Source organism: Mammaliicoccus sp. L-M44 (assembly GCF_022386355.1).
Lineage (GTDB): Bacteria > Bacillota > Bacilli > Staphylococcales > Staphylococcaceae > Mammaliicoccus > Mammaliicoccus sciuri_A.
Map to the genome: position 1 here is coordinate 1 of NZ_JAJNIU010000019.1, position 51,567 is coordinate 51,567.

A 51,567-nucleotide genomic window follows, 5' to 3' on the forward strand; every position below is an offset into this window, starting at 1 on the left:
AAATGCCTGTGGCTTCAAATACAAACTGAAATTGATCCATTTCATTCAAATAATTAAGTAGCTGGTTATACCCATTTTTATTATTTTGAATGGTGAATTCTTTCTGAAAAATATCGTCTTGATAATGGGCAATAACACTTGTTCTTTTACTAATATCAATGCCAAAATAATTCATCTAACAACCTCCTTATTTTAATTGAGAATCTTCAAGCTTAATTAACATTTCCCATTTCACTTTCCTATACACGACTTCAAGAGCCCTACATACTACAACCGAATTTCAAAAGGTGAGAGTTAAGCTGACTAGTTTATCTTACGGATTTGAAACCCAATAGACTCTTCAGTCTACTTCTCTCTACAACTATAAAAAATAGCTGTAAAAAAATCTATCGTCATAGATTTCTTCACAGCTAATCTTAGTATGTTTATCTTGTTTGGTCAGTCTTGATAAATACAAGGTCCTCAACATTGCTTGTCGCACCTCACTTGCAATATTCAGACCTCCAACATTGCATGTCACGCTTCACTTGCAATCTTCTCCCATCCTATTTCTAAAAATATGAAAATGAGTCTAGAACATTTCTGTCCCAGACCCATTTTTACTTAATCCTCTTTTACTTCTTTAATGACTAAATTATCTAGTACGAAATCTTTAGTTCCTTCAAAGTTCACTTGGCCTTCATTTTTAACACCTTTATTGTCTGCCTTCTTATCTGTTGACGCTATGCCAATCCAAGTTTGACCATTTTTATGACCTTTAATTTTCGTTTTGAATTGACGATGTTTTTTATTATCTACAGTACCTTTCAATGGTGTTTCTTTGTATTTTTGATTATCAATACTGTCGTTACCTGTAGCGAAAGCATATGTGTCATCGGATCCTGCTTCATAATCGAATGAAACTTCATATGTCTTATTTGGCTCAAATCTAAAGTTTTGCGGTATCGTTTGATAAGCAAGTTTATTCTTTTCTACTTGACCATTAATTTTTAATGACCATGTACCATCGATAACATCACTTATACGTTTATTATTCCACCCACGTTGTGTATAAGGTGCATGTTTTTCAGATAAGTGTGTTCTATTATCCTCTACACCTTCAATATCAGATACGACAAATGGGAATATGCCTTGAGGTACTTTTTCAAAATTTTGTTTAAATACTTTATCTTGTGAATATAATTGTTGATCATTTTCGAAAATTCGAATGTCATCAAAATAAGTGACACCTTCACCTTTATCTCTAGAGAGCGTTAAAGTTGCTTTACCATTTTTAGGTGCTTTAAAGTGCACATACATATTTTGAAAATAACTGTCATTACCTTTCGTTGCAGATTCTTTAGTTGTATTATGAGCGTTAGCTTTAACATAATTTTTAGCGATGGATTTAGTTGTATAATTTTGATGTGATGTACCATCTGCATCTACACTAATACGTGCTTTTTGATCACTTCGATTATCCACACCAACATAAACTGCATATTGTTTACCAGGTTTCAAATCTGTTAATTTTTGTTTCAATTCAACATTTTTTTTCGGATTGTTAATCGTTAACATATTGTCACTACTATTAGATTTCGTAATAGAAACGTCTTTTTTAGACCCTTTAATTTTCCAATCTTTAAGATTTTCTGCATTAAATCCTGGATCTTTAATATGCATATCTTCTCCGTATTTTACTTTCTCGTTATGTTGTTTTGATTTATACAATACATACGGTGTATTTGCTTTAACATTGCTTAAAGTAACTTTACCATCTTTAACACGTACATTATCAACATATTGACGACCATGCTCTGTTAGTTGGTATAATTTTAAATGCTTACTGTTCCAACCTTTTGGTAATTCCCAAGTTGATTCTCCACCATCTTCATTATAATGATAGAGCTTTTGGTTCTACTGTTTAATTGCTTACCATTTTCATCCCAGTTCCATGGAATTAAATATTTATTGCCATCTAATATCTTTTGACCATTTAACGTTATCGTTCTAGATCTATAGTTTTCTTTATCATTTTCATAATCATTAGATTTACGTTTAATGACTACTTTATCTTTAAAAGCTTTTAATCGGTCTTTTCTACCGTGCAACATGTCATATTTTGCATCAATGTTAATACCTTGATCTAACCAATTCCAACCATAATTATACGTACCGTCTTCATTTTTTCTTAAACGGTCAGGATTAAATGCTTTAGACTCTGGATATGTTTCACTCGCATTAATATGTACGCCAAACTTTGCACCATATTTCTTACCGTTCTTAAGTAATTTCTTCATATCTTCTGCGCCACCGATACGTTGACCAATATTATCATAATCAAGATGACCAGAATCGTGACCCTCACTACCATATCCTTTTAATATAATGGACTGACCTAATCCATCCGTATTTAAATTAACTTTTTTAACACCATCAAGTGATTTTAAAAATGGATTTTGTGCTTGTGAACCGAAATTCATTGCGATACGGTGTGCAACTAAATCTGGTACAGACTCTGAACCTGTCGGATGATTCATGATAGCTCTAGATGCAATAGCACCATCTTGCCAGTCTGTTTTTCCATCACCATTTTCATCATCCGTTATAACAACTTTTGTTTTCGGCATTAATTGTTGTTCTTTAGCATTTTCATAACCTTGGCCCGGCTGCAATATCCATTTAGAACTGGATAAACCGACATGTTTATCTTTATCTACTTGTTCAGAAGTCGCATTTATTCTCGTATAATCTAACTCTCCAGTTCCTTCAGAATGTTGTGAATTACTCCAAACACCTGCACTCGTCTTATCATTTGAAACAAAACCATACATCATTGGATAATTAAAATCATCTTCAATATCTTTATTAACTTTAAAGTTTTTATCGCCACTTTTCATCGTATTTGTAGACATACGTGTTGTTTGTAAGTTAGCACCTTTCTGTTTAGAATTCACAGAAACTAATGAATGATTAGGTATTTCAAAATCTTTTATAACTGAATCATCACTTTTACCATCTAACTTGTTTTTATAATCCTTCATATCAAAATGCAATTGGTTATCTTTAACCTTCATCTCAATTGTAAATTCAGCATCTATTTTTTATCCTTATTAGAAGCAATTAATTGATATTGAGCTGCATGCGCATTAATTTTTTTATACTTAACTTTCGGTTGAACCGATTTACCATTCACTTTAATCGTCTTAATTTCTTTAACTTGGCCATCCATCTTTTTACCATTTTTCAAAGTATATTCAATAACCCTTGGAAACGACTTATCAACCTTTACTTTCATCTTATTACTCTTTAATACATCCCCTTTGTCTTTTGCTTCTACATGATGATTCGTCAGCGTTAATAAGCTGAACAACATAACAGAAACAATTGAAACGACAAACAGTTTTTTCCTCCATACAAATGTATTATTACTAAAATTCAAATTAAACACCCCTTTTTAAAATTTGAAAACTTACATTAATTGTAGACTTTTATTTTATTAAAGTCTAGCGTTTTTGTTCTATATTGTTTGAATTTGCTTTCAAATTTGTTCATATAAACAAAAAGAACGAAATGATGAGATTCATCATTTCGTTCACAATTCATACTATTTATTTATAATTTTTAATTACTCTAACTATCAGTGCAATCATAGGAAAAATCATTAAGACAAGAACAATATAATATAAATTAACAATACTATTTTCCCATGTAATTGACACAATCACACCAAGCGCCATAATAAGCACTAAAATGATAATGTTAACAAACATGCATACTAAAAGATCACGAAAACTTGATTTATTCTTGTAATCGAATGTTTGCTTCCAAAAATTTATATATGTCATAAGCAACCCTCCATTACATTTACAGAATATACCAAATATATCAATTAATATCAATTGTTTTTTAGTTGATAATTTAAAGATTTAAATTCTTTATTTATAACATCAATATTATGTCGTAAGTGAATACAACTTTTAATCATTTCGACATTGAATAAAAATAAATCTTTATATATAATATATTGTAATCATACTCATTAATGAAAATCTAAAATATAAATGTGCAAAATCAAATTTACAAACTACCTTTTACTACTTGTTATTCAACTAGTGATAATTTCATCTATCATTTCTTCACCTATCATTCTATATATTTATTCACTTTCAGTTTCCTAAATTATATTCAATAATATACACAATACAATTTAAATCAATAAAGGTTTTACATATATAAGGGAGGATTTTTATGGATAAAGAAAATTACGAAAAATTATTAAAGAAAATAAAAGTTTTCGAAAAAAATAAAAGTTTTCGAAAAAAATATTGTCAACTTACCAGGCATAGGCGAACAAACAAAACATAATTTAACGCAAATCATTGATAAGTCTGAAAAATTCAAATTAATTATTAATAAGAAAGGACATAGAAACTCTGAAAATTTAACAATTATACTAAATAGTATAACTCATAAATGTAGTATGGTAAGATTTGATGTTAATGGATCTGATCATGCTAATCCTCCAAATAATGAAAGAATTCCAACTCCACACATACACATTTTTACTGATGAATATATGAATGGTGGCATTGCAATACCTTTACATGAAATAGATGATATAGAACTAATTGATGAACTTTTAGATTCTCTCGAATTCTTTATTGATTATACAAATATTAAAAGAAAAGATGTTATAATAACACCAAAACTACTATAAAAGGAGTGATATTTCATGGAAATCATCGAACAAAAAATGCAAACATATTTTGAATGGTTACAACAAAATTATAAATATAAAAAGTTGGAGACTTCCACTGAAATAACTACTCCGTTTAAAAACCATTTAAATGACTATATAAGGATATACGCAGATTTATTACCTGATAATCATATTAGACTATCAGATAATGGCCAAACATTTAATGAATTAGACATTTTAGATATTGATTTAACAAAAACACGAAAAAGATTAATTCATTCAATTCTAAACCAATTTAATTTAAGTTTAAAAGATGATGAAATCATAACAAATGTTGACAGTGACAGCTTTCCACAATCAAAACATAATTTAATTCAAGGTATATTAAAAATATACGATTTGACTTTAACAACTAAATCCAATGTATCTAACTTATTTTATGAAGAAGTTTTCGACTTTTTTTATAATGAAGAAATTACTGGATCTGCTAAAATGGCAATCCCTGGTGAAACTGGTATAAAATATTCAATTGATTTTATAATACCAGGAACAAAATTAAAATCAGAAAAGCTTGTGAATTTTTCTAATAACCTGGATTATAACAGAATAACAAGTGATCTATTTGCTTATCGTGATGTTAAGAATAATAGACCAAATAGAAATAATTTAAATTCTCAAATGTTAATTATCGCTAATGATTTAGAAAATACCATTTCGGAAAAAAGCACAACAAGTAGCTGATTATGAAGGAATTCAAATTCTTAAATGGTCAAATAAAGATGAAATAATAAATACTCTAAAATAACTTAACAATTGTTGATTATAAAATGGTTACTCATTTAGAAATAACAAAGCACCTTAGCCGAAAATGGCTAGGTGCTTTGTTATGACCTTTCACATAATTTATTAACTCTCATTGTTCTATATTATTTAAATACATGTATATTTTTTCTCTTTCCTTTAAAACTTATAGAAACATAATTTGTTTTAAATTGCTCAAATAAGTTAAACTTAATCTACTATTTAGAACGAGGAGGCATATTATGAATTTAAGAAATATTAAAGTTGAAGATTATAATCAATGCGCAAACAATTTAGTTGCAGCCTATGCTGGAACGCCTTGGTTTAATAAATGGACTGAACAAGAAGCTAAACATAGAATTGAAGCTACAATGAGTGGATTTAATTCTAGAGGATTTGTTATAGAAGATGAACATAAAATTATTGCAATGTGTTTAGGTCGTATAGACTATTATTTTAATGGTTTTAATCAATTCTGTATCGATGAATTTAATGTCATTCCCAACCTACAAGGGTCCGGTATAGGTAAGCAATTAATGAACTTTGTCAAAGACGAATTAAAAAACGAGAACATAAATAATATGTTCTTAATAACGGGCGGAAAATTAGCAGCCAATTTTTATACTAAAAATAACTTCAAAGTAACAAGTGAAGGTTATATGATGGAACTTGAATTTTGATTAGTATAAAGCTAATCTCCTCAACTATTTCTAATCTCTATTCCATAATTAGCACTGTTACTCATTTAAAAACGCAACTAATAACTGCGTGATTTTTAATATTTAGCGTTTTAAAATTAAAAGTATGGAAGCGGTCAACATCGATACAGGTCAAATAATAAAAAATATAAGAAAAAGTAAAAACTGGAGCCAAGATCAATTAGCTGAAACACTTCATGTCTCAAGACAAAGTATTTCAAAATGGGAATTAAATCAAGGTTATCCAGATATAGATAATTTGATTCAATTATCTAAGATTTTTGATGTTTCACTTGAATATCTTTTAATTAAAAACAAACAAATAAAAAATGAGGAGAGTCTTTCAATGAACAGAGAATGGGGAACTGTAGAAATAGCAGAACAATGGGTTCAATTTTCAAATGATAAAAATATAGAAGCTTTAAAAAACGTAACTTCTGAAGAATTAAAAGTTCAAGGACCTAAAGGGGAAAATATATTAAAACTTGATGATATAAAAAATTGGCTTGAAAGAGCTAATTTACAATTAGCGACTTTCGAAAGATATTTAAAAGATGATAAAATCGTCATGGGTCAACATGGTACATGGATGAATCCAGATAATACGATTAAAGGTCAACAAAACGTCTATACTCTACTAATAGTAGAAAAAAAAGTTAAAGAATTAGCAAGATTTAACACTAAAGAAGAAGCTTTTAGTGCTTCAAATATAAATGAAAGTGATAAAATTTTATAATCCTTTTAAATATTAATCAATAAACCCACTTTAATTAGTGGGTTTATTGATTAATATAGACCAAAAATTCTACCTACTAAGCCTATAAAAACTATAAAAAGTGATCCACATGTTAATGAAGTACCAATTAACCATCTCTTTGTGCTTTTAGCATCTTTAGAAAATTCCACTTTAATTTCATTAATTATATTCTTCTGCAAGTTTTCAATATTTCTTTCTATACTATTAAATCTATTATTCATATGTGCTTTATGTTCACTAAATTGCTCTTGAGTTACATAATTATTATTCATAATATCACCCCTTTCATGCTTGTTAGACAAAATTCGTTGTTGATTATGAAGTGATTTCTATGTCTTCTAATATTTATTATTCGTTTATACTTTTTTGCTTTATTATACAAACTTCATCTCAATCTTTATCATCTAGTTTCATATATGGCTTCATTCTCACTAATACTTTCTAACAACAATTTATCACGGTTAAACCGTGAAATCAACTATTAAATTTCTTCATTATTCTTTACTTTTTTTATGGTTAAACCATAAAATAAAATGTGAAAGGATTGATATTATGATTGGGAACAAAGATATAATGGCTACTAATATAAAATATTATATGGAAAAGCTTGATATCGACAGAAACAAATTATGTTCTGATTTAAATTTAAAGTATATGACTGTTTCAGATTGGATTAACGCTAAAACATATCCTCGTATCGATAAGATTGAGATGCTAGCACAATACTTTGGCATTAATAAATCTGATTTAGTTGAAAACTTTCAAGACTCAACAATTCTTACAAATATACATGAAGTTTCATCAGAACTTAAAGCACAAAATCAAAATAGAGTTCTAAATTATGCTAAAGAACAACTAAAGATGCAAAGGGATATTCCAAGTAAAATATCTGTTATTCATGAAAACAAACGAAATTATAATATCAAAAACAAAAAGATACCCATTGCTTTAATTGGAACTACTGGCAATATTATTGGTAAAACATTATTAGATGAGGTCAATAATGATACAGTTAATTTTGATAAAAATGAAGTAGATGATTATTTAATTGAAACAGCTGATTTTTGTGTATATGTAAATAACGACTCATGTGAGCCAGCAATAAAGAGTGAAACGTATGCTTTTGTACGAAGAACTAATGAAATAAGAAATGGTTTAATAGCTTTAGTGATATATAATGAAACGCTATTAATAAAAAGGATAGAAATCCTTGGAGATGAAATTAACCTTATATCGTTAAACCCAAAATATGAAACTATAAAAGTTGAACCACACAATCAATTCAAGCTGATTGGTAAGATCGTTCAATAACTATTTATAGAATATAAAATATAGGTGATAACAATGATACATATAAAAGAGTTTTATAATTCATTACCTGAGTCGGAAAATAAAGAACTATCTAAAATACACAATGAAATCTTCGATACAAATGAAAGTTTAAACGAAAAGTTCTTAAGTAAAAATAAAATTATAATTTTAGTCACCTATAAAGAAAAAACAATTGTTGGATATAAAATTGGATATGAAATGGATAGATCAACATTCTACAGTTGGTTAGGTGGCGTTGAAAAAAATAATCGAAATCATGGAATTGCGCAAATGCTTATGGATAAACAAATAAGCATATTAAAAAGTAAAGGGTACGAAAAAATTCAAACTAAAACTTTTAATAAATGGAAAAGCATGCTCATTTTAAATATCAAAAATGACTTTCAAATAAAAAATTGTTATCCAGATAAAAATGACTTAGCGATCATTTTAGAGAAAGTTATCAAATAGAAAATTACGGAAATAATCTACAACATAAATACTTGATGATCCACGTTGTACATAGTTATACTTTTGACACATATTTGACACATGCACCCTTCTTTACCTTTACAAAGGAACTTAAAAATATCCTAAGTAATTTATACATCTTGGTGCAGTGTTGGCGCAGTTACGCTATTTAAGAAGCCATTTATATATACAAAAAAATCCCGTCATATCTACGTTACTAGTAACGAGATACAACGGGATATTGGTAATTTACGTCCTGGGAGGGATTCGAACCCCCGACCGACGGCTTAGAAGGCCGTTGCTCTATCCAGCTGAGCTACCAGGACATTTTCAACACAAGAATAATTATATCGAATAGATACTGATTTATCAATACTTTTTAAAAAGAAAAAGGTTTATTAAATCGCTTTCGAAGTATTATTACACGTTTAGTTATTTTATTTTACTTTTATTCGGTGATAACTATGTCATTAACTTTAACTGTATTGGCTTTTTCGGCTTTACACAAAGATTTATCTTCAAATATTTCTATAACACTCGCATGTACAAGTCCGTTTGCTGTTAATACATATATGTTTTCGTTCTTATGTAAGTCGTTATATTCGTTTTTATTTATACAAAACTCATCATCATTAATAACTGATGTAACGTGTGTTCTGCCCATCTCTACCCCTCCTACGTATTATAACTTATTAGTTTTTACATAAAATTAACGACATTCATAATTATAAAACAATTTTTGTTTAATTGAAAGTTTATTCTAAATTTTTAATAAAATTGAGATATTCGTAAGAATATCTCAATAAATAAAATCTATTTGCCATTTTTGTTTTGCAAAATATATATTTAAAGTGCTAATGATAATTTTTCTATTTCTTCATTATTTCTATTTAAATATGTTAATGTCGCATTATTTAGTGCTTCGTCGAATTCGATGATGGCATATGTTTCTTCCCACTGGCCTCTTGTTTGAGAGATGCTTCCTGGATTGATACAGTAAACACCATCTATTGTCTCGCACAATGCTATATGACTATGTCCATAAAATGCAAATTTAGCATGGTTATTTTTAGCATGGGCACTTAATACTTCTCTAGATCCTTTAATATCATATCTATGTCCATGTGTATAGAAATAGCCAATACCTTCTATTTCACCTTGTTCTTCTATTGGAAATTGCGGATCGAAATCACAATTTCCTTTAACTCTTTGATACAAACTTAGTTCTGTATCGTTATAGTCGAATTCAGAATCACCTAAATGTAAAAATAAATCTGCGTCTTTATTTTTTTCGTATATTTCATGAAGTATGCCTTGTTCGCCATGATTATCGCTAACAATTAACCATTTCATTGGAATCGCTCCCCTATATCTTCATTCATTAATTTAATTGCATTACCACGGTGACTGATTGCACTTTTTTCTGCAGCAGTTAATTCTGCCATCGTTCTGTCTTGTGATGGTACAAAGAAAATTGGGTCATAACCAAATCCATTTTCCCCTCGTGGTTCGTCTATAATTTCACCAGGTGCTTTACCTACATATGTAACAGTTTCTTTGCCAGGCTCACTTACAGCAATGGCGCAAACAAATTCTGCTGCTCTATCTTCTATACCCTTTAAGTTTGTTAATAATTTTTCTATATTATCTTGATCATTTTTTTGTGTCCCTGCATATCTTGCTGAATAAATACCTGGTTCACCATTTAAAGCTTTTACAGATAATCCGCTATCATCAGCAATAACGATTTTATTTAATTGTTTTGAAGCCGCTTCTGCTTTCAAAATTGCATTCTCTTCAAATGTTGTACCCGTTTCTTCTACATCAAAATCTGGTGCAATTTCAGAAATACCTATCACATTTGCTTTTGGAAAAATTGTTTTAAAGTCATTTATCTTTCCTTGGTTATTTGATGCAATAATAATATCTTTCATATTTATCTCTCCTTACAATGTTATTCGTTCAACATGAGCATCTTCTATATGTAGCCACTCTTTAATCGTTCTCGTAATATGTTCAACATCACCATTTGCAAAAAATTGATGTTTCGGATTTGGTGTATAATAAGAATGCTCATTACTAAAAGTCAATAATGCACTTACTTCTCTTGCTGTTTCTAAACCTGAAGATATAATTGTCTTGCCATCATCAAAATACTGATGAATCGCATCATATAGTAGTGGATAATGTGTACATCCTAAAATTACTGTATCTGAATCATCATATCGCCACTGTTTAAGCGTTTGATGGATAACAATACTCGTAATCGTCGGATCTTTATATCTCATTTGTTCAACTAAAGGAACGAATCCTGGACAAGCGACTCCTTTAACTTCTACTTGAGGATTAATAGATTTGATACTTCGTCTATATGCTTCAGATTTAATTGTCCCTTCAGTACCAAGAACAAGTACACGATTATTTTTAGTTGTCATAATTGCTGTTCTTGAACCTGGATCAATAACTCCAATCACGGGTATTGATAACATTTCTTGTAAAGGTTTCAAAGCAACCGCAGTAGCTGTGTTACATGCGATGACTAGCATTTTAATATCTTTTTCAACTAAAAAGTTAGCTAATTGAATGGTAAATGATTTAACTTCTTCTCTTGTTCTCGGGCCATACGGACACCTTCCAATATCACCTAAATAAAATATCGTCTCATTTGGCAGTTGCCGCATGATTTCTTTAGCAACCGTTAAACCACCAATCCCTGAGTCGATTACGCCAATTGGTTTATTCATTCATCTTCACTTCGCATTCTTTTTAACATAATTTCTAACGCTTCATTAAACTTTATTTTATCTTCATCTTCCATAATAGATAGAAGATCTTCAGTATAAATTTGTCTCGCTTGAACAACTTCGTCAATAAGTGCCGTGCCTTTTTCTAATAACTTGACGTGGAATACTCTTTTATCTTTCTCAGATTGAATTCTTTGAACGAGTTCTTTTTTCTCAAGCTTATCTACTATATCTGTAGTTGTAGAATATGCTAAAAATAAACGTTTAGATAACTCACCAATTGTAATTTGATCATGCTCATTGAGCCATTGTAAAGCAATAAATTGAGGCGGTGTTATATCATAAACCTTTAACTGCCCTCTTGATTTTAATTTCGTTCTTTCTACTATATGTCTTAACGAATATTCAATCTGTTTTGTAATTTCTTCCATAGTTGTTTGTACCTCTTTTCTCATCAAACTTATATTAATAATAATAACACATACCCTTATATGCAGTTAATGAATTGGTCTTTATGTTATATAAATAAACAAATAAGAGGCCAAGACATAAAATTATGTCCCAGCCTCTCATATCTTTATTAGTTTACTTCGTGATCTGAACCGAAGAATGATTTAAACATTTGGAAAGTAGCTTCTCTGTTCATTGCTGCGATTGATGTTGTTAAAGGAATACCTTTTGGACAAGCATTTACACAGTTTTGAGAACTACCACATTCTTGTATACCACCATCAGACATAAGTGCTTTAATACGTTCATCTTTAGTCATGCTACCAGTTGGATGCAAGTTGAATAAACGAACTTGAGAAATTGCTTGAGCACCCATGAAATTATTATTCACGTTTACGTTCGGACAAACTTCTAAACATACACCACATGTCATACATTTAGAAAGTTCATATGCTGTTTGACGTTTTTTCTCAGGCATACGAGGTCCTGGTCCTAAGTCATAAGTACCATCAATTGGTACCCATGCTTTAACTTTTTTCAAGTTATTGAACATACGAGAACGGTCAACTTGTAAATCACGAATAACTGGGAATGTCTTCATTGGTTCAAGTTTAATTGGTTGTTCCAATTGATCAATAATAGCTGAACATGATTGACGAGCTTTACCGTTAATAACCATAGAACATGCACCACAAACTTCTTCAAGACAGTTCATATCCCAAGTTACTGGTGTCGTCTTCTCACCATTTGACTTAATCGGATTTCTTTGGATTTCCATTAAAGCTGCAATAACGTTCATATTTGGTCTATAAGGAATCTCAAATTTTTCTTCATAAGGTTGAGATTTATCATTTTCTTGACGTTTGATAATGATTGAAATCGTTTTGTTTTCTTGGTTTTGACCTTGTGCATTGTTTTCAACTGTTTGAGTGTCTGCCATAATTATTTACCTCCTTCAGATTTCTTAGAGTAATCACGTTTACGAGGTTTAATGTGACTAATATCCACTTCTTCATATGAAAATTCTGGTGCTTCTTTAGGTCCTCTAAATTGAGCAATCGTTGTTTTTAACCACTCTTCATCATTACGGTCTGGGAATTCTGGTTTGTAATGTGCACCACGTGATTCGTTACGATTATATGCACCAATCGTAATAACTCTTGCTAACACTAACATATTCCATAATTGACGCGTAAAGAATACAGCTTGGTTACTCCAAGTAGATGTATCTTCCATATCAATATTTTGATATCTTTCCATCAACTCAACAATTTTCTTATCTGTTTCAAGAAGTTTATCATTATGACGAACAACTGTAACATTGGCTGTCATAATTTCTCCTAATTCTTTGTGTAACTTATAAGCATTTTCTGTACCTTTAAGTTGTAATAAATGATCGAATTTTTCTTGTTCTTCATTTATGCGTTTTTGGAAAATTTCTTCATCTAATTCTGTATATGATTTTTCGATATTATTAGCATATTTAACTGCATTTGGTCCTGCAACCATACCACCATAAATAGCAGATAATAATGAGTTTGCACCTAATCTATTACCACCGTGTTGTGAGTAGTCACATTCACCGGCAGCGAATAGACCTTTAATATTTGTCATTTGATCAAAGTCTACCCAGATACCGCCCATTGAATAATGAACTGCTGGGAAAATTTTCATTGGGACTTTACGAGGGTCGTCACCAGTGAATTTTTCATATATTTCTATTATGCCACCAAGCTTAACATCTAACTCATGTGCATCTTTGTGTGATAAATCAAGGTATACCATGTTTTCACCGTTAATACCAAGTTTTTGGTTCACACAAACATCGAATATTTCACGAGTCGCAATATCACGAGGTACTAAGTTACCGTAATCAGGATATTTTTCTTCTAAGAAATACCAAGGTTTACCGTCTTTATACGTCCAAATACGTCCACCTTCACCACGAGCTGATTCACTCATTAATCTTAATTTATCATCACCAGGAATTGCAGTTGGATGAATTTGAATAAACTCACCATTTGCATATTTAGCACCTTGTTGATAAACAACAGAAGCTGCTGAACCTGTATTAATCATTGAGTTAGTAGATTTACCAAATATGATACCTGGTCCACCAGTTGCCATAATTACAGCATCTGATCCAAATGATTCGATTTTAGAGTCTGTTAAGTTTTGAGCTATGATACCACGTGCAGCATCTTCCTCATCTTTAACAATACCTAAAAATTCCCAACCTTCATATTTTGTAACTAAACCTTTAACTTCATAACTTCTAACTTGTTCGTCTAATGCATATAGTAATTGTTGTCCAGTTGTTGCACCTGCATATGCAGTTCTATGATGCAAAGTACCACCAAATCGACGGAAATCTAAAAGTCCTTCTGGTGTACGGTTAAACATTACACCCATTCTGTCTAATAAATGTATGATACTTGGTGCTGCTGCAGTCATATTTTTTACAGGTGTTTGGTTAGCGAGGAAATCTCCACCATACACTGTGTCATCAAAGTGAATGTCAACAGAGTCACCTTCACCTTTAGTATTGACAGCTCCGTTAATACCACCTTGAGCACAAACAGAGTGTGAACGTTTAACAGGTACTAATGAGAATAAATCAACATGCGCACCTTGTTCAGCAGCTTTAATAGTTGCCATTAGTCCTGCTAAACCACCACCGACAACAATGATTTTGTTGTTTGCCATAAAAATTGTCACTCCCCTAAAAAGTATAAATCCTATACGAATGCAAAAATAGCTCTTAAGCCAATAATACTAATTACGATAAATACAAATAAAGTTACATAAGTCATAAAACGTTGTGATTTTGGTGATTGTGTAATTCCCCAAGTAATGAAGAATGACCATAAACCATTTGAGAAATGGAATATAACACTTAATACACCAATAACATATAGCGTTACAGAAATTGGATTAGATAAAATATCTGAAACCATATCAAAGTCAACGTGATGTCCTAATGCAGCTTGAATACGTGTTTGGTAAACATGAACAGCTATGAAAATAAATGAAATGATACCAGTTAAACGTTGTAATAAGAACATCCAGTTTCTAAATAGTGAATGCCTTCCTACGTTTTCTTTAGCTGTAAATGCTATGTATAATCCATAAATAGCGTGGAATAGTATAGGAATATAAATAACTACAACTTCTAAAACAATTTTAAATGGTAAGTTCCACATAAAATCTGATGCTTTATTAAAAGCTTCTGGACTTATCGTTGCAAAATGGTTTATAACCAAATGCTGAATTAAGAATATTCCTATAGGAATTACACCTAATAATGAATGAATACGACGTAAAATAAACTGTTTTTCGCTTGACGCCAAAAGAAGTCCCCCCTAACTTTAATCTATGGCTCTATCGTTATATTAAGAATATAATAATCTGAAAACGATTACATACATCCCCAAAAAAATTCGATGAGCATTTACATGTATATTGTAACATCATTAAGTATGAATTTGGGCATGAGAATTATTCTCATACCCAAATATATAGATTTTTTGTTGTAATTTTACCATTTATTTACTGAGCTTATCTACTAAGTTTTGAGCAACCTTTTTAGGAACACCAATTTTCACAAAATCCTCTAAATTCGCTTCTCTCATTTTTTTAATAGAGCCAAAATGTTTTAATAATGATTGTTTACGTTTTGGTCCAATACCTTCTATTTCATCTAAAGCTGACTTAAGTGATGTTTTTTGTCGTGTTGATCTATGGAAACTAATTGCAAATCGGTGCACTTCATCTTGAATGCGTTGAAGTAAATAAAACTCTTGAGAATTTTTCTTTAGTGGGATAATTTCTGCTTGCGATCCGTACAATAATTCTGAAGTTTGGTGTTTGTCATTTTTACTTAGACCTGCAATTGGTATATCAAGTCCTAGTTCATTTTCTAATACATCTCTCACTGAAGACATATGACCTTTACCACCATCAACAATAATTAAATCAGGAATTGGCAGTCCTTCTTTTAATACTCTTGTGTATCTTCTTCGTACCGCTTCTTGCATCGACTTGTAATCATCTGGACCTTTTACAGATTTAATTTTATATTTGCGATAGTCCTTTTTACTTGGCTTACCGTCCACAAAAGCAATCATAACAGACACTGGATCCACACCTTGGATATTAGAATTATCAAATGCTTCAATTCTAATCGGAGTTTGAATACCCATAGCCTCTCCTAAGTTCTCAATAGCTTTGATCGTTCTAGATTCATCTTTCGCAATTAATTCGAATTTATTTTTAAGTGAAATGCTGGCATTTTTTATCGCAAGATCCACCATTTCTTTTTTCTGTCCTCTTTTAGGCTGAACCACTTTTGAATCAACAACTGACTCAACTGTTTTAATGTCTAAATTTTTCGGAATATGAATTTCTTTAGGCGTTAAATGTTGATTTAAAGAATAGAATTGTCCAATAAATGTATAGAATTCTTCTTCAGCAGTTTGAATAATGGGTATCATAGATGCTTGTCTTTCAATTAATTTACCTTGTCTAATAAAGAATACTTGAATACACATCCACCCTTTATCAACCGAATAACCAAATATATCTCTCATCGTCATGTCAGCTGACATCATATTCTGTTTATAATTTAACATTTCAATATGTTGTATTAAGTCACGGTATTCTTTCGCTTCTTCAAACTTCAAAGCTTCACTCGCTTGATTCATCTTCACGTTTAAGTCATTGACGATTGTTTTGTCATCACCATTTAGAAAATCAGTAATTTCTTTAATCATCGTTTGATACTCGCTTTGTTCGACTGGATAAACGCAAGGTCCTAAACATTGTCCAATATGATAATACAGACATACTTTATTTGGCATTGTGACACATTTTCTTAACGGATAAATTCTATCTAGTAATTTTTTCGTTTCATGTGCGGCATAAGCATTAGGATATGGTCCGAAGTATTTACCCGAATCTTTTTTTACAGTTCTCGTCACGATAAGTCTAGGGTGTTTTTCTTGTGTAATTTTTATAAATGGATAACTTTTGTCATCTTTTAATAATATATTATAGCGTGGTTGATGTTTTTTGATTAAGTTAAGTTCAAGTAATAAAGATTCTATTTCACTTGAAGTTACGATAAATTCAAAATCTCTAATCTCACCTACGAGTCGAGTTGTCTTTTCATCATGTGCACCTGTGAAATAGCTACGAACTCTGTTTCTTAATCGTTTAGCTTTTCCCACATATATAACCGTTTGTTGTCTATCTTTCATGATGTAACATCCAGGCTCTGTTGGTAAAACTTCAAGTTTTTGCTTAATTTTCTTTTGGTAGTCTTCCACCTTTATCACCTACCTTTTTAAATTCATTATATCAATAAAATTCACATTGACCAAAACATACGTTCTATATAAATATCTATCATCACATAAAAACTGCCTACAAAGTCATATGCTTTGTAGACAGTTTGAATTAATCATAGGTTGTAACGATTAATAATGTTTAGATAATACTTGTTCTAGTTGTTCTTTAGGTTGGAAACCTACTACTTTATCTACAGCTTCGCCATCTTTAAATACGATTAAAGTTGGGATACTCATAACTTCGTATTTAGCTGCTGTTGCTTGGTTTTCATCTACGTCTAATTTAACGATGTTAGCTTTACCTTCAACGTCTTTAGCTAAATCTTCTAATACTGGCGCGATCATTTTACAAGGTCCACACCATGGTGCCCAGAAGTCCACTAAACTAACGCCTTCTTTGATTTGTTCATCGAAATTTGCATCTGTTGCTTTTAATAATGCCATTGGAAAAATCCTCCTTGTTAACTTATGATAATGAGAGTATAGCACGCTTTATTTTGCAATGCATGTTGTTTGCTCAAAGTGTATTGTACTTGATATGAACTATATTAGCAATCACTTAAATTCAGGTTTTCTTTTGTTTATAAATGCATCAATACCTTCTTTTGCATTGTCGCTTTCAATAATATCAACAAAATGTCTTTCTTCAATTTGATCACTTTCTAATGATAAATCTAAATTAGACATTTGCTTGATGACTTTAATAGAGTCTAAAGATTTAGAAGCGATTGTAGTGGCTAATTTTTCAGTAGCCTGTTCTAATGCTTCTTTATCTTCAACTATTTCATTAAATAAATGTTTAACTTCTTCTAAATTGATATTCTCACCAGTTAACGCAGCTTGTAATGCTTTATGTTGTCCTACCATAGCGGATAATCGTCTGACACCACCAAAGCCTGGGAATATACCTAAGTTAATTTCAGGTAATCCTACTTTTGTATCTTTCGTGATTAATCTCATATCACATGCTAAAGCAAGTTCAAAGCCACCGCCTAGACAAACACCATGAATCGAACTAATAACTGGCTTATGACATGTCTTAATCAATCTAAATAATTTAGCACTTGTAGAAGCTAAATCTAATCTTTCATGTTTAGTTAGTTCTGGGAATGATTTAATATCTGCACCTGCAGAGAAACATTTTTCATTACCTTTTATAACGATAACTTTCACATCTTCATCGAAACCTTGTGTTTCAATTACTTCAATAATATTATTTAATACTGCCTCATTTAAAGCATTTACCGGTCCATGATTTAATTGTATATAAAGAACGTGGTTTTCAACATTTGTATTTATCAAGAAAATTCCTCCTTATAAAAATATTAAGTATGCAATACCTGCTATAAATGTTAAAGCAGAAATAACGAGTAATACTTTAGCTAGTTTATACATATCAAAATTATCCAATATGTTTCCTCCTTATTTCAAAGTTACAACAGTAACACCAAATCCACCTTCTGAAGGCATACCTGTACGATATGAATCTACAGAACGATGTTTTTTAAGATGGTCAGCTACACCTTTTTGTAATGCACCTGTACCTTTACCATGAATAATATTCACTGTACCGTAATTAGAAAGTACTGCTTGATCGATATATTGGTCTAATTCTAACATAGCATCTTCATATCGGTAACCTCGTAAATCTAAATCCATTTTTATAGTAGAGCGATTCGTTCTAGGAACAACTTTACTTGGCTGTTGTTTCTTTTTATCTAGTTTTTCTAAATCTTTTACTTCTATTTTCATTTTTAGTATACCCATCTGAACAACTACTTCTTCATCGCTGATCACATCGATAACTTCACCTTTTTGACCATATGATAATACTTTAACGTCATCACCTTTTTCAATTTTATCGTGACGTTCTTTCTTAACATTTTGTTTCAGTGATTGCGATGTATATTGATTATCAAGTCGTTTCTTTCGCTCAATGAGTTCATGCTCTTTTACATTTGCGGCTGAATTATCTCGCATATCTCTTAGTTCTTGAAGGATTGTTTCCGCTTCTTCAGTCTTCTGTTTAACTTCTTGATTGGCTTTATTTCTTGCTTCATCCATCAATTGTGTTTTGAAGTTTTCAAAGCGTTGTAATTCTTGTGTTAATGATTGATGTAAGTCAATAGATTCCTTTTTTAATTTTTCAACTTCAATTCGATCATTTTCGACAGATTTAGCATTTTTCTCAAGTGATTCTATCATGACATTGATTTCTTTTTCATCTTGACCAATCAGTGATTTCGCATGATTGATGAGTTCATTTTTAAGCCCTAATTTTTTAGAGATTTCAAATGCGTTTGAACGTCCTGGTATGCCCATTAATAATTTATAAGTTGGTCTTAATGTTTCAACGTCAAATTCAACACTCGCATTCATCACTTTTTCTCGATTATAACTATATGCTTTAAGTTCAGGATAATGTGTTGTTGCCATGATTAAAGCATCTCTTTCAATCGTATAATCTAAAATACTCATTGCTAATGCTGCACCTTCACTAGGATCAGTTCCTGCTCCTAATTCATCAAATAATATTAATGAATCTTTATCCGCTTGATCAATAATATTGACGATATTTTTCATATGTGATGAAAACGTCGATAACGATTGTTCAATAGATTGTTCGTCACCAATGTCACAAAATACTTTCTTAAATATCGTTATAATTGCGCCATCTAATGTCGGAATTAACAAACCAGATTGTGCCATTAACGTGATTAAACCAACTGTTTTTAAAGTAACGGTCTTACCACCTGTATTAGGACCTGTAATAATAACAGCATTAATGTCTTCTTTAAATTCAATCGTATTGCTGACAACTTCTGATTGATTAATTAATGGATGTCTTGCTTTAGGTAAATATATCGCTCTATCTTCAGATATGATTGGTTTAGTAGCTTTAATAGTTGCACCAAATTTTGCTTTTGCTGTCACAAAGTCTAAATGCCCCATAACTTCAGTGCTTGAAAGTAATTCATAGCCTACTTCGCTAACTTGTTCTGTCAGAATATATAACAATCTATCTTTTTCTTCTTTTTCTTTAGCTTTAACTTGAGCGATTTGATTATGCATTTCAACAATTGCACTCGGTTCAATATATAATGTTTGGCCAGATGCAGATTGATCATGCACGATACCATTAAAATCTTGACGATATTCTGCTTTAACCGGAAGTACATGTCTATCATTTCTAACCGTTACAATTGAATCCGATAATTTCTTCTGATTAGCTGAAGATCTAACCATTTGCTCTAATCTTGATTTAATGCGATCGTTCGTTTTTTTAATTTGATGTCTCAATTCAGCTAATTTCGGACTTGCCGTATCAAACAAATCGTGTTCATCACACTGTTCACTTATTTGATTTAGTAAGTCACTTAAAACTGGCAATTGTGCAACATAACCATCGATATTTGGATAAAGAATTGCTTCATCTTCATCAACAATACTTGCGTAAAATGTTTTAAATCTATTTTGAACTTGAATATTACGTTTAATTTGGTTTAATTCTTCAACGTTTAACAAACTGCCAATTTCTGCACGTCTTACATAGGATTTAATATCTTTTAGCCCTGAATACCCAGGTACTCTATGTTTATTATAAATTTGAGTCATTTCGTCTGTTTCATTTATACTTTGCTGAACTGTTTCAAGTTTATCACTTGGTTTAAGTTCGTTAATAAGGCGTTCAGCAATATCACTTGTCGCATGAGTAGACAATTGTTGAATAATTAAGGGATATTCAAGAACTTTTAATGTTTTCTCATTCATATTATCTTCCCTCTTCTTTTAATACTTTATTTTGTTGATTGGATCCATTTTTTAAATGCTTCACGTGATTTAGCATTAATAACTTGTGATTTTTTAACCCAACCTTTTTGAGCCGTCCCAACACCATATTTCATGAAATCAAAATGATCAATATGATGGGCATCTGTATTGATTGTAATCATTAGGTCAGGATTATTTTTTAATACGTCAGCGCTTAAATCTAATCGTTGTGGATTAGCATTCAGTTCTAATACTGTATTAGTATCTCTTGCCATTTTAATAAGTTCATCAATATTAGGACGGTATCCTTCTCTTCTGCCAATAATTCTACCTGTCGGATGTGCTATATGTCTGACATATTGATTTTCACATGCAGTTCTAAGTCTATTCATAATCTCTTCTTCAGATTGATTGAAACTTTGGTGGATTGCTGCAATCACATAATCTAATTCTTTTAATACTTCATCTGGATAATCTAAACTACCATCTGGTTTAATATCCATTTCTGTACCACTATAAATATCAATTTCTTTATATGATTCATTTAGTTTTTTAATTTTTTCGTTTTGTTCCAATAAACGTTCAATAGATAATCCATTTGCTACTGCTAAACTTCTAGAATGGTCTGTAATACAAATAAATTGATATTGTCGTTCAATTGCCGCTTCAATCATTTCTTCAAGTTTAAATGCACCATCACTATAAGTTGTATGCATATGAATATCACCATTAATATCTTCTAACTGTATGATATCTTGAATATCTTTATCAAATTCTGTACCATCCTCACGCATTGTTGGTGGTATAAATGGCACGTTAAAATGATCATAAATTTCCTTTTCACTTTGATAAGTAATGATGTTACCATTTGCTTCTTCTATACCATACTCACTTACTTTTTCATTTTTTTGTTTAGCAAGTTGTCTAATTTTTATATTATGGTCTTTAGAACCTGTAAAATGTTGCAATGTATGATAGAAAGCTTCTGGTTGAATCAGTCTAAAATCAACACCAATAACATCATCTTCAATTTGTAAATCTAGAGAAACTTTCGTTTGCCCAACAGCAATTTGTTCTTTAATACCTTGAAACTCAAGTAGTGCTTGTTGTACTTTTGTAGGTTCTTCAGTCGAAATAATATAATCTAAGTCTTTGCTCATTTCTTTCATTCTTCTGAAACTACCTGCAACTTGATATTGAATAATGTCTTCAATATTATCTAAAAATTGATTAATCACTTCATGTGCTTTAATCATAGTATTGATTGGATATTTTTCAGGTCGTTGCCCTAACACTTTCGCTTCTTCAAGAAGTTTTTGTTCAGTCTTTTTCGCAAATCCTGGTAATTCAGACACTTGATTATTTTCACACGCTTTGATTAAATCTTCTTTATTTTTTATATCTAATTCTTTATATAATTTCGCAATTTTTTTACTACCTAATCCAGGTATTTTTAATAATGGAATAAGCCCTTCTGGAATTTCTTGTTTTAACTCATCTAAATAACTTTGTGTCCCATTATCTATATATTCATTTATGACATCGCCTACACCTTTACCTATGCCTTTTAATGATGTCACATCTTCAATTTCGTTTAACGTTCTTTCATCTGTTTCTAATGATTGACTTGCTTTTCTGTATGCTGATACTTTAAATGGATTCTCACCTTTAATTTCCATGTATATTGCAATTGTTTCTAACATTTTTACGATATCTTTTTTTGTTAACATGTCTATTCCTCCGTAAAAAAAGTCATAGGTTCTCCCATGACTTTTTTCAATATGAATTCATTTAATTTGAAAGCCATTTTACTAATTGATCAGATAAGAATGGTGTCTTTGTTAATACTGCATTTCCAATAGAAGACTGTTGTAACGCATCTATAAAAGGTGCTACGGGAATTACCGCAACCGCTGCTAAAATGAGAATTACAACTAAATACGCTTCTATAAATCCAAGTACGATACCATAGTACCTTGCATATTTACCACCAAATTCCATTTGATGATAAAAATCAAATACTGTTGCTACAATTTGTAAAATTATTTTAGTAAAAACAAATAAAATGAGAATCGCCATAATATTATAAAATGCATTCTCATTATTAATATTATTAAATATTGCATTCTTACCTTCTGTAGACGCACTCGGATAAGGTAATATTAAATGCAATTGCTTGCTAAATGGTGCGTAACAAATGCTGGCAATCACCAATGAACTAATCGTGCCGATAGAATGTAATGATTGTAATACTAAACTACGTCTATATCCAATGATGACACCTATAATTAAACATAAAAATATAAGTAATGTTATCATTCTAAATGTCCTTTATTTTTTAATTGTTTGATTTCTTCTCTTAACTTTTCATTTTCTTCTTCTAATTTAACATATTCATGCATAACATTAACAGCTGTAAGAACAGATTTACGCGTTGTATCCAAGCCTGCATTTAATTGCCCGAGCGCTTGCAACTTTTCATCTACTCTACCAGCTACATATCGAATATGTGATGGATCGTCTTCACCAATAATTGTATAATGTTGATCATTTATAACCACTGTCACTCTATTTTTATTTTCACTCATTATACTACCCCTGTTCAAATTATAAATGGATTTCTATATATGTAATCATACTATATTATACATGACATAAGTTCATTTGTGTATGAATATCCACCAACTTGATTTGAGAAGATTCGTTTATATCATAAATTTATGCTACTCTATTTATAGAAAAAATTAAAAAGGCAGGACTTAAAAGTGGCAAACATCGTAAAAACAATTGACTCCAATACAATCAATCAACTTATAAAACAATATAATATGGAAACAAAGAACTTACCAACTGGCACTTTAGCCCGCAAAAAAATAAAAAGTACACAAGTCCAAATATACCGTTCAAAAAAAATAATGTTCCAAGGTAAAGATGCAGAACAAGTAGCAAGTGAAGTACTTAAACAAAACATAACGTCATCACCATCTAAAGCAACACCAGCTCCAAAAAAATATGAATTTGATATACATAATACAATTGGTAGTGATGAAGCAGGCAGTGGCGATTATTTTGGCCCACTCACAGTATGTGCAGCATACGTATCTAAACAAAACGCTAAAATATTAAAAGAAATTGGTGTAATGGACTCCAAGTCTTTAACTGATCCTAAAATTGTAGAACTAGCTGAACAAATTATACAAATATGCCCTCATTCTCTAATTGTACTTGATAATCCCAACTACAATACAAAGCAAGCAGAAGGTTGGAGTCAAGTTAAAATGAAAGCAGTCCTTCACAATCAAGCTATTAAAAATGTCATCACACGAATCGACGAACAAGAATTAGAACAAATTGTGATTGACCAGTTTGTACAAGCAAGCACTTATGAACGATACATTATTGGTCAAATGCCACGTAAAGACATTACACACTTTGAAACAAAAGGTGAATCAAAATCTATCGCAATTGCTGCAGCAAGTATTATCGCAAGATATGCATTTGTTAAACACATGGATCAATTAGCAAAATCTTTAAATGTCATTATTCCTAAAGGCGCAAGTAATAAAGTAGATCTAGAAGCAGCAAAAATCGTCCAAAAATATGACATGCAACAGTTAGATAACATTACGAAAACACATTTTAAAAATAGAGATAAAGTATTAGACCTTATTAATCGAAAAAGGAGAAATTAATATGTTGCTTATTACATTCAGTTGGCAAGTCATTCTTGCTCTAATCATTATTTGCTATTTAATTTGGTTTATCGGTAAACAACTGACAAATTCTACAAACAACCGAAAAAAATAATATAAAAACACAGCAATCTGATATGATCCTTCAGATTGCTGTGTTTTTTATTTATATATCTTATGCTCTTAATGTCGCACCATTTTGTTCTAATGCTGTTAAGATTTGCTCATGTACTGCGGAAACTTTATCTTCTGTCAATGTTTCATTAACGTCTAAATAATCTAAGCGAATTGCGACCGATTTCTTGCCTGGTTCCATATGTTCGCCTTCGTAAACGTCAAATACTTCTGCGTTATTTAATATATCTGCACCATTTTCATTGATTGTATGAATAAGTGTAGCTGCCGTAACTTCTGTGTTAACGACAAGTGCAATATCTCTTGAAACTCCTGGGAATTTAGGAATCGCTTCGTATTCAATTTTGCCAACAGGTTGTCCTAAGATTTTTGTGAAGTTTAACTCAAACACATAAGTGCGGTCTAAGTCATTTTCTTTTTCAACTTTCGGATGTAATTCTGCTATTAAACCAACAACTTCATCATTTAATTTAACGTATGCTGTTCTACCTGGATGTAATAAGTTTAATGTCGTCGCTTCATAAGTGAACGTTAAGTTTAATTGTTCTGCAATACGTTCTACAATTCCTTTTACTAAGAAGAAATCAACAGGTTCATCTTTTTGTTGCCATTTATTACCTGTATATTGTCCTGTTAAAATACCACTTAAAAATTCAACTTCTGTTGGTAATTGATCTTTTCCGTTACTATAGAACACTTTACCAAGTTCATATAATGCAACGTTTTTATTCTTACGCGCAACGTTATAACGTGTAGCGTCAACTAATCTAGGTAATAAACTTTGACGTAATACAGCTTGATCTTCACTCATAGGCATCATAAGTTCTACAACTTCTTGTTGTTCTAAAGTATAGTTTTGAGCAACATCTTTACGAACTAATGAATACGTAATCGCTTGATCTAAACCAGCACCTTCAAGAATTTCTTTAACTTTTCGTGTTTTCAATTGGTTATCTGTTAAATAGCCAGCAGTTGCATTATCAAAGTTTGGTAATGTCGAAGGTAATTGATCATATCCGTAAATACGCGCAACCTCTTCGATTAAGTCTGCTTTAATTGAAATATCATTTCTTCTAGATGGCACTTCTACTTTAAAGGCATCTTCAGAGACAATCGTTTCAAATCCTAAACGATTAAATATTGTATTAATTTCATCTGTAGAAAGATCAAAACCGATTAATTGGTTAACATCTTGTGTTGTAATGTCTATCGTACGAGACAATTCTGGTAAAGTACCGTCTGATACAACTTCACTTAACACAGTTCCACCAGCAATATCTTGTAATAATTTTGCTGCTCTATCTAAAGCGTCGAGTACTCTTTCACTCGCAATACCTTTTTCGAATCTGCTTGAAGCTTCACTTCTTAAACCTAATCGTCTTGATGTTTGTCTAACATTTGTAGCATTAAATAATGCACTTTCGATTACGACATTTTGAGTGTTTTCTGTAACTTCTGAGAAATCGCCACCCATGACACCAGCGATTGCAATTGGTTCTTCACCGTTTGTTATAACAAGGTCTGAAGTTAGTAGTTCTCTTTCAACATTATCTAATGTTGTGATTTTTTCATTTTCATGTGCATAACGTGCAACAATTTGATCTGAACCAATTTGATCTTGATCAAACATGTGTAACGGTTGACCATACTCTAAAAGTACGTAGTTCGAAACATCTACCACGTTGTTAATTGGACGGATGCCAGCTTTCATTAATCTAGACTGCATCCATGACGGAGATGGTGCAATTGTTACATTTTTAACAACTCTAGCTGCATAAAATGGAACACCTTCTTGATCTTGAACAGTCACTGATAATGATTGACTAGCTTTCTCTTCAGATTCATCTAAAGAAGTATTTGGGTATTGTATGTCATTGCCATATAATGCACTCACTTCATGCGCAGCACCAAGCATACTTAAACAGTCTGCTCTATTTGGTGTCAAATCAAAGTCTAATACATCGTCATTTAATAGTAATGCTTCTAGTGCATCACTACCAGGTGTTGGTTCGTTTGAGAAGACGTAAATGCCATCTGCATATTTTTTAGGCATCACATTTGGATCAATACCTATTTCTTGTAATGAACAAATCATACCTTCTGATACTTCACCACGTAATTTAGCTCTTTTAATTTTAACGCCACCAGGTAAACGACCACCTACTCTTACAACGATGACATATTGATCTTTATCTACATTTGGTGCACCACAAACGATTTGTACGGGTTCTTCTTCACCGACATCCACTTTACAAATATTCAGTTTATCAGCTTCTGGATGTTTCTCTTTTGAAAGCACATGTCCAACGACTAATTTTTTAATATCGTCTCCATAATGTGTAACACTATCAACTTCAATACCGCTTCTTGTAATTTTCTCAGCTAAATCTTCAGTATTAGCATCTATATTTATATATTCACTTAACCACTCTTTACTTACTAACATTATGCTTCACCACCATCTTCTACAGGCTTAAATTGTTCTAAAAATCTCACGTCATTTGTATAGAAATGTCTAATATCTTCAATTCCATATTTCAACATTGCCATTCTGTCTGGTCCTAAACCAAAAGCAAATCCAGAATATTTATTTGAATCAAAGCCTGCCATTTCTAACACATTTGGATGTACCATTCCTGAACCAAGAACTTCTATCCAACCTGTTTGTTTACAAACGTTACATCCTTTACCTTTACATTTGAAACATGACACATCTACTTCAACTGACGGTTCAGTGAATGGGAAGAAACTTGGTCTTAATCTAATTTCACGATCTTTACCAAATAATTTACGTGCTAATAATTCTAATGTTCCTTTTAAGTCACTCATCTTGATATTTTCAGCTACGACTAAACCTTCAATTTGCGTAAATTGATGACTGTGCGTCGCATCATCAGAGTCTCTACGGTAAACTTTACCTGGACAGATAATTTTAACTGGTCCAACACCATTACGTTTTTCTAAAGTTCTCGCTTGTACAGGAGATGTATGTGTACGCATTAAGATTTCTTCTGAAATATAAAAAGTATCTTGCATATCACGTGCTGGATGAGACTTTGGTAAATTAAGTGCTTCAAAGTTATAATAGTCAGATTCTACTTCATATCCTTCAACGATTTCATAACCTAAACCAATAAATAAATCTTCTAAATCTTCATTGATTTTAGTTAATGGATGTTTCGCACCTAAACTTACTTTTCTACCAGGCAACGTTACATCGATTGTTTCATTCTCTAATTGTTGGTTTAATGCTTCCTCTTCTAAAAGTACTTGTTTAGCTTCGATTTCTTTCTCAACAGCTTTACGTACTTCGTTCACAAGTTGACCAAATTCTGGTCTTTCTTCTTTAGGTAATTCTTTCATTTCTTTCATAAGGCCCGTAATCACGCCTTTTTTACCTAAATAATTTACTTTCACGTCTTGTAATGATCTTTCTGCTTTTGCTTCATTAATTCTTACAAGCGCATCTTGTCTTAATTCAGATAACTTTTCTCGTAATGACATATATATCCTCCTATTTTGGTCGAAAAAAAGACTCCGCCTCCTCAAATATAGAGGGACGAAGTCTTCCGTGGTACCACCCAAATTTATACATAGTTATGCATACACTTATATGTTGATAACGGATCTACATTCCGACTTAAATTTCTTTAAGTAGCTAAAAAGATGAAAAAAATTAAGTTACAACATAGGATTTTTCAGTCTCGAATCCATTCCCTTGTCATGTGTAAACATTAATTTACGTCCTTTTGTAAGCTCATATTGATTATGAAATCATTATATTAAATATTATATAATTGGTCAACCTTTCAAATGATAAAGCAAGATACCACAAGATACAGCTACATTTAAACTTTCAGCTTTGCCATATAGTGGTATATGAAGATTCTTAGTCGTTTGTTCAAGTATCTCTGGATCAACGCCTGCACCTTCATTCCCCATAATTAACGCAAAGTTTGAATGACTTTTGACTTCTCGATATTCTATTGCATTTTGAAGACTTGTACCATAAGTTTCGCCATCAAATTGTTCCATAAATTCAAATATATCTTGCTCAACAACTGGTAAATGAAAGACACTACCTTGTGAAGCACGTAATACTTTATCTTGATACGGGTCTGCACTACCTTTTGAATAAATAACAGCGTCCATACCTGCAGCGTCAGCGTTACGAATCAACGCGCCCATATTACCCGGATCTTGTACTCTATCTAATACAAGGACTTGTTTAAAATTACTCGTTTCGTATGTAGGCATTTCAACAACCGCAAATATACCTTGAGGTGTCGTTGTGTCAGATAATGATTCTGCTACTTTAAAATTAATGACATATGCTTCCTTTGCATATTCAACAATTTTCTCATCAACTCTTGCATAATCTACTGCTAATAACGAAACGATAGTCAGTTGACTATGATAAGCTTCTTCGATTAAATGAAAACCTTCAATAAGAAATTGCCCTTGTTTAACTCGTTCTTTTTTCTTTTTTAATTTATTCATTTGTTTAATTTTATTATTTTGAACTGAAGTAATTTCTTCCATAGTAACGCCTCATCTTCTCATTATGATATAAAAATATTATATACGAAAAAAGACTGTCAACAAAGTCAAAGACATTGATGACAGTCTTAAGCACCTTAGTTTAGGTGTTTAAATATTAATTATTATTTAGAAACGACTTCTTTACCTTTGTATGATCCACATGCTTTACATACACGGTGAGATAATTTCATTTCTCCACAGTTTGAACATTCTACCATACCTGGTACTGAGATTTTGAAATGCGTACGACGTTTTCTTTTAGCTGTTTTTGAAGTTCTTCTAGCTGGAACTGCCATGTCTTATTCCTCCTTAAATTTTATAAACACTTTTCCGATTATTTTTCGTCATCGAAGAATTGTTGTAATTTTTGAAGTCTTGGATCAACTTTCTTTTCAGTTTCTTGTTCTGAATCTTCGGTTGACTCAATTTGATCTTCGCCAATAACTTCCCAACCATCGCCTGCCATTGAAATATCTTCGCTACCTTCAGAGAATACTTGTAACGGTTTCTCTAAAATAACAAGTTCTTCAATGATTGGTAATAAATTAATCATGCCGCCTTCGAGTTTATGTCTCAATTCGTCATCATCATTATTACTTTCACTAAATTCATCTAGCTCAAATATTTCTACTGATGTAGTATCAAATGGTAGCTCTACTGGCTTTAAAGTACGGGCACATGGTAACGTCAATACACCATTAATGTCAAGATTGACAATTATCTCATGCATTCGCACTTGAACGTCTCCTGTTACTTTTATTGGAGATATATCGATAAGTTCATCTACCCTATCAATAAGGTATTTCATATCGATTTCTTTATCAAAAGTAAATGGTTCGTTTTGGTATTTTTTAAGTTGTGTTATTGACCACTTCATCTGGGTTCACCTCTTACAAACACAAAAATTATTGTAACCTTAACGACAATGTTTGTCAAGATTTTTTCTTAACATTCATTATCTGATACAATACTTATGATGAAGTGAAATGGGAGGAAATGCAAATGAAAAGTGTTGCTTTAATAACAGAATATAATCCATTTCATAATGGGCATGTATATCACGCAGAATCTTCTAGAAAATTAACCGAAAGTGATATTGCTATTTCTATTATGAGTGGTTCTTTTACAATGCGTGGAGAACCAGCAATTTTAAGTAAGTTTAAGCGTGCCGAAATGGCCATTCAATATGTAGATTTAGTCATTGAATTGCCTCTTGTATATGCCATATCATCTGGTGATTTATTTGCTAAAGGCAGTGTTCAAATAGCAGAACAACTTGGATGTGACACATTATCATTCGGAAGCGAATCTGGAAATATTGACGATATTAAACATGTCATTAAAGAAATAGAACAAGTATCTAAAAGTGAAAAATACAAACAAATGCTGAAAGAAGGAAAATCACACCCGAGAATCATTTCAGAATTAATACCTCATAATCAAATGCTTAAAGGTTCAAATAATTTACTCGCAATTGAATATGTGAAACATATTATGCAACATAACTTAGCAATAGAACCAACAACGATTCAAAGAAAAGATAATATGTATTTAGATGCTCATTTAAACGAAACAACACACATTTCAAGTGCAACTTCTATACGTAACGCCTATTTCAGAAAGGACGATACATATCAATTAAGTTTACCGACAACAAGTTCAAATATATTAAAGCACGCTCATGCAGTTAACTGGGATCACTTTTTCCCATTATTAAAATGGACAATATTAAGAGCTACCCACGAGGAATTGCGAGACATATATATGATGACTGAAGGATTAGAATATAAAGTTAAAAAAGAAATTAAAGATAGTACGAACTTTGAAATATTTGTCCAAAAGCTCAAATCTAAGCGATATACATGGACACGAATACAACGCTTGTTAACCGCCATTTTGTTAAACGTTACGAACGAACAAGTTTCTGAATATAATCCAACTGCCATACGTGTACTTGCAATGACTAAAAAAGGACAAGCATATTTAAAATCTATTAAAGAATCATGTCCATTACCTATCGTTACAAATGTTAATAAACAAACAGCTACTCACTTCACTAATGAAATTAAAGCAACAGATTTATATCAATATATTTCAGGTGATTCTGATACTGATTTTAATAAACCAGTCATAATAAAAAACGCATGACATATGCATGCGTTTTTTATTATGACTCTTTATTTTTAATTTTTTCTTTCAATGCTTTATTCACATTTTCAGGAACAAATTCCGAAATATCGCCGTCAAATTGTGCAACTTCTTTCACAACACTTGAACTTATAAATGAATAGTTATTATTTGTCATCATATATAATGTTTCAATGTCGTCATCTAATTTTTTATTCATAGATGTCAATTGCATTTCATACTCAAAGTCGCTAACAGCTCTTAATCCTCTTACAATCGTGTTAGCATTTATTTCTTTACAAAAGTCTACAAGTAAACCGTGAAATGAATGAACCACTATGTTTGGTACATCTTGTACCGCTTCTTTAATTAATTCAACACGCTCTTCAGTACTAAATAAGCCTTTTTTAGAACTATTTTTCAATACAGAAACATGGATCTCATCAAATATTTTAGCACTACGCTTAATAATATCAATATGTCCTAATGTTATTGGATCAAAGCTACCTGGAACAACTGCTATTCTCTTAGTCATTGTCTTCTCCTTTTGTTAGCAACATAACATGCGTCAGTCCATATTCATACTTTTTAAGAACTTTGAACGCACCCGTATCTATGTCTTCACTTTTATCAAATTCGCAAATTATTGTACCATTTACATTTAATAAGTCAAACGCTTGAATTTTTTCTAATGATTGATCTATAAGCGATTTTCTATATGGTGGATCTAGAAATATATAATCAAACTTAATATCGCGTTTATTTAAAGCTTTTAACGCTCTAATTGCATCATTTTTATATACTTCGTATTGAGTTTCAGGTATATGTAATGTGTTTAAATTTTCTTTTATCATTTTAGTTGCTTTGAAATTACCGTCCACAAAAATCACTTTATCTAAACCTCTAGACAATCCTTCGATACCAAGTCCTCCGCTACCGGCAAACAAATCTAACCCAATACCTTCTAATTCTTGAAGGCCATTAAAGATATTCTCTTTCACTTTATCTGTTGTCGGTCTCGTTGATTGACCATCTATTGTTTTTATATGAAGTCTCTTGTATTTTCCACCTATTACTCTCAATGTTAATCATCACTTTCTTTATTATTAATTATTATTTATACTTATCCATATAATATTTAAATGAAAACGAGGTTTATAAAAATGAAACAATCATTTATCGTCATCGGTCATGGTCTAACTGATTTATTTGAATTTCAAACATTAATCGAATATAACCATGAACGTATTTCCGACATTATTATGTTACATACACCATTATCTAAGGAGAAACTATCTTCAGCTTGTATCATTATGAAGCCTACTAAAGGTCAACATTTTCAAGCGATTTACATGATAATGGAAGGTATTAAATATCCATACCCTGATTCAAATAAGAAATTCGATTTAATCAATGAATGGGCTAATGCATATCATATACAAGTTAAAGGTCTTGATGTTAAATCACGTGCTGATTTCGCTGAAGATGAACTTTACTTCGCCTATTTAAAAGGTGTATTAAGACTTGAAAGATATTTACCACCGCTTCAATAGTTAAAAGTTTAAATACTCTTTTTTGTCCGTATTTGAATTAGAGTAATCTCTTTTAACATATTTAAATGGTGAAACTTTTACATCTTTAACATATTTTAGTTTCATTAAATGTTGAACAGTATCGTCTATTTTATCTTCATTTGTATATAACATGACGTATTGTTCTTTTCTATGTGCAAAGTATATATTACCAAACTTGCGTAATTGTCGTTCGTGTTTCATATTCTTTAAATATACGACAATACTGATTCGTTCTACTAATTCCATCAAAATAACCTCCTAACGCTTTTTATTTTTATATTAGCACTTTCTATAAAATGATGAAAGAAGATAACTTCAAGCGTATGTGACTTGCTTTCTTATCTTAAATCAATTTGATAGAATATATATAAGTCTTTATTTGCATTTCGAAAGGATAGGATAACATGTCAAAAATTAATTTATTGAAAACAACAGGTCTTATCGGAGGCATTGTTGCGGGTTCTTGGATTGTGACAAAAGCAACATCAAACGTTAAACCACGTACGATTAAACCATTCTTTACACAACCAGCTCCTTATGTATTCGCTCATCGTGGAGGCATGGCGTTAAGACCAGAACATACACGCTTAGCTTTTGATCATGCACTCAAATACGAAGTAACTGGATTTGAAGTAGACGTTCGACTTACTAAAGATGAAGTACTTGTCGTAACACATGATGACACTGTTGATCGTACAAGTAACGGTTCAGGCTATGTAGGTGATCATACATTAGAAGAACTTCGCCAATTAGATTTCGGATACCACTTCAAAGATATTAATAACGAGCACCCTTATAGAGGAGATGCAAAAGCTAAAATCGTCACTTTAAAAGAGTTATTAACTGAATATCCAGATGTCTTAGTAAATATAGATATTAAAGACCACCCTGAGTCATATAGTGGTAGTTTAGCACCATCACACTTATATCGTTTAATTACAGACCTTAAAGCTGAAGACCGTGTTAATATTACAAGTTTCTATGATGAACAAATTGATCGCTTTAATTTATATGCTCAAGATTCCATTGCATTAGGTACAGGTCAAAGCGAAGTGGCTAAAGCGTTCTTAGCTTACCAATCAGGATATGGTCATACGTATCAACCTAAATCTGATACATTCCAAATACCAACACAAGCTAAAGGCCTTCCTTTAGACTCAGAAGGTTTCATTCAATTTTTAACATCACTCAATATATCTGTTGCTTATTGGGTTGTAAATCAAATCGATACAATGGATGATTTAATCCAAAAAGGCGCGCATACGATTGTAACTGATCGCCCAGATACTGCACACTTCTTAATAAAAAAACAATACTAATTTAAAAAGCTTTCCATCTGTCAAATGACAAATGGAAAGCTTTTTTTATGTTATGTTGAACATCCACAAGAACCACCAGTAGAACAACCGCCACCATGTGACTCACTACTAAAGAATGGATTACCCGTATCCACTTTAACATTGCTAGAAACTGAATAAGAAACAATGCTAATCACTTCATCTAATAAATCTTGAAGCGCAGTTTCTTTAGTCTTAAATTCAGAAACAACTGGATGCATTTCATATGCTCTCTTTTGTTGTCTTGTTTCTTTCATGACCCTACTGTAATCAGGATGATATCTACCAAATCTTAAACAATCATCATAATGTGATTTTATTTGATCAAATTTTTGTCTTAATATTTTAACTTCAAAATTTGTTTCAAGTTGATGTTTTGCTTCGATATATTCTTGATAAATATATGAATCTTTAATACATGCGCTTAGTTCATCTGATTGATCAAGTATATCAACTGTTTCTGCAGTAAACATAATATGATTCCCCCTTATTCTTTATTTTCTTTGAAAACAAGTGAATAGTATTCGCGAGAATTACCAGCACCAAATTCATCATATTGACTACCTAATAACTTTTCTCTATACGTGTTGTTGTTTAACCAGCTATTGATTAATGTTGGTACATCATAGAAATTGTAAGCTAAATTTTGGTTAATGGACTCATATTCAATTTTTTGATTATTGATATGTTTTGTGATGCCGTCTTCTAGGGATTTAACTGCCTCTTCTTCATCGATATCATCTTCAATTAAATCTGCTTCCATTTGTGTTATATACGTAAGTTGATCATTAATCTGTAATGGTTTGACATCTTTCATTTCTCTAATTTCATTAACGATTTCAAGAAGTGATAAATCTTTATTTATATGAGCTTGAAAGTCTTGTTTGTCTGTTCTCTTAAGTTTGTGCTCTTTATCACCTTTTATTTTAGACATTGAAAAAGGTGCGTTTTCAATGACAACATCTGAATCCATAAACTGTACGCCCATCACTTCATTTGTTTCACTATCAATTAAGACTTGTGTATAAACATTACCATATTTAATCAATAATTGTGTCTTGATATCACGTTCAGATAATTCTAATTGATATTTACCATATGTACTTTCAACAACTGGTTCCATATCTATATTTGTACCATTAAAAAGCTTTGTTGCATCTTGTTTCATTTTAATTGGTGAAACATTCACTTTATTTCCTGTAGCAAATACTGAAGAGACTTTATCATTTTTAGTAGATATTAAATAATAATGCTCTTTATTTTTAAAGACATAATTCTTTCTACCGTGCTCTGCCTTATATACCCTATCTGGTTGTCCTAAATCATTTATGACTTCTTTAATATTTTTATAGACATATGTACCTACGCCTTCTTTCAACTTTGCATTGCCAGTTGATTTTTCAGCTTGTTGCTCATAATAATTCTCATTTGCTTTATCATGAGAGTAGTTAGGATTCTTTAAAACATCAAATTCTAATTTAGGTGAATAGAATAAATAAAAGAGTACAATGATTAAAATAGTTATTGCTACAACTTTTATGATAATATTTTTCAACTATTTACCTCCTCATTTATTCCTATATTCAATTATATCATTTTACAGGAAAACATTTACCTAAATCAATCGAAATGTTGTCATATTTGTTAAATATAAATGTACATTGCAACATTGGCGCTTTTATCATAAAATAAACTTAAAGGTACTTAGAGGGAGGAAAAATACATGGTATTTGATAATACAGGTCTTGAAAAGGTTATCATTGAACAAGAGCTATTAAAAGATGTTATGAATAAACATGGTTTTATTGCTGGAGGACATTGGGATTATGAGCGTATTACTTATGATTTTAAATATGAAATAAGTGAAGGCGTCTATTACCTAAGAATTCCAGGTTATGCACTTAAAGGGGACATTGGTGCCAATAACGCAACAATTCAATTAATGGATCCATATCTCGGTAAACACTACTATCCAACAGGTGTAGAATACGGAGATGATGAAGTTTACCCAGATAACTTAGTTGCACATTGTAACTTATTAATTGAACGTATCACATCAGATATTAATGCATTAAATACATTAGGTGCGCATTAATTAAAATAATACTAACAGAGTAGAGACGTGATATTTCACGTCTCTTTATTTATATATAAATGAGCAAAGAGGTCATCATTATGAAAAAATGGATAAACAAACGAAACATAAGCATATTTATCATTATAGTTTTATCTATTCTATTTATTTATTTCATTTTACCGATATCAATACCTTTAATAACAGCACTTGTTATCGCATTAGCACTCAATCCGCTCGTTAATAAACTTACACATAAAATTAAAAGCCGGAAATGGAGCGTAACGATTATTTATACGTTACTCCTTACGATAACAGGATTTGTTATATTTTTATTTTTAACAAAATTAATAGACCAGATTGTACTATTTATTAAAGATTTACCTAATAAAATTAATATACTCATCACTGTAATTGAACAATATAACGACAAAATGAAAGCTATTTTACCGGATGAAATGGCAGTTACTATCAACAAAGAACTGCAGAACTTTGTTGCTTCATTAAGAGATTCAATTGCAAATTATTTAAGCGTTGAAAATATAACAGAAGTTGTGTCTTCTTTACCAGGTTTCATTATTAGTGTTGTTGTGTTTCTTGTAGCATTGTTCTTATTTATGCTAGAAATACCAAATATTCATAAATTTATTAAACAACATCTATATCCATCGACTTATCATGAAGTTTATAAAATATACAATAAAATAGGTCATTCTATTATTGGTATGATATCTGCTACAGTTGTATTAAGCTTTATTACTTGGTTATTTACTTACGTCGGTCTACTAATCATTGGTGTAGATTCAGCGTTTATTATCAGTTTATTTATATGGTTCATAGATATCTTACCGATTATTGGCGCAACAGGTTTTACAATTCCGTGGGCAATTTATGCTTACATAGTTGGAGATCCGACGCTCGGTATTCAGCTGATTATACTATCTGTTATATTACTCGTTCAAAGAAAAATATTAGAACCTAAAATATTCGGTACAGGTGTCGGTTTATCTCCATTACCTACTTTAATATCCATGTTTATCGGTTTAAAATTACTAGGCTTTATTGGATTCTTTATCGGACCATTATTCTTAATCGTTATCAAAACGATACTAGAATCTGGTCTTATAAAAACAGACTTTAAAATATAATATATGCAAAAAACCTCTCAATCCGTTTATAAACGGATTGAGAGGTTTTAATTTAATGTCCTAAAATTGCTTTTATCATAGATGTTGTATCGCCACCATGATAGAACACATATAATAATAAATAAACGGCAACACCTGTAATAGCTGTACAGAACCAAATAATAGATGTTACTGGCCCAAATTTACGGTGTCTATCCAGTTTGTTCGTCCAACCTAAATAAATCGTATAAATCCCCATCACAGCCCCGACAGTCGCTAGTGTTATATGGAAAATCAAGAAAATTGTATAATAAATTTTGATATTATCCGGTCCACCAAATGAAGTATTTCCAATAAATACTGTTCTACTAGCATAAATGGTAAAGAATACGACTGCAGAAACTGCAGCAGATATCATAAATTTTTTATGTGTTTCAATTTTTCGTTGTGCAATAAAGTACCATCCGATAGCAACTAAAATTGCGCTTAATACGATGAAAGTTGTACTTATTGTCGGTAAAATTGGTAAATTCATTTTCATACATCCTATCTAAATTGATTATATAATGCTTTTTGCTCTTGTAATTTTCTCAAGCTATCTTCAGTGATTTGCTTTTCATTTTTTCTCTCATATCTAAACCATCTCATGAAAATGATATATAAATAAATACCAAACACGATTTCTTGCATAACTTTCATGATGACGCCACCTGTTTGCTGATCTTCTAATGGCGTGAAATTCGTGAAGTATTCTGGACCAGATAATCCTGTTCCTTGGACTACTGTATTTAACGTATCAGCTGGTACACATAAAGTCATCGCACCAAGCCATGCTTTACCTGACGTGTATGTTTCATACATTGCAGTTCCACTAAATATGATAAGTCCACATGAAGGTGTTAACAGCACACCGATAAAGAAGATATATAAGATTTTCTTAATGTTACTCATGTGCAGTTCTTCAGGAATATGTTTGTTAAATATTGGATGCCACATAAACCATGCACTTATGAATAAAATAATCGTATATAACTCATGCAAAACTAGATCTTGTTTTAATGTATCTAACACAAGTGGTATATGATATACAGAGAATAAACCGTTAAAAAGAAAAATTGCTAATATCGGCTTTGTAAATAATTTAACAATCTTATTAATTACAGGTAGTTCTTCCACATATTTGATGATGTATTCTGGGATAGCAAAATACAGCAAGGGAACTACAATTAAAAATAATAAAGCCATTTGCAACATATGGAAACTAAATATGATATGTGAAAGCAGATCAATAGGTCCACCTTCTAAAAAGTATATCGTTAACATTAAGATAACGAAAAGTGTCGCTTCACCTTTTCTTAAAGGTCTTCCACCCGGTATATCTTTATACCATTTTCCACAAATCAAAAAGTATAAGATAATTACACATAATACGCCTACAAAGAAGAATGGCGTCCAGTTTGCCCAAAAACCGAATATAGATATTGAGGTTAAGTTACCCATCTCTTTACACTTCCCCACTTAGTCATTACTTTTATTATAAAATTTAATGAACCGTTAAACAACCCAACAATGTAAATAGTTATGACAATGATATGACCAAATAAAAAGACTCGAGAACTTATATAACAAAGTTCTCGAGTCTTTTATAAATTATTTTGTTTTTACGAATAATGGATCACCTAACCATACGATGTAAATAAATGTTACAACGAACGATAATCCGAAGAATACACCCGTAATCATAAATAATTTTGATATACCATGCTTTTCAGCTTTCATATGCATGAAATAATAGAATTGTAATACAACTTGTAGTACTGCTAATCCTAAAATAACCGGTATAACGAACTCTTTAGGAAGTTCAGCAGCAACTAATGCGAAAGCAATAAAAGTAACAAAAATCATAATAGCGAAGTTTGTAACTTGCATACGCATTTCTTTTGTACTTTTACGCTTCTTATAATCTCTAAGTGCTTGTGCGTCATGATTTAATTGTTGACTCATATTATCCTAACGCTCCCATCAAGTATACTACTGTAAAGATAAACACCCATACAACGTCAATGAAGTGCCAATATAAAGCAGCAGTATTAAATTTATGTGCATTATAAATACTTAATCCTCTAGCTCTATTACGGAAGATGAGTAATGTTAACCATACTAAACCTATAAGTACGTGGAATCCGTGTGTTCCTACTAAGAAGTAGAAGGCACTACCGAATGCACTTGAACGGAATGTATGACCTTGATGTACATACTCAACGAATTCATAAATTTCTAATCCTAAGAATCCTAATCCTAACAATATTGTAATACCAATCCAAAGGAATAATCCTTTAGCATTGAAATTACGCATATGATATAAAGCATAAACACTTGTTAGAGATGATGTTAATAATAACATCGTCATTACGAACGCTAATGGTAAATGGAATAAATCTTTAGCTAATAAATGATCTTCACTTGGTACAGCATCTTTTAGTGCTAAGTAAGTAGCGAATAGTGATGCGAATAATGCAACCTCTCCACCTAAGAACACCCAAAATCCTACGAGTTTGTTCTTACCTTCCATAGATGCTGTTTCAGGATGGTTTGGCCAATTGTCAGCTGTAAATTTTGCTTCTTCATGTGACATTAACGCTCACCCCTTTCATACTCTAATAACTCTTCTTTAGAAATATGATGACCGTGATCATCTTTAAGTGATCTTACAATCATACTTCCTGCAGTAATACCTAAACCAAGAATCAATACGTATACTGCCCATGGTTTTTCATGTAAATCTTTAACTGCATCTAAAGCCCATTCTTTACCATCTGCAAAGTATAAAGCACCGAATGCAGCTACGAATAAACCGAATGCTTGCATAAATGGAATAAATGAATTATTAGGCATATGAATCTCATCTAAAGATTCAGCTGGAAGAATTTTTCCGTCACCTTGAGTTTTTTCAATCCATAATGCATCTAATCCACGAACTAATGGTGTTTGTGCAAAGTTATAATGAGGTGTTGGTACTGGTAACGCCCATTCTAATGTACGACCGTCTCCCCAAGCATCTTTTCCAACTTTTTCACCTTTAGCTAATGTCATGATTACATTGATTACTTCAGTAATAACAGCTACTGCCATGAATAGCGCACCAATTGTTGATACTAAGTTTGGTATGTCATACCCTTGACCAGGTAAGTATGTAAATACTCGACGTGGCATACCCCATAGTCCTAAGAAATGTTGAATTAAGAATGTTAAATGGAAACCAATAAAGAATAACCAGAATGTTACTTTACCTAATTTTTCACTTAACATTTTACCAGCTATTAGCGGGAACCAATAATGTAAACCAGCTAATAATGCGAATACTACACCACCAACAATTACGTAGTGGAAGTGAGCAACGATAAAGTATGAGTCATGTAATTGATAGTCAGCTGGTGCTGATGCTTGCATGACACCTGTTACCCCACCCATAACGAATGATGGAATAAAGAATAACGCATATAACATAGGTGTTGTGAATTCAACGCTACCGCCCCATACAGTCAGCAACCAGTTGAATATTTTAACACCGGTTGGAACAGCAATTGCCATTGTTGCAACAGCGAATATAGCGTTAGCTACTGGACCTAAACCTACAGTGAACATGTGGTGAGCCCAAACCATGAATCCTAAGAAACCGATTAATACTGTAGCGAATACCATCGCTGAATAACCGAATAAACGTTTTCTAGCAAATACAGGTATAATTTCAGAGAATATACCAAACGCTGGTAATACTAAAATGTAAACTTCTGGGTGTCCAAAGATCCAGAATAAATGTTCCCAAATAATTGTGTTACCACCTTGAGATGCAACAAAGAATGATGTACCAAACATTCTATCGAATATTAATAAGAAAATACCGATAGTTAATGGTGGGAATGCAAATACGATTAATGTAGAAGCAACAAATGTTGTCCAAGTCATTAATGGCATACGCATATACGTCATACCAGGTGCTCTCATGTTAACGATTGTAGCTACAAAGTTAATACCAGCAATTAATGTACCAGCACCAGAGATTTGTAACCCTAGAGCATAGAAGTTAATACCATGCCCTGCAGATTCTAAAGATAAACTTGCATAAGATGTCCAACCTGCGTTAGGTGCTCCACCTAAAATCCATGATAAGTTTAAGAATATTCCACCGAAGAAGAATAACCAGAAACCTAATGCATTTAAGAATGGAAATGCAACATCTCGTGCACCAATTTGTAACGGAACAACTGCGTTCATATAACCGAATAGTAAAGGCATTGCGGCTAAGAATATCATTGTTGTACCATGCATTGTGATAATTTCATTAAACAGTCCAGCTGTAACAAAGTCGTTTTCTGGAACTGCTAACTGGATACGAATTAACATTGCTTCGATACCACCGATAGCAAAGAATAATCCCCCAGCAATTAAATACAAAATAGCAATTTTTTTGTGGTCGACTGTTGTTAAATAGTCCCAAATAGTCGATCCAAACCCCTTTTTACTTTGAGTAGACACTAGAGTAACCTCCCTTTCAATTCTTACTTATCAACTTTTCTTTCCATTAAGTAGGCAGATAAAGCGTCAATGTCTTCATCAGAAACTTTATATTGACCAGTCATCTTATTACCAGGTTTAACGCTTTCTGGGTCTTTAATCCATTTTTTAAGATTTTCTTCATCATGTTTTAAGTATCCTGCAATTAAATCACGATCACCAAAGTTAGTTAAGTTAGGGCCTTTAGCGCCATCTCCAGTTGGTGTAACAGCGTGACATCCTGCACATGATTTGTTAAATACCTTTTCACCCTCTTTAGCTTGGCTAGAAGTAGCGGCTACAGGTTTTTTAACGTCTTTCATATCTTTAACCCATTTATCAAAATCATCTTGTGGTAGGGCTTTCACTTTAAAGTCCATTAAAGCATGTGATGGTCCACATAACTCAGCACACTTACCATAGAATAGATTTTTGACTTCTTTAGCTCTTTTATCATCGAATTTTAAGTAGAATTTATTAATACCTTCTACGTTAGTATCCAATTTTCCTCCAACTGCTGGTACCCAGAATGAGTGTTTAACATCAGCTGAGTGTAATCTGAAGTAAACTTTCTTATCTGTTGGTACAACCAGTTCTTGGCTGGTAACAATTTTTTCATTTGGATAACTAAACTCCCACCAATAAAGGTTAGCAGTTACATCAATAACAAGTTCTTTACTTTTACCTTTTTCATCTACTTTGTCGATTGCTTTCGTATCTCCAAGTGAGAACGTAAGCATTACAGTAGGAATTGCTAGAATAATAAGTAAAATGATTGGGATGATTGTCCAAACCAATTCTAATTTATGATTTCCTTCAACGTCTTTAGGTACATAATCTTCACCTAATTTTTTACGACGGAATTTAATCATTGCAAATAAGAATATAACAACAACTACAATAATAACTAGCAACATAATGCCTATTGAAAGCATTAGTAAAAAGAATTGTTTATCAGCAACTTCACCAGCTGGGTGAAGTACTGATAAATGTTTTTGTCCACAACCTGCTAATACAAACAGCAAAGTAGCAAGCAAACCGAACATTTTCGTGTTTTTTAAACGTGTCTTCATTCGTTTAACCCCTCTTTCATGCATTCATTCATAATTAATTATATTAATTGTATAACAGTTACGATAACTGTCATGACAAAGAAAATAACAAGATAATTTAAAGAAAAAACAAACATACTCGTAGCCCATTTTGATTTGTTTATTTCTTTTTTAAATCCATATAAAGCTAATAACATCCATGCTAAGTTGAGCAGTGTTGCAATAACGATAAACACTGTACCAAGTTGCGTCATTAAGAACGGTATCGGTAATAATAGAACTACCCAAAACAACATACTTAAACGCGTTCTATTGAAGCTTTTAACTGACGGTAACATTGGTATATTAGCTAAGGCATATTCATCTTTACGACGATAAGCTAAAGCATAAAAATGAGCAGGTTGCCATGCAAATAACACTAAAAATAGTGTCCATGCTAATGGGCTTAATGATGGATCAATACTCGCCCAACCGATTAACGGCGGTATTGCACCTGGAAAACTTCCTACAACTGTATTCCAAACGGTATGTCTTTTTGACCATATTGAGTACAGTACTACATATCCAAATATACCAAGTAATCCAATTATGCCAGTTGGAATATTTATCATGAATAATAAAATTTCACCCACAACCATTAATCCGAAACTTAATTGTATTAAGTGGCGATTACTAATACGTCCATTTACTGTAGGTCTCTTTTGTTTTGAAGGCATGATAGAATCGATATCTTGATCGTAATAATTATTTATAGCACATGCTCCGCCCATAATTAGGGTTGATCCTACCATCATTAATAGAACAACCGGTAAACTGTGGAAGAAGTTAAATCCACCAAATACTATTGCAAGCCACGCACCCGCAAATGTTGGGATCAGATTTCCTTGAACAAGACCCATTTTAATGATGGCTTTAATTTCATACAAAGTGAGACGTCCAGTTTCTATTTCTTTCTCAGAAGTCACACTATATTGATTTTGTTGCAATTTTGTCCCTCCTTCCATTATCTTTCACATATAACTCAATGATATATGAAAATTGTCACATAATCTATACATTTTTGAAACAAAATTTTGACATTTTATTACTTATCCTTTGTTCGCATAAAAAGTCATTATTGTGTAACATTTACAATGTACATTCATTGTTATACTATAGATATTAGTGTTTAAATTAGAATCGTATTAAAGTAAGAATAATTGTTAATACGTTGTTCTCTTAAATTCTATCATATTTTGACATATAAATAAGGTTTATTTTAGAATAAAACTCATTTTATAGTACTATAAATATCAATTTTAATTTTACTTGAGGTGTTCGAATTGTTTAGTGATAAATTTTTAAAATGGCTATCTACTATAGCGACAATTGTGATGCTCTTTGTCCAATTAGGTGGCGCATTAGTTACTAAGACTGGTTCCGCTGATGGTTGCGGAAACTCTTGGCCATTATGTCATGGCTCTGTTATACCTGCAGATTGGCCAGTTGAAACGATTATAGAATTAGCCCATAGAGGCGTATCTGGATTAGCACTTATTCTTGTTTGTTTACTTACTTATATAAGTTGGGTCAAACTTGGTCATATTAGAGAAGTTAAACCACTTTGTATTACGAGCATTGCATTTATTTTTGCACAAGCTTTAATTGGAGCAGCTGCTGTAATTTGGCAACAAAATGATTTTATTTTATCTCTACATTTCGGAATATCACTTATTAGCTTCGCATCAGTTTTATTGTTAACATTAATTATTTATGAAGTTGATCAAAAATTCGAAGCTACAAGCTTAATAATAGATAAACATTTAAAGGTACACACTTATGCTGTTACATTATTTATATATTTTGTGATTTATTCAGGCGCACTTGTAAGACATGCAGATGCAAGTTTAGCATGTTTAAGTTGGCCATTATGTAGAAACGGTGAAGTCGGACTACCTCAAAACTTTTATGAATGGGTTCAAATGTCTCATAGAACTTTAGCTTTCATCATATTTATTTGGATATTATATATATTCATTCATGCATTCAAAAATTATACACAATACCGCGTTATTAAATACGGTTGGACATTAGCTTTTGTACTAGTTTGTTTACAAGTAACAACAGGTGCTTTATCAGTTATCACACGTGTTAATTTATTTATCGCACTCTTCCACGCATTATTTATAACAATGTTATTTGGATTATTGTGTTACTTTATCATGTTAATATCGCGTTCTAAACGTCGAAGTTAACATTCAAAAAGCCGCTTAAATCATCAATTGATTTAAGCGGCTTTTATTTTATTATGCTTTATCGATTGTAATAATCAAATCTTGTGTTTGAATACTGTCACCAGCTGAAACGTAAATATTGCTTACCGTTCCATCAAATGGTGCTTGTATTGTAGTTTCCATTTTCATTGCTTCAGTAATGATAAGTGCATCACCTTGTTTCACTTCATCACCTTGTTTTACTTTCACTTCTGAAATTGTACCAGGCATTTGAGCACCGATATGAGATTCATTACTTAAATCTGCTTTTTGTAATACTGCCTCAGATACTTTAACATGTTCATCTTTAACGTATACTTTTCTTGGCTGACCATTCAACTCATAGTATACCCAACGATGACCATCTTCGTATACATGACCAATAGAAAGTAATTTAACGATTAAGATCTTACCTTTATCAATTGTTATTTCTACCGTTTCATTTTTCTTCATACCGAATAAGAATGTAGGTGTATCTAACAATGATAAGTTTCCGAAGCTTTCATATGTCTTAATATATTGTTCGTAAACTTTAGGATAAATGGCATAACTGATTAAATCTTGTTCCGTTACTTCCTCTTGTTGTTTAGCTTGTAACTCTTCACGCAATGCATCAAAATCAACAGGCTCTAATAATTCACCTGGTCGTTTTTCAATTGGTTGTTGCCCTTTTAAGATGACTTTTTGTAATTCTTTATTAAAGCCATTTACCGGTTGACCAATTTCACCTTTAAAGAATGAAACTACTGATTCAGGGAAATCTAGTGAACGTCCACGTTTAATAACACTTTCTTCATCTAAATCATTTTGAACCATGTATAATGCCATGTCCCCAACTACTTTAGAAGAAGGTGTTACTTTTACGATATCACCAAATAATAAATTAACACGTTTATACATGTCTTTAACTTCATTAAATCTTTCACCTAATCCTAAACTCTTAGCTTGTTGACCAAGGTTAGAATACTGTCCACCTGGCATCTCATGTTGGTAAATTTCAGTATGTGGAGAACGAATATCACTTTCAAAATCCGAATAATAGTTTCTAACTGTATCCCAATATTGAGATAATCTTTCAAGCCCATCAATATTTGTTCTAACATCTCTTTCATTACCACTTAATGCGTAGTATAAAGAGTTAGCTGAAGGTTGTGATGTTGTACCACTCATACTTGCTACTGCAGTATCAATAACATCGACACCTGCTCTAATCGCACTTTGATAAACAAGTAATCCGTTACCGCTCGTATCATGAGTATGTAAATGGATTGGAATATCAATTTGTGTCTTCAATTCACTAATTAGTTCATAAGCTGCTTTAGGTTTTAACAATCCAGCCATATCTTTAATGCCAAGGATATGTACACCTTCACGTTGTAATTCTTTAGCTAGATTAATGTAATACTCTAAAGTATATACGTTAGATCTTTGTGGATTTAAGATATCGCCTGTGTAGCAAATCGCACCTTCAGAAATTTTACCTGATTTTTGTACCGCTTCATTTGCGACTTTCATTTGATCTAACCAGTTTAATGAATCGAATATTCTAAACACATCGATTCCGGCTTCGGCACTTTCTTTAACAAATTTTTCAATCACATTATCAGGATAGTTTTTATATCCAACTGCATTTGATGCTCTTAACAACATTTGGAATAACACATTTGGAATTTTTTTACGTAAGCGTGTTAAACGTTCCCATGGATTTTCTTTTAAGAAGTTGTATGCCACATCAAATGTTGCACCGCCCCACATTTCTAATGAAAATGCGTCATTTAAATATTTAGCTGTTTCAGGTGCAATTTGTAACATATCGTATGTTCTCATACGTGTTGCTAATAATGATTGATGTGCATCTCTAAACGTCGTATCCGTCAATAATACTTCTTCTTGTTCTTTTAACCATTTACTTACGCCTTCAGGTCCATGTTGTTCTAGAATTTGTTTCGTACCTGATAATGATGCAATTTCTTCATTAGATACTTCTTCTAATTTGAACTTTTCAAAGTGTGGTTTTTCTCGTTTTTCAACACCAGGGAATCCATTTACCGAAATGTTCCCGATATATTGTAACGTCTTTGTACCTCTATCTCTAGTCGGTGTAATATCAAATAGTTCTGGGTTGTTTTCTAAGAATTTAGTTGTATATGTACCCTTCGCGAACTTCTCGTGATTTACCACATTATATAAGAATGGAATATTTGTTTTAATACCTCTTATTCTCATTTCTTTAAGAGAACGTAGCATTTTTTCAGTCGCTTGTCTTAATGACATAGCATGTGTTGAAACTTTCACTAATAATGAATCGTAATAAGGTGAAATTTCTGCACCTTCGAATCCATCACCAGCATCTAGTCTTACACCGAAACCACCACTTGAACGGTAAGCAATAATTTTACCTGTATCTGGCATGAAGTCATTTAATGGATCTTCAGTTGTGATACGACTTTGAATTGCGAAACCTAAAGTAGTAATGTCTTCTTGTTGTGGCATTTCAATTTTGTCACCAAATAATGATTCACCTTCAGCAACTAGAATTTGCGTCTTAACAATATCAATACCTGTTACCATTTCAGTAATGGTATGTTCTACTTGTACACGTGGGTTAACTTCAATAAAGTAGAATTCATCACCAGATACTAAGAACTCAACCGTACCTGCATTGACATATCCGATTTTCTTCATTAAGTCTAATGCGACATTACAAATACGATGTCTCAGTTCATCACCTAATGAAACAGATGGTGCAACTTCAACGACTTTTTGATGTCTACGTTGTACTGAACAATCTCTTTCATATAAATGAACTAAGTTTCCGTGTTCGTCACCTATGATTTGAACTTCAATATGTTTTGGTTGATCTATGTATTTTTCGACATAAACTTCACTATTTCCGAAAGATTTTCCAGCTTCTGATTTAGCTCTTTGGTATGCATCTTCTAATTCACTCGCATTATTGACGATACGCATGCCTTTACCACCACCACCTGAAATGGCTTTGATGATAACTGGGAAACCGTGTTCTTTTGTAAATGCTTCTACTTCCTCAAATGATTCAACCGCACCATCAGTTCCTGGAATAACTGGAACATCTGCAGCTATAGCTGTCGCTCTAGCTTTTACCTTATCCCCAAACATGTCTAAATGTTTAAGTTCTGGTCCGATAAATTTAATACCTTCTTCAGCACATCTCTTAGCGAATGTTTCATTTTCACTTAAAAAGCCATACCCCGGGTGAATCGCATCGACGCCTGCTTTTTTGGCAACTTTTATAATTGCTTCTATATTTAAATAACTTTCAGTTGGCCCTAGGTTTTCATCTACTAAATAAGACTCATCTGCTTTATATCTATGCAATGCCCCTAAGTCTTCATTAGAATAAATCGCTACCGTTTCAATATCTAACTCTGTTGCTGCTCTAAAAATTCTGATTGCAATTTCGCCTCGATTGGCTACTAATAATTTATTTATTTTGCTCATATTTGGAGGCTCCCCTCAATGTATTTGAATTTTCTAAAAACAATATATTAGTCCATTATATAAAAATTGCGGATTATATTCTACTATAATCCGCAATTTTTATATAATTTATTAATTTGATTGATTAATTATGCATTTATCTCGTGCTTTGACGACTCTCAATTCTTATCTGTTTAGCCGTTAATAATAGTATACCTGTCGCGATACTTAAGCTTAACATTGAGGATCCACCAAATGTCATAAATGGCAATGGAACACCTGTTAAAGGAATTGTTCCTGAAATACCAGCTAAGTTTACAAAAGTTTGAATACCAATATAGCTTGAAATACCTACACATACTAATTTAAAGAAATATGAATCCGTAAGGGCTGCATATAAGAAACCTTTATATACAATGAACCCAAGTAATCCTATTATGAATAACACGCCGACTAAGCCTAGTTCTTCTGCAATAACTGCAAAAATAAAGTCTGTATGCGGTTCAGGTAAATAACCTAATTTCATTATGCCATTACCTAGCCCTTTACCAAAGAGACCGCCGTTACCGATTGCTAATAATGAATTAGCTAAGTGATATCCAATACCGCTTTCGTAGTTGAAAGGATTTTCAAGTACATGAAATCGGTCTGCTTGGTGTTGTGACAGAATGCCACCTTTAAACACTATACTAAAGATAATGAGTAATACAACACCTGCAAAAATTGGACCAGACCATTTTAAAATTGCTTTAATACCAATACCTGAATATGCGAAGATACATAATACGATCATACATAGTATCAACGCTTGACCTGTATCATTTTGTAATAAGACTAATCCAATACAAGTACCAATTAAGAATAAAGGCATCATCAGTGCAAGTTTAAATTGTTTAAGTCGATTTCGTCTTTTATCAATAATGAATGATAAGTATAAAATCATTGCAACTTTCAATATTTCAGATGCTTGTAAGTTCATAAAACCTAAGTTAATCCAACTTTTTGCACCGTTAATTGTCGTACCAACAAGTAAAGTTAACACGAGCAAACCAAATATTGTAAATATAACAATTTGTTGTACTCTTTTATTTTTTAAAATGTTAATGTGCATAAAATACGACATAAAAAACACAATAAAAAATCCAACTATACAATATAGTAACTGCCTCACAAAAAAGTAAGTACCCGATACTGGGATACCACCTGTTAAAGTACCTTTTGTAGCAGCTACCATACTTGCGCTGTATACCATCACTAAGCCAATGAATGATAAAATGATATAAGTAATTAACAATGTGAAATCTATGTATTTTGAGTAATTCTTAATGTACTGGAAAAACCTCTTAATATATTCCATCGACTCATTCCAATTCTAAAAAAATAAGTCTAAAGAAAGATTTCTCCTCTCTAGACTTTGTATAATTTAAGCATTTGTGAAAGCATCATGCAATTTAGATAGTTCCTTTTCTAAACTTGCCATAAGTGTCTGACCCTTTTCTCTATCAACAAGTCCAATTTGTACTGCAAAATCTACTTCCTTTTGAAGACCAAACATTTGCGTATCTAAAACTTCCTCATATAAAGGACATTGTGGCATAGTTAAGTTGTCCATTTGTACCTTTATTAACTGAAGGATTTTTTCAGAATCGTTATATAATTGGTCATATGCCCTTTGACAAATTTCTGAATCGTAATGCATGACATACTCCCCCTTAATCTTTTTTAAGTTTCTATACTTATAAAATTTTAGACTACAAATCTGAAAATTGCAAGCGAAAACAGAAGGTTATTAATTACAAATATGTTAAAATTGAATTGTGAGATTGATAGGAGTGAAAAAATTGATACAAATTAAAGGAAATACGAAGTTTAATATTACGTTAGATGCAACAACATGGATTTTTGATGATCGCAAAGTAAAAATTGAAGATTTAGAGCAAGGTATCTTTAATGGCGAAAAGCCAATTGAATTTGAAAATAATGTTGCATGGAACCGTGCAATCCTTGAAGGTGCTACAAATCCTCCAACATTAAATAGTGAAACAACTTATAAAAGACGTTCATTTTTAAAAGATACTTATGTTATAAATGCGATGCCTTTTATCAAAAATGCTGAACCAAATGAAAACGCTACAAAAGTAGTCTTAAAAAATGATCAAGATTCAATTGATATTCCAATTGAACAATGGCCATATTTATTTTTCCAATTCTCTAAAGAAGGAAAAATGATATATAAAGATGGTAAAATCGACGCTTTTACTTATGATCAAGAAAATGGTTACCAAAATAAATTCAGTTATGTTTCAGACATAGAGGTTGTTTAACCATGATTATGAAAGTAAAATGTATTATTTGTGATTCTGTCGTTAATTTAGATTCTAAATCTAAAGAAGCAAAAAGATTAAGAAATCACCCAATCCGTACATTTATGTGCGATGATTGTAAAGCAAGACTTGATAAACCTAAATCAGAATACAAATAAAAAAGGCAGCTCTTAGGCACTGCACCCTTACTAAGGAAGCTCAATAAAAACACTATTTTCTAGGCTGCTAATTCCCTATATTCTATAGGGGATAAGTAGCCTAGTTTTTGTTGAATTCTAACTTTATT

At 31.7% G+C, this 51,567-nt stretch carries 53 protein-coding genes, 1 tRNA gene and 3 pseudogenes; 15 read left to right on the forward strand and 42 right to left on the reverse strand.

The genetic code is table 11. The features are described 5' to 3' along the window. The 5 genes and pseudogenes from LQ611_RS14215 to LQ611_RS10615 form a co-directional block, all read right to left on the reverse strand. Positions 1-175 (reverse strand): annotated as a pseudogene (locus LQ611_RS14215) (IS110 family transposase); the annotation flags it as partial. A 428-nt stretch (positions 176-603) separates the two neighbouring features. Then, positions 604-1,662, reverse strand: a complete 1,059-nt coding sequence (locus LQ611_RS14150; RefSeq protein ID WP_275583741.1) for a hypothetical protein — start codon at positions 1,660-1,662, stop codon at positions 604-606. Between the two features lie 287 nt (positions 1,663-1,949). Continuing rightward, positions 1,950-3,056, reverse strand: a pseudogene (locus tag LQ611_RS14155) (endo-alpha-N-acetylgalactosaminidase family protein); the annotation flags it as partial. Between the two features lie 20 nt (positions 3,057-3,076). Beyond that, positions 3,077-3,421 (reverse strand): hypothetical protein, encoded by a 345-nt coding sequence (locus LQ611_RS14160; protein WP_275583742.1) that lies wholly within the window; start codon positions 3,419-3,421, stop codon positions 3,077-3,079. A gap of 169 nt (positions 3,422-3,590) precedes the next feature. Continuing rightward, a complete protein-coding gene (locus LQ611_RS10615) occupies positions 3,591-3,827 on the reverse strand; it encodes a hypothetical protein (RefSeq protein ID WP_239709563.1) in 237 nt (78 codons plus the stop codon). Positions 3,828-4,285: 458 nt separating this feature from the next. Between LQ611_RS10615 and LQ611_RS14295 the strand changes: the two genes are divergently transcribed. The 4 genes and pseudogenes from LQ611_RS14295 (at position 4,286) to LQ611_RS10635 (ending at position 6,916) form a co-directional block, all read left to right on the forward strand. Beyond that, positions 4,286-4,699 carry a DUF6978 family protein gene (locus LQ611_RS14295; RefSeq protein WP_374229796.1) on the forward strand — a complete coding sequence of 138 codons (414 nt, stop codon included), beginning with the start codon at positions 4,286-4,288 and terminating at the stop codon, positions 4,697-4,699. A gap of 15 nt (positions 4,700-4,714) precedes the next feature. Continuing rightward, positions 4,715-5,486: pseudogene (locus LQ611_RS10625) on the forward strand (DUF1828 domain-containing protein). Positions 5,487-5,724: 238 nt separating this feature from the next. Further along, a complete protein-coding gene (locus tag LQ611_RS10630; protein ID WP_239709565.1) occupies positions 5,725-6,162 on the forward strand; it encodes a GNAT family N-acetyltransferase in 438 nt (145 codons plus the stop codon). A 124-nt stretch (positions 6,163-6,286) separates the two neighbouring features. Beyond that, complete coding sequence (locus tag LQ611_RS10635; RefSeq protein WP_239709566.1) at positions 6,287-6,916, forward strand: helix-turn-helix domain-containing protein; 630 nt, start codon at positions 6,287-6,289, stop codon at positions 6,914-6,916. Between the two features lie 50 nt (positions 6,917-6,966). On the opposite strand, the gene LQ611_RS10640 is transcribed toward LQ611_RS10635, so the two are convergent. After that, positions 6,967-7,209, reverse strand: coding sequence for a hypothetical protein (locus LQ611_RS10640; protein WP_210141566.1), 243 nt, complete (start codon positions 7,207-7,209; stop codon positions 6,967-6,969). 280 nt (positions 7,210-7,489) lie between these two features. On the opposite strand from LQ611_RS10640, the gene LQ611_RS10645 reads away from it, so the two are divergent. Then, positions 7,490-8,248, forward strand: a complete 759-nt coding sequence (locus LQ611_RS10645; RefSeq protein WP_210141565.1) for an XRE family transcriptional regulator — start codon at positions 7,490-7,492, stop codon at positions 8,246-8,248. A 33-nt stretch (positions 8,249-8,281) separates the two neighbouring features. After that, positions 8,282-8,719, forward strand: a complete 438-nt coding sequence (locus LQ611_RS10650) for a GNAT family N-acetyltransferase (RefSeq protein WP_210141564.1) — start codon at positions 8,282-8,284, stop codon at positions 8,717-8,719. A gap of 252 nt (positions 8,720-8,971) precedes the next feature. Here LQ611_RS10650 and LQ611_RS10655 read toward each other — a convergent pair. The 16 genes from LQ611_RS10655 to zapA all read right to left on the reverse strand — a co-directional run bounded on the left by LQ611_RS10655 (position 8,972) and on the right by zapA (position 23,620). Then, positions 8,972-9,045, reverse strand: a tRNA-Arg gene (locus tag LQ611_RS10655). Positions 9,046-9,167: 122 nt separating this feature from the next. After that, positions 9,168-9,383 carry a hypothetical protein gene (locus LQ611_RS10660; protein WP_037587508.1) on the reverse strand — a complete coding sequence of 72 codons (216 nt, stop codon included), beginning with the start codon at positions 9,381-9,383 and terminating at the stop codon, positions 9,168-9,170. A gap of 182 nt (positions 9,384-9,565) precedes the next feature. After that, entirely contained in the window at positions 9,566-10,072 is a 507-nt protein-coding gene (locus tag LQ611_RS10665) for a YfcE family phosphodiesterase (RefSeq protein ID WP_210141588.1), read from the reverse strand. Then, positions 10,069-10,653, reverse strand: a complete 585-nt coding sequence (locus LQ611_RS10670) for an XTP/dITP diphosphatase (protein ID WP_048542319.1) — start codon at positions 10,651-10,653, stop codon at positions 10,069-10,071. The genes LQ611_RS10665 and LQ611_RS10670 overlap by 4 nt, the downstream gene beginning before the upstream one ends. A gap of 12 nt (positions 10,654-10,665) precedes the next feature. Then, positions 10,666-11,463: a glutamate racemase gene (gene racE, locus LQ611_RS10675; protein WP_025904622.1), complete on the reverse strand. Its 798-nt coding sequence runs from the start codon at positions 11,461-11,463 to the stop codon at positions 10,666-10,668. Beyond that, positions 11,460-11,894: a MarR family winged helix-turn-helix transcriptional regulator gene (locus tag LQ611_RS10680; RefSeq protein ID WP_025904623.1), complete on the reverse strand. Its 435-nt coding sequence runs from the start codon at positions 11,892-11,894 to the stop codon at positions 11,460-11,462. The genes racE and LQ611_RS10680 overlap by 4 nt, the downstream gene beginning before the upstream one ends. Positions 11,895-12,043: 149 nt before the next feature. Beyond that, positions 12,044-12,853: a succinate dehydrogenase iron-sulfur subunit gene (sdhB, locus tag LQ611_RS10685; protein WP_129407118.1), complete on the reverse strand. Its 810-nt coding sequence runs from the start codon at positions 12,851-12,853 to the stop codon at positions 12,044-12,046. A gap of 2 nt (positions 12,854-12,855) precedes the next feature. Then, on the reverse strand, positions 12,856-14,619 hold the full coding sequence (gene sdhA / locus LQ611_RS10690; protein WP_037587500.1) for a succinate dehydrogenase flavoprotein subunit: 1,764 nt from the start codon (positions 14,617-14,619) through the stop codon (positions 12,856-12,858). 32 nt (positions 14,620-14,651) lie between these two features. After that, positions 14,652-15,263, reverse strand: a complete 612-nt coding sequence (locus LQ611_RS10695; protein ID WP_025904626.1) for a succinate dehydrogenase cytochrome b558 subunit — start codon at positions 15,261-15,263, stop codon at positions 14,652-14,654. A 195-nt stretch (positions 15,264-15,458) separates the two neighbouring features. After that, entirely contained in the window at positions 15,459-17,240 is a 1,782-nt protein-coding gene (gene uvrC / locus LQ611_RS10700; RefSeq protein WP_210141587.1) for an excinuclease ABC subunit UvrC, read from the reverse strand. A gap of 150 nt (positions 17,241-17,390) precedes the next feature. Then, positions 17,391-17,705, reverse strand: coding sequence for a thioredoxin (gene trxA / locus LQ611_RS10705; RefSeq protein ID WP_025904628.1), 315 nt, complete (start codon positions 17,703-17,705; stop codon positions 17,391-17,393). Positions 17,706-17,816: 111 nt separating this feature from the next. Beyond that, positions 17,817-18,563, reverse strand: coding sequence for an enoyl-CoA hydratase/isomerase family protein (locus LQ611_RS10710; protein ID WP_210141586.1), 747 nt, complete (start codon positions 18,561-18,563; stop codon positions 17,817-17,819). Between the two features lie 120 nt (positions 18,564-18,683). Then, the gene (locus tag LQ611_RS10715; RefSeq protein WP_210141585.1) at positions 18,684-21,032 is read right to left on the reverse strand and encodes an endonuclease MutS2; all 2,349 of its coding nucleotides are present in this window, start codon (positions 21,030-21,032) and stop codon (positions 18,684-18,686) included. 26 nt (positions 21,033-21,058) lie between these two features. After that, a complete protein-coding gene (gene polX, locus LQ611_RS10720; protein ID WP_210141584.1) occupies positions 21,059-22,762 on the reverse strand; it encodes a DNA polymerase/3'-5' exonuclease PolX in 1,704 nt (567 codons plus the stop codon). 61 nt (positions 22,763-22,823) lie between these two features. After that, positions 22,824-23,351, reverse strand: a complete 528-nt coding sequence (locus LQ611_RS10725) for a CvpA family protein (protein WP_151359399.1) — start codon at positions 23,349-23,351, stop codon at positions 22,824-22,826. After that, entirely contained in the window at positions 23,348-23,620 is a 273-nt protein-coding gene (gene zapA / locus LQ611_RS10730) for a cell division protein ZapA (protein WP_025904633.1), read from the reverse strand. Before zapA ends, LQ611_RS10725 begins: the two co-directional genes overlap by 4 nt. Positions 23,621-23,797: 177 nt before the next feature. Here zapA and rnhC point away from each other — a divergent pair, with 177 nt between their 5' ends. Continuing rightward, positions 23,798-24,724, forward strand: coding sequence for a ribonuclease HIII (gene rnhC, locus LQ611_RS10735; protein WP_107590746.1), 927 nt, complete (start codon positions 23,798-23,800; stop codon positions 24,722-24,724). 175 nt (positions 24,725-24,899) lie between these two features. Here the strand turns inward: rnhC and pheT are convergent, their stop codons facing one another. From pheT to LQ611_RS10760, 5 genes are all read right to left on the reverse strand, one after another. Continuing rightward, complete coding sequence (gene pheT, locus LQ611_RS10740; RefSeq protein WP_107590747.1) at positions 24,900-27,305, reverse strand: phenylalanine--tRNA ligase subunit beta; 2,406 nt, start codon at positions 27,303-27,305, stop codon at positions 24,900-24,902. Beyond that, the gene (gene pheS, locus LQ611_RS10745) at positions 27,305-28,363 is read right to left on the reverse strand and encodes a phenylalanine--tRNA ligase subunit alpha (RefSeq protein ID WP_025904636.1); all 1,059 of its coding nucleotides are present in this window, start codon (positions 28,361-28,363) and stop codon (positions 27,305-27,307) included. The genes pheT and pheS overlap by 1 nt, the downstream gene beginning before the upstream one ends. A gap of 297 nt (positions 28,364-28,660) precedes the next feature. Beyond that, complete coding sequence (locus LQ611_RS10750) at positions 28,661-29,401, reverse strand: TrmH family RNA methyltransferase (protein ID WP_107590748.1); 741 nt, start codon at positions 29,399-29,401, stop codon at positions 28,661-28,663. A 122-nt stretch (positions 29,402-29,523) separates the two neighbouring features. Further along, the gene (gene rpmF / locus LQ611_RS10755) at positions 29,524-29,697 is read right to left on the reverse strand and encodes a 50S ribosomal protein L32 (protein WP_025904638.1); all 174 of its coding nucleotides are present in this window, start codon (positions 29,695-29,697) and stop codon (positions 29,524-29,526) included. Positions 29,698-29,735: 38 nt separating this feature from the next. After that, complete coding sequence (locus LQ611_RS10760) at positions 29,736-30,278, reverse strand: YceD family protein (protein WP_025904639.1); 543 nt, start codon at positions 30,276-30,278, stop codon at positions 29,736-29,738. 125 nt (positions 30,279-30,403) lie between these two features. Between LQ611_RS10760 and LQ611_RS10765 the strand changes: the two genes are divergently transcribed. Next, a complete protein-coding gene (locus LQ611_RS10765) occupies positions 30,404-31,549 on the forward strand; it encodes a nucleotidyltransferase (protein WP_119493926.1) in 1,146 nt (381 codons plus the stop codon). A 19-nt stretch (positions 31,550-31,568) separates the two neighbouring features. Here the strand turns inward: LQ611_RS10765 and coaD are convergent, their stop codons facing one another. Next, positions 31,569-32,063 carry a pantetheine-phosphate adenylyltransferase gene (coaD, locus tag LQ611_RS10770; RefSeq protein WP_107590751.1) on the reverse strand — a complete coding sequence of 165 codons (495 nt, stop codon included), beginning with the start codon at positions 32,061-32,063 and terminating at the stop codon, positions 31,569-31,571. Beyond that, positions 32,056-32,610 carry a 16S rRNA (guanine(966)-N(2))-methyltransferase RsmD gene (gene rsmD / locus LQ611_RS10775; protein ID WP_037587475.1) on the reverse strand — a complete coding sequence of 185 codons (555 nt, stop codon included), beginning with the start codon at positions 32,608-32,610 and terminating at the stop codon, positions 32,056-32,058. Before rsmD ends, coaD begins: the two co-directional genes overlap by 8 nt. A gap of 81 nt (positions 32,611-32,691) precedes the next feature. On the opposite strand from rsmD, the gene LQ611_RS10780 reads away from it, so the two are divergent. Then, positions 32,692-33,081 (forward strand): DUF7147 family protein, encoded by a 390-nt coding sequence (locus LQ611_RS10780; RefSeq protein WP_025904643.1) that lies wholly within the window; start codon positions 32,692-32,694, stop codon positions 33,079-33,081. Here the strand turns inward: LQ611_RS10780 and LQ611_RS10785 are convergent, their stop codons facing one another. Continuing rightward, a complete protein-coding gene (locus LQ611_RS10785; RefSeq protein WP_037587474.1) occupies positions 33,082-33,348 on the reverse strand; it encodes a DUF2129 domain-containing protein in 267 nt (88 codons plus the stop codon). It lies immediately after the preceding gene. 158 nt (positions 33,349-33,506) lie between these two features. On the opposite strand from LQ611_RS10785, the gene LQ611_RS10790 reads away from it, so the two are divergent. Further along, positions 33,507-34,421, forward strand: coding sequence for a glycerophosphodiester phosphodiesterase family protein (locus tag LQ611_RS10790; protein WP_049319328.1), 915 nt, complete (start codon positions 33,507-33,509; stop codon positions 34,419-34,421). A 50-nt stretch (positions 34,422-34,471) separates the two neighbouring features. Here LQ611_RS10790 and LQ611_RS10795 read toward each other — a convergent pair whose 3' ends face one another. Both LQ611_RS10795 and LQ611_RS10800 read right to left on the reverse strand, forming a co-directional pair. Next, positions 34,472-34,912 carry a YlbF/YmcA family competence regulator gene (locus LQ611_RS10795; RefSeq protein WP_037587470.1) on the reverse strand — a complete coding sequence of 147 codons (441 nt, stop codon included), beginning with the start codon at positions 34,910-34,912 and terminating at the stop codon, positions 34,472-34,474. Positions 34,913-34,926: 14 nt separating this feature from the next. Then, a complete protein-coding gene (locus LQ611_RS10800; RefSeq protein ID WP_025904647.1) occupies positions 34,927-35,994 on the reverse strand; it encodes a CAP-associated domain-containing protein in 1,068 nt (355 codons plus the stop codon). 168 nt (positions 35,995-36,162) lie between these two features. Here LQ611_RS10800 and LQ611_RS10805 point away from each other — a divergent pair, with 168 nt between their 5' ends. After that, the gene (locus LQ611_RS10805; RefSeq protein ID WP_025904648.1) at positions 36,163-36,534 is read left to right on the forward strand and encodes a YugN family protein; all 372 of its coding nucleotides are present in this window, start codon (positions 36,163-36,165) and stop codon (positions 36,532-36,534) included. Between the two features lie 80 nt (positions 36,535-36,614). Then, positions 36,615-37,661 (forward strand): sporulation integral membrane protein YtvI, encoded by a 1,047-nt coding sequence (gene ytvI, locus LQ611_RS10810; RefSeq protein WP_107590752.1) that lies wholly within the window; start codon positions 36,615-36,617, stop codon positions 37,659-37,661. Positions 37,662-37,713: 52 nt separating this feature from the next. On the opposite strand, the gene LQ611_RS10815 is transcribed toward ytvI, so the two are convergent. From LQ611_RS10815 to cyoE, 7 genes are all read right to left on the reverse strand, one after another. Beyond that, positions 37,714-38,175, reverse strand: a complete 462-nt coding sequence (locus LQ611_RS10815; protein WP_180991487.1) for a DUF420 domain-containing protein — start codon at positions 38,173-38,175, stop codon at positions 37,714-37,716. 11 nt (positions 38,176-38,186) lie between these two features. Further along, positions 38,187-39,140 (reverse strand): cytochrome c oxidase assembly factor CtaG, encoded by a 954-nt coding sequence (gene ctaG, locus LQ611_RS10820; protein ID WP_025904651.1) that lies wholly within the window; start codon positions 39,138-39,140, stop codon positions 38,187-38,189. Between the two features lie 150 nt (positions 39,141-39,290). Continuing rightward, positions 39,291-39,644, reverse strand: a complete 354-nt coding sequence (locus LQ611_RS10825) for a cytochrome C oxidase subunit IV family protein (protein WP_025904652.1) — start codon at positions 39,642-39,644, stop codon at positions 39,291-39,293. 1 nt (position 39,645) lies between these two features. Beyond that, positions 39,646-40,275, reverse strand: a complete 630-nt coding sequence (locus tag LQ611_RS10830) for a cytochrome c oxidase subunit 3 (protein WP_025904653.1) — start codon at positions 40,273-40,275, stop codon at positions 39,646-39,648. Continuing rightward, complete coding sequence (ctaD, locus tag LQ611_RS10835; protein ID WP_025904654.1) at positions 40,275-42,176, reverse strand: cytochrome c oxidase subunit I; 1,902 nt, start codon at positions 42,174-42,176, stop codon at positions 40,275-40,277. The genes LQ611_RS10830 and ctaD overlap by 1 nt, the downstream gene beginning before the upstream one ends. A gap of 23 nt (positions 42,177-42,199) precedes the next feature. After that, positions 42,200-43,267, reverse strand: coding sequence for a cytochrome c oxidase subunit II (gene coxB, locus LQ611_RS10840; protein ID WP_025904655.1), 1,068 nt, complete (start codon positions 43,265-43,267; stop codon positions 42,200-42,202). A gap of 38 nt (positions 43,268-43,305) precedes the next feature. Next, positions 43,306-44,211 carry a heme o synthase gene (cyoE, locus tag LQ611_RS10845; RefSeq protein ID WP_037559895.1) on the reverse strand — a complete coding sequence of 302 codons (906 nt, stop codon included), beginning with the start codon at positions 44,209-44,211 and terminating at the stop codon, positions 43,306-43,308. Positions 44,212-44,568: 357 nt separating this feature from the next. On the opposite strand from cyoE, the gene LQ611_RS10850 reads away from it, so the two are divergent. Continuing rightward, a complete protein-coding gene (locus LQ611_RS10850) occupies positions 44,569-45,480 on the forward strand; it encodes a COX15/CtaA family protein (protein WP_107565746.1) in 912 nt (303 codons plus the stop codon). Between the two features lie 51 nt (positions 45,481-45,531). Here the strand turns inward: LQ611_RS10850 and LQ611_RS10855 are convergent, their stop codons facing one another. The 3 genes from LQ611_RS10855 to LQ611_RS10865 all read right to left on the reverse strand — a co-directional run bounded on the left by LQ611_RS10855 (position 45,532) and on the right by LQ611_RS10865 (position 50,656). Beyond that, positions 45,532-48,978: a pyruvate carboxylase gene (locus tag LQ611_RS10855; protein ID WP_107590753.1), complete on the reverse strand. Its 3,447-nt coding sequence runs from the start codon at positions 48,976-48,978 to the stop codon at positions 45,532-45,534. A 136-nt stretch (positions 48,979-49,114) separates the two neighbouring features. Beyond that, positions 49,115-50,314, reverse strand: coding sequence for an FtsW/RodA/SpoVE family cell cycle protein (locus LQ611_RS10860; protein ID WP_103360517.1), 1,200 nt, complete (start codon positions 50,312-50,314; stop codon positions 49,115-49,117). 66 nt (positions 50,315-50,380) lie between these two features. Next, complete coding sequence (locus LQ611_RS10865; RefSeq protein WP_025904660.1) at positions 50,381-50,656, reverse strand: Fpa/YlaN family protein; 276 nt, start codon at positions 50,654-50,656, stop codon at positions 50,381-50,383. Positions 50,657-50,798: 142 nt separating this feature from the next. Here LQ611_RS10865 and LQ611_RS10870 point away from each other — a divergent pair, with 142 nt between their 5' ends. Further along, entirely contained in the window at positions 50,799-51,281 is a 483-nt protein-coding gene (locus tag LQ611_RS10870) for a hypothetical protein (RefSeq protein WP_107565748.1), read from the forward strand. 5 nt (positions 51,282-51,286) lie between these two features. Beyond that, positions 51,287-51,439 carry a DUF2197 domain-containing protein gene (locus LQ611_RS10875; RefSeq protein WP_080690503.1) on the forward strand — a complete coding sequence of 51 codons (153 nt, stop codon included), beginning with the start codon at positions 51,287-51,289 and terminating at the stop codon, positions 51,437-51,439. Positions 51,440-51,567: the final 128 nt, after the last annotated feature.

What these genes read in the sequence shown, in the direction of transcription:
- LQ611_RS10750 (WP_107590748.1), bottom strand. Translation starts at nt 29,401, where the DNA reads ATGGAAGAAATTACTTCAGTTCAAAATAATAAAATTAAACAAATGAAT.
- LQ611_RS10645 (WP_210141565.1), top strand. Translation starts at nt 7,490, where the DNA reads ATGATTGGGAACAAAGATATAATGGCTACTAATATAAAATATTATATG.
- LQ611_RS10635 (WP_239709566.1), top strand. Translation starts at nt 6,287, where the DNA reads ATGGAAGCGGTCAACATCGATACAGGTCAAATAATAAAAAATATAAGA.
- rpmF (WP_025904638.1), bottom strand. Translation starts at nt 29,697, where the DNA reads ATGGCAGTTCCAGCTAGAAGAACTTCAAAAACAGCTAAAAGAAAACGT.
- LQ611_RS10825 (WP_025904652.1), bottom strand. Translation starts at nt 39,644, where the DNA reads ATGAGTCAACAATTAAATCATGACGCACAAGCACTTAGAGATTATAAG.
- LQ611_RS10640 (WP_210141566.1), bottom strand. Translation starts at nt 7,209, where the DNA reads ATGAATAATAATTATGTAACTCAAGAGCAATTTAGTGAACATAAAGCA.
- LQ611_RS10815 (WP_180991487.1), bottom strand. Translation starts at nt 38,175, where the DNA reads ATGAATTTACCAATTTTACCGACAATAAGTACAACTTTCATCGTATTA.
- LQ611_RS10860 (WP_103360517.1), bottom strand. Translation starts at nt 50,314, where the DNA reads ATGGAATATATTAAGAGGTTTTTCCAGTACATTAAGAATTACTCAAAA.
- LQ611_RS10805 (WP_025904648.1), top strand. Translation starts at nt 36,163, where the DNA reads ATGGTATTTGATAATACAGGTCTTGAAAAGGTTATCATTGAACAAGAG.
- trxA (WP_025904628.1), bottom strand. Translation starts at nt 17,705, where the DNA reads ATGGCATTATTAAAAGCAACAGATGCAAATTTCGATGAACAAATCAAA.
- pheT (WP_107590747.1), bottom strand. Translation starts at nt 27,305, where the DNA reads ATGTTAGTAAGTAAAGAGTGGTTAAGTGAATATATAAATATAGATGCT.
- ctaG (WP_025904651.1), bottom strand. Translation starts at nt 39,140, where the DNA reads ATGGGTAACTTAACCTCAATATCTATATTCGGTTTTTGGGCAAACTGG.
- LQ611_RS14150 (WP_275583741.1), bottom strand. Translation starts at nt 1,662, where the DNA reads ATGCATATTAAAGATCCAGGATTTAATGCAGAAAATCTTAAAGATTGG.
- polX (WP_210141584.1), bottom strand. Translation starts at nt 22,762, where the DNA reads ATGTTAACAAAAAAAGATATCGTAAAAATGTTAGAAACAATTGCAATA.
- coaD (WP_107590751.1), bottom strand. Translation starts at nt 32,063, where the DNA reads ATGACTAAGAGAATAGCAGTTGTTCCAGGTAGCTTTGATCCAATAACA.
- LQ611_RS10650 (WP_210141564.1), top strand. Translation starts at nt 8,282, where the DNA reads ATGATACATATAAAAGAGTTTTATAATTCATTACCTGAGTCGGAAAAT.
- LQ611_RS10670 (WP_048542319.1), bottom strand. Translation starts at nt 10,653, where the DNA reads ATGAAAGATATTATTATTGCATCAAATAACCAAGGAAAGATAAATGAC.
- LQ611_RS10865 (WP_025904660.1), bottom strand. Translation starts at nt 50,656, where the DNA reads ATGCATTACGATTCAGAAATTTGTCAAAGGGCATATGACCAATTATAT.
- zapA (WP_025904633.1), bottom strand. Translation starts at nt 23,620, where the DNA reads ATGAGTGAAAATAAAAATAGAGTGACAGTGGTTATAAATGATCAACAT.
- LQ611_RS10765 (WP_119493926.1), top strand. Translation starts at nt 30,404, where the DNA reads ATGAAAAGTGTTGCTTTAATAACAGAATATAATCCATTTCATAATGGG.
- LQ611_RS10795 (WP_037587470.1), bottom strand. Translation starts at nt 34,912, where the DNA reads ATGTTTACTGCAGAAACAGTTGATATACTTGATCAATCAGATGAACTA.
- LQ611_RS10785 (WP_037587474.1), bottom strand. Translation starts at nt 33,348, where the DNA reads ATGGAATTAGTAGAACGAATCAGTATTGTCGTATATTTAAAGAATATG.
- LQ611_RS10715 (WP_210141585.1), bottom strand. Translation starts at nt 21,032, where the DNA reads ATGAATGAGAAAACATTAAAAGTTCTTGAATATCCCTTAATTATTCAA.
- LQ611_RS10780 (WP_025904643.1), top strand. Translation starts at nt 32,692, where the DNA reads ATGAAACAATCATTTATCGTCATCGGTCATGGTCTAACTGATTTATTT.
- pheS (WP_025904636.1), bottom strand. Translation starts at nt 28,363, where the DNA reads ATGTCATTACGAGAAAAGTTATCTGAATTAAGACAAGATGCGCTTGTA.
- coxB (WP_025904655.1), bottom strand. Translation starts at nt 43,267, where the DNA reads ATGAAGACACGTTTAAAAAACACGAAAATGTTCGGTTTGCTTGCTACT.
- LQ611_RS10830 (WP_025904653.1), bottom strand. Translation starts at nt 40,275, where the DNA reads ATGTCACATGAAGAAGCAAAATTTACAGCTGACAATTGGCCAAACCAT.
- LQ611_RS10615 (WP_239709563.1), bottom strand. Translation starts at nt 3,827, where the DNA reads ATGACATATATAAATTTTTGGAAGCAAACATTCGATTACAAGAATAAA.
- LQ611_RS10790 (WP_049319328.1), top strand. Translation starts at nt 33,507, where the DNA reads ATGTCAAAAATTAATTTATTGAAAACAACAGGTCTTATCGGAGGCATT.
- ytvI (WP_107590752.1), top strand. Translation starts at nt 36,615, where the DNA reads ATGAAAAAATGGATAAACAAACGAAACATAAGCATATTTATCATTATA.
- LQ611_RS10660 (WP_037587508.1), bottom strand. Translation starts at nt 9,383, where the DNA reads ATGGGCAGAACACACGTTACATCAGTTATTAATGATGATGAGTTTTGT.
- LQ611_RS10630 (WP_239709565.1), top strand. Translation starts at nt 5,725, where the DNA reads ATGAATTTAAGAAATATTAAAGTTGAAGATTATAATCAATGCGCAAAC.
- LQ611_RS10760 (WP_025904639.1), bottom strand. Translation starts at nt 30,278, where the DNA reads ATGAAGTGGTCAATAACACAACTTAAAAAATACCAAAACGAACCATTT.
- LQ611_RS10680 (WP_025904623.1), bottom strand. Translation starts at nt 11,894, where the DNA reads ATGGAAGAAATTACAAAACAGATTGAATATTCGTTAAGACATATAGTA.
- racE (WP_025904622.1), bottom strand. Translation starts at nt 11,463, where the DNA reads ATGAATAAACCAATTGGCGTAATCGACTCAGGGATTGGTGGTTTAACG.
- sdhB (WP_129407118.1), bottom strand. Translation starts at nt 12,853, where the DNA reads ATGGCAGACACTCAAACAGTTGAAAACAATGCACAAGGTCAAAACCAA.
- LQ611_RS10855 (WP_107590753.1), bottom strand. Translation starts at nt 48,978, where the DNA reads ATGAGCAAAATAAATAAATTATTAGTAGCCAATCGAGGCGAAATTGCA.
- LQ611_RS10665 (WP_210141588.1), bottom strand. Translation starts at nt 10,072, where the DNA reads ATGAAATGGTTAATTGTTAGCGATAATCATGGCGAACAAGGCATACTT.
- LQ611_RS10725 (WP_151359399.1), bottom strand. Translation starts at nt 23,351, where the DNA reads ATGATAACATTACTTATATTTTTATGTTTAATTATAGGTGTCATCATT.
- sdhA (WP_037587500.1), bottom strand. Translation starts at nt 14,619, where the DNA reads ATGGCAAACAACAAAATCATTGTTGTCGGTGGTGGTTTAGCAGGACTA.